The organism is Streptomyces guryensis (assembly GCF_021261325.1).
Classification (GTDB): Bacteria; Actinomycetota; Actinomycetes; order Streptomycetales; family Streptomycetaceae; genus Streptomyces; species Streptomyces guryensis.
Window position 1 is genome coordinate 57,672 of the sequence record NZ_JAJSBI010000015.1, and the last position, 56,937, is coordinate 114,608.

50 protein-coding genes, 2 pseudogenes and 1 riboswitch (2 of these 53 running past the window's edge) are annotated in these 56,937 nt (G+C 71.3%); of the genes and pseudogenes, 21 read left to right on the plus strand and 31 right to left on the minus strand.

Translation table 11 applies throughout. The features are described from left to right. From LJ657_RS27415 to LJ657_RS27455, 8 genes are all read right to left on the minus strand, one after another. Nucleotides 1-566 carry the 5' portion of a phosphotransferase family protein gene (locus LJ657_RS27415; RefSeq protein WP_232651429.1) on the minus strand. The gene continues 532 nt to the left of window position 1, outside the view, so the window shows 566 of its 1,098 coding nt (coding positions 1-566); the start codon lies at nt 564-566; the stop codon falls past the left edge of the window. A 12-nt stretch (nt 567-578) separates the two neighbouring features. Beyond that, entirely contained in the window at nt 579-1,679 is a 1,101-nt protein-coding gene (locus LJ657_RS27420; protein ID WP_232651430.1) for an Rv3169 family protein, read from the minus strand. Between the two features lie 349 nt (nt 1,680-2,028). Beyond that, nucleotides 2,029-3,201, minus strand: a complete 1,173-nt coding sequence (locus tag LJ657_RS27430; protein WP_232651431.1) for an acyl-CoA dehydrogenase family protein — start codon at nt 3,199-3,201, stop codon at nt 2,029-2,031. 447 nt (nt 3,202-3,648) lie between these two features. After that, nucleotides 3,649-4,308, minus strand: coding sequence for a TetR/AcrR family transcriptional regulator (locus LJ657_RS27435; protein ID WP_232651432.1), 660 nt, complete (start codon nt 4,306-4,308; stop codon nt 3,649-3,651). Between the two features lie 121 nt (nt 4,309-4,429). After that, nucleotides 4,430-4,570: an SCO1431 family membrane protein gene (locus LJ657_RS27440; protein ID WP_232651433.1), complete on the minus strand. Its 141-nt coding sequence runs from the start codon at nt 4,568-4,570 to the stop codon at nt 4,430-4,432. Between the two features lie 134 nt (nt 4,571-4,704). Beyond that, on the minus strand, nt 4,705-6,093 hold the full coding sequence (locus LJ657_RS27445; RefSeq protein WP_232651434.1) for a C39 family peptidase: 1,389 nt from the start codon (nt 6,091-6,093) through the stop codon (nt 4,705-4,707). A 200-nt stretch (nt 6,094-6,293) separates the two neighbouring features. Then, on the minus strand, nt 6,294-7,748 hold the full coding sequence (locus LJ657_RS27450) for an amino acid permease (RefSeq protein ID WP_232651618.1): 1,455 nt from the start codon (nt 7,746-7,748) through the stop codon (nt 6,294-6,296). Between the two features lie 69 nt (nt 7,749-7,817). Further along, entirely contained in the window at nt 7,818-8,768 is a 951-nt protein-coding gene (locus LJ657_RS27455; protein ID WP_232651435.1) for a hypothetical protein, read from the minus strand. 218 nt (nt 8,769-8,986) lie between these two features. Here LJ657_RS27455 and LJ657_RS27460 point away from each other — a divergent pair, with 218 nt between their 5' ends. Together LJ657_RS27460 and LJ657_RS27465 are read left to right on the plus strand one after the other, a co-directional pair. Beyond that, nucleotides 8,987-9,640, plus strand: a complete 654-nt coding sequence (locus LJ657_RS27460) for a uridine kinase family protein (protein WP_232651436.1) — start codon at nt 8,987-8,989, stop codon at nt 9,638-9,640. A gap of 427 nt (nt 9,641-10,067) precedes the next feature. Continuing rightward, complete coding sequence (locus tag LJ657_RS27465) at nt 10,068-11,933, plus strand: AAA family ATPase (protein ID WP_232651619.1); 1,866 nt, start codon at nt 10,068-10,070, stop codon at nt 11,931-11,933. Between the two features lie 131 nt (nt 11,934-12,064). Here LJ657_RS27465 and LJ657_RS27470 read toward each other — a convergent pair whose 3' ends face one another. The 9 genes from LJ657_RS27470 to LJ657_RS27510 form a co-directional block, all read right to left on the minus strand. Beyond that, nucleotides 12,065-13,150, minus strand: coding sequence for a hemolysin family protein (locus LJ657_RS27470; RefSeq protein WP_232651437.1), 1,086 nt, complete (start codon nt 13,148-13,150; stop codon nt 12,065-12,067). Further along, complete coding sequence (locus LJ657_RS27475; RefSeq protein WP_232651438.1) at nt 13,147-14,472, minus strand: hemolysin family protein; 1,326 nt, start codon at nt 14,470-14,472, stop codon at nt 13,147-13,149. Before LJ657_RS27475 ends, LJ657_RS27470 begins: the two co-directional genes overlap by 4 nt. Before the next feature lie 176 nt (nt 14,473-14,648). Next, nucleotides 14,649-15,092, minus strand: coding sequence for a PH domain-containing protein (locus LJ657_RS27480; protein WP_232651439.1), 444 nt, complete (start codon nt 15,090-15,092; stop codon nt 14,649-14,651). A 13-nt stretch (nt 15,093-15,105) separates the two neighbouring features. Then, entirely contained in the window at nt 15,106-15,954 is an 849-nt protein-coding gene (hisG, locus tag LJ657_RS27485) for an ATP phosphoribosyltransferase (protein ID WP_232651440.1), read from the minus strand. A 51-nt stretch (nt 15,955-16,005) separates the two neighbouring features. Next, complete coding sequence (locus LJ657_RS27490) at nt 16,006-16,278, minus strand: phosphoribosyl-ATP diphosphatase (RefSeq protein WP_030946750.1); 273 nt, start codon at nt 16,276-16,278, stop codon at nt 16,006-16,008. Between the two features lie 34 nt (nt 16,279-16,312). Continuing rightward, entirely contained in the window at nt 16,313-16,798 is a 486-nt protein-coding gene (gene ribH, locus LJ657_RS27495) for a 6,7-dimethyl-8-ribityllumazine synthase (protein WP_232651441.1), read from the minus strand. Between the two features lie 28 nt (nt 16,799-16,826). Then, a complete protein-coding gene (locus tag LJ657_RS27500) occupies nt 16,827-18,170 on the minus strand; it encodes a bifunctional 3,4-dihydroxy-2-butanone-4-phosphate synthase/GTP cyclohydrolase II (protein ID WP_232651442.1) in 1,344 nt (447 codons plus the stop codon). Then, nucleotides 18,167-18,808, minus strand: a complete 642-nt coding sequence (gene pnuC / locus LJ657_RS27505; protein WP_232651443.1) for a nicotinamide riboside transporter PnuC — start codon at nt 18,806-18,808, stop codon at nt 18,167-18,169. Before pnuC ends, LJ657_RS27500 begins: the two co-directional genes overlap by 4 nt. Continuing rightward, entirely contained in the window at nt 18,805-19,410 is a 606-nt protein-coding gene (locus LJ657_RS27510) for a riboflavin synthase (protein WP_099927413.1), read from the minus strand. Before LJ657_RS27510 ends, pnuC begins: the two co-directional genes overlap by 4 nt. 152 nt (nt 19,411-19,562) lie before the next feature. Then, nucleotides 19,563-19,693: riboswitch (FMN riboswitch) on the minus strand. 231 nt (nt 19,694-19,924) lie between these two features. Between LJ657_RS27510 and LJ657_RS27515 the strand changes: the two genes are divergently transcribed. Continuing rightward, a complete protein-coding gene (locus LJ657_RS27515; RefSeq protein ID WP_232651444.1) occupies nt 19,925-20,815 on the plus strand; it encodes an RNA polymerase sigma-70 factor in 891 nt (296 codons plus the stop codon). A 158-nt stretch (nt 20,816-20,973) separates the two neighbouring features. Continuing rightward, on the plus strand, nt 20,974-21,714 hold the full coding sequence (locus LJ657_RS27520; RefSeq protein WP_232651445.1) for an SDR family oxidoreductase: 741 nt from the start codon (nt 20,974-20,976) through the stop codon (nt 21,712-21,714). A gap of 439 nt (nt 21,715-22,153) precedes the next feature. Here the strand turns inward: LJ657_RS27520 and LJ657_RS27525 are convergent, their stop codons facing one another. Continuing rightward, on the minus strand, nt 22,154-23,803 hold the full coding sequence (locus LJ657_RS27525; protein ID WP_232651446.1) for an ROK family transcriptional regulator: 1,650 nt from the start codon (nt 23,801-23,803) through the stop codon (nt 22,154-22,156). A 142-nt stretch (nt 23,804-23,945) separates the two neighbouring features. On the opposite strand from LJ657_RS27525, the gene LJ657_RS27530 reads away from it, so the two are divergent. Beyond that, on the plus strand, nt 23,946-25,157 hold the full coding sequence (locus LJ657_RS27530; RefSeq protein ID WP_232651447.1) for an MFS transporter: 1,212 nt from the start codon (nt 23,946-23,948) through the stop codon (nt 25,155-25,157). Between the two features lie 147 nt (nt 25,158-25,304). Here the strand turns inward: LJ657_RS27530 and LJ657_RS27535 are convergent. Beyond that, nucleotides 25,305-25,685 (minus strand): annotated as a pseudogene (locus tag LJ657_RS27535) (alginate lyase family protein); the annotation flags it as partial. A gap of 5 nt (nt 25,686-25,690) precedes the next feature. Here LJ657_RS27535 and LJ657_RS27540 point away from each other — a divergent pair. After that, nucleotides 25,691-25,921 (plus strand): annotated as a pseudogene (locus LJ657_RS27540) (nitrate reductase); the annotation flags it as partial. On the opposite strand, the gene LJ657_RS27545 reads toward LJ657_RS27540, so the two are convergent. Further along, complete coding sequence (locus LJ657_RS27545; RefSeq protein ID WP_232651620.1) at nt 25,900-27,018, minus strand: glycoside hydrolase family 6 protein; 1,119 nt, start codon at nt 27,016-27,018, stop codon at nt 25,900-25,902. The pseudogene LJ657_RS27540 and the gene LJ657_RS27545 overlap by 22 nt on opposite strands. 162 nt (nt 27,019-27,180) lie before the next feature. Here LJ657_RS27545 and LJ657_RS27550 point away from each other — a divergent pair, with 162 nt between their 5' ends. Both LJ657_RS27550 and LJ657_RS27555 read left to right on the plus strand, forming a co-directional pair. Further along, nucleotides 27,181-27,867: a DUF5995 family protein gene (locus tag LJ657_RS27550; protein WP_232651448.1), complete on the plus strand. Its 687-nt coding sequence runs from the start codon at nt 27,181-27,183 to the stop codon at nt 27,865-27,867. Between the two features lie 34 nt (nt 27,868-27,901). Beyond that, on the plus strand, nt 27,902-28,831 hold the full coding sequence (locus LJ657_RS27555) for an LLM class F420-dependent oxidoreductase (protein WP_232651449.1): 930 nt from the start codon (nt 27,902-27,904) through the stop codon (nt 28,829-28,831). Here LJ657_RS27555 and LJ657_RS27560 read toward each other — a convergent pair. From LJ657_RS27560 to LJ657_RS27600, 8 genes are all read right to left on the minus strand, one after another. Next, nucleotides 28,828-30,528 (minus strand): flavin monoamine oxidase family protein, encoded by a 1,701-nt coding sequence (locus LJ657_RS27560; protein ID WP_232651450.1) that lies wholly within the window; start codon nt 30,526-30,528, stop codon nt 28,828-28,830. The two genes, LJ657_RS27555 and LJ657_RS27560, sit on opposite strands and share 4 nt — an antisense overlap. Before the next feature lie 47 nt (nt 30,529-30,575). Then, the gene (locus LJ657_RS27565) at nt 30,576-31,364 is read right to left on the minus strand and encodes a carbon-nitrogen hydrolase family protein (RefSeq protein ID WP_232651451.1); all 789 of its coding nucleotides are present in this window, start codon (nt 31,362-31,364) and stop codon (nt 30,576-30,578) included. Between the two features lie 266 nt (nt 31,365-31,630). Continuing rightward, nucleotides 31,631-32,008, minus strand: coding sequence for a DUF742 domain-containing protein (locus tag LJ657_RS27570; RefSeq protein ID WP_232651452.1), 378 nt, complete (start codon nt 32,006-32,008; stop codon nt 31,631-31,633). Further along, nucleotides 32,005-33,939 (minus strand): sensor histidine kinase, encoded by a 1,935-nt coding sequence (locus tag LJ657_RS27575; protein ID WP_232651453.1) that lies wholly within the window; start codon nt 33,937-33,939, stop codon nt 32,005-32,007. The genes LJ657_RS27570 and LJ657_RS27575 overlap by 4 nt, the downstream gene beginning before the upstream one ends. A 57-nt stretch (nt 33,940-33,996) precedes the next feature. Beyond that, the gene (locus tag LJ657_RS27580; RefSeq protein WP_232651454.1) at nt 33,997-35,205 is read right to left on the minus strand and encodes an MFS transporter; all 1,209 of its coding nucleotides are present in this window, start codon (nt 35,203-35,205) and stop codon (nt 33,997-33,999) included. 135 nt (nt 35,206-35,340) lie between these two features. Beyond that, the gene (locus tag LJ657_RS27585; protein ID WP_232651455.1) at nt 35,341-35,793 is read right to left on the minus strand and encodes an Lrp/AsnC family transcriptional regulator; all 453 of its coding nucleotides are present in this window, start codon (nt 35,791-35,793) and stop codon (nt 35,341-35,343) included. 10 nt (nt 35,794-35,803) lie between these two features. After that, complete coding sequence (locus LJ657_RS27590; RefSeq protein WP_232651456.1) at nt 35,804-37,306, minus strand: amino acid permease; 1,503 nt, start codon at nt 37,304-37,306, stop codon at nt 35,804-35,806. 544 nt (nt 37,307-37,850) lie between these two features. After that, nucleotides 37,851-39,317, minus strand: coding sequence for a GuaB1 family IMP dehydrogenase-related protein (locus LJ657_RS27600; protein ID WP_232651457.1), 1,467 nt, complete (start codon nt 39,315-39,317; stop codon nt 37,851-37,853). A gap of 368 nt (nt 39,318-39,685) precedes the next feature. Between LJ657_RS27600 and LJ657_RS27605 the strand changes: the two genes are divergently transcribed. The 11 genes from LJ657_RS27605 (at nt 39,686) to LJ657_RS27655 (ending at nt 51,378) form a co-directional block, all read left to right on the plus strand. After that, nucleotides 39,686-40,765 carry a 3-deoxy-7-phosphoheptulonate synthase gene (locus LJ657_RS27605; RefSeq protein WP_232651458.1) on the plus strand — a complete coding sequence of 360 codons (1,080 nt, stop codon included), beginning with the start codon at nt 39,686-39,688 and terminating at the stop codon, nt 40,763-40,765. Between the two features lie 67 nt (nt 40,766-40,832). Then, nucleotides 40,833-42,233, plus strand: coding sequence for an aldehyde dehydrogenase family protein (locus tag LJ657_RS27610; protein ID WP_232651459.1), 1,401 nt, complete (start codon nt 40,833-40,835; stop codon nt 42,231-42,233). Continuing rightward, nucleotides 42,230-43,555, plus strand: coding sequence for a phenylacetate--CoA ligase family protein (locus LJ657_RS27615; protein ID WP_232651460.1), 1,326 nt, complete (start codon nt 42,230-42,232; stop codon nt 43,553-43,555). The genes LJ657_RS27610 and LJ657_RS27615 overlap by 4 nt, the downstream gene beginning before the upstream one ends. After that, complete coding sequence (locus LJ657_RS27620; protein WP_232651461.1) at nt 43,552-45,282, plus strand: prenyltransferase/squalene oxidase repeat-containing protein; 1,731 nt, start codon at nt 43,552-43,554, stop codon at nt 45,280-45,282. Before LJ657_RS27615 ends, LJ657_RS27620 begins: the two co-directional genes overlap by 4 nt. Nucleotides 45,283-45,292: 10 nt before the next feature. Further along, nucleotides 45,293-45,739, plus strand: coding sequence for a hypothetical protein (locus LJ657_RS27625; RefSeq protein WP_232651462.1), 447 nt, complete (start codon nt 45,293-45,295; stop codon nt 45,737-45,739). Then, nucleotides 45,726-46,097 carry an acyl carrier protein gene (locus LJ657_RS27630; protein ID WP_232651463.1) on the plus strand — a complete coding sequence of 124 codons (372 nt, stop codon included), beginning with the start codon at nt 45,726-45,728 and terminating at the stop codon, nt 46,095-46,097. Before LJ657_RS27625 ends, LJ657_RS27630 begins: the two co-directional genes overlap by 14 nt. Beyond that, nucleotides 46,094-47,113, plus strand: a complete 1,020-nt coding sequence (locus LJ657_RS27635) for an acyl-CoA synthetase family protein (protein ID WP_232651464.1) — start codon at nt 46,094-46,096, stop codon at nt 47,111-47,113. The genes LJ657_RS27630 and LJ657_RS27635 overlap by 4 nt, the downstream gene beginning before the upstream one ends. 144 nt (nt 47,114-47,257) lie before the next feature. Further along, a complete protein-coding gene (locus tag LJ657_RS27640) occupies nt 47,258-47,998 on the plus strand; it encodes an SDR family NAD(P)-dependent oxidoreductase (protein WP_232651465.1) in 741 nt (246 codons plus the stop codon). Between the two features lie 79 nt (nt 47,999-48,077). Further along, nucleotides 48,078-49,130: an acyl-CoA synthetase family protein gene (locus LJ657_RS27645; protein WP_232651466.1), complete on the plus strand. Its 1,053-nt coding sequence runs from the start codon at nt 48,078-48,080 to the stop codon at nt 49,128-49,130. A gap of 35 nt (nt 49,131-49,165) precedes the next feature. After that, on the plus strand, nt 49,166-50,821 hold the full coding sequence (locus tag LJ657_RS27650) for an aromatic amino acid ammonia-lyase (RefSeq protein WP_232651467.1): 1,656 nt from the start codon (nt 49,166-49,168) through the stop codon (nt 50,819-50,821). A gap of 50 nt (nt 50,822-50,871) precedes the next feature. Further along, complete coding sequence (locus tag LJ657_RS27655) at nt 50,872-51,378, plus strand: allene oxide cyclase barrel-like domain-containing protein (RefSeq protein ID WP_232651468.1); 507 nt, start codon at nt 50,872-50,874, stop codon at nt 51,376-51,378. 26 nt (nt 51,379-51,404) lie between these two features. On the opposite strand, the gene LJ657_RS27660 is transcribed toward LJ657_RS27655, so the two are convergent. Further along, entirely contained in the window at nt 51,405-52,298 is an 894-nt protein-coding gene (locus LJ657_RS27660) for a helix-turn-helix transcriptional regulator (protein ID WP_232651469.1), read from the minus strand. A 245-nt stretch (nt 52,299-52,543) separates the two neighbouring features. Between LJ657_RS27660 and LJ657_RS27665 the strand changes: the two genes are divergently transcribed. Continuing rightward, nucleotides 52,544-53,944 carry an MFS transporter gene (locus LJ657_RS27665; protein WP_232651470.1) on the plus strand — a complete coding sequence of 467 codons (1,401 nt, stop codon included), beginning with the start codon at nt 52,544-52,546 and terminating at the stop codon, nt 53,942-53,944. Between the two features lie 467 nt (nt 53,945-54,411). Here the strand turns inward: LJ657_RS27665 and LJ657_RS48260 are convergent, their stop codons facing one another. Then, nucleotides 54,412-54,534, minus strand: a complete 123-nt coding sequence (locus LJ657_RS48260) for a hypothetical protein (protein ID WP_269787001.1) — start codon at nt 54,532-54,534, stop codon at nt 54,412-54,414. A 140-nt stretch (nt 54,535-54,674) separates the two neighbouring features. On the opposite strand from LJ657_RS48260, the gene LJ657_RS27670 reads away from it, so the two are divergent. Beyond that, nucleotides 54,675-56,273 (plus strand): FAD-dependent monooxygenase, encoded by a 1,599-nt coding sequence (locus LJ657_RS27670; protein WP_232651471.1) that lies wholly within the window; start codon nt 54,675-54,677, stop codon nt 56,271-56,273. 141 nt (nt 56,274-56,414) lie between these two features. Here the strand turns inward: LJ657_RS27670 and LJ657_RS27675 are convergent, their stop codons facing one another. Continuing rightward, nucleotides 56,415-56,937, minus strand: the 3' portion of a protein-coding gene (locus tag LJ657_RS27675) for a helix-turn-helix domain-containing protein (protein WP_232651472.1). The gene runs 512 nt beyond the window's last position; 523 of the gene's 1,035 nt are visible here — the last part of the coding sequence; its start codon lies beyond the right edge, outside the window — the gene reads right to left on this strand; its stop codon occupies nt 56,415-56,417.

Sequence of the window (56,937 nt, forward strand, 5' to 3'; positions counted from 1 at the left end):
TGGCGGCGCAAGGCGTCGCCCTCGCCCGGGAGGGCGAGGAACTCGGCCTTCGTGGGCGGCACTTGGTCGTGCAGTCGGGCCAGCAGCCCGATCGAGGCGGCCTCCAGATGCTCGCGCTCGGCGTCGCCGGCCGCGTGCAGCCAGTTGCCCGCGTACGTGTAGGGCATGACGTCGGGCGGCACGCGCCCCTCGACGCGCTCCATCACGAAGAACGGCGCCCCGAGCGGGCCGGGATCCTCCTCCAGCCACAGCACCCTCGGCACCGGCAGATCCGAGTGCTCCGCCACGACGCGCATCGTGCGGTACTGGCGTGGCATGTCGTACACCGGGAAGACGGTGTACGCCGCCGGGTCCGCCGCGAGCCTCAACACGCAGGCCCGCACCGGCGGTTGAGGGTGTTCGATGTCGAAGAGCAGGGTTTCGCTGGACATGCCGTTGGACTCGGGGACGGTGACGCCTACCGCCCTGGCGCCGGGCAGGCGGGTGGAGAGCCAGGCGGTGAGGCGGCGGGCCAGGTCCTCCGGGTCGCGGGTGCTGGTGCGGGGGCGGGGCGCAGTGGGTGCCATGTCACATACCACCTACGGTGCGACCGAGTTGAAGTCCGTGAACCCGCTCGGATCGTGCCGTCCGAACGATCCGTGCTCGAAGATGCCGTACCCGACCCGCCCGTCCAGCCGGAAGCGGGCGGCATGGTCGGTGACCCCGTAGGCGGCCTGGGCGTGCGGCTGCGTCAGGTCGTACGTACGGCGGTCGGTCCAGCCGCGGCCCCGCCAGGTGCCGTGCTGCCAGTCGTCGGCGGGCGGGTAACCGGCGCCGATGGCGAGCGGCGAGGAAGTGAGGATCTCGACCTCCAGTTCCTGCGGTTTACGCAGGTCGCCGAGGTGGATGAGGGCGCGGCCCGGGTGGCGGGTACCCGAGCGGTAGGTGATCTCGGTCTGGGGCCAGCCCAGTTGACGGTCTCGGTGGCCGAGCCGCACGAGAGTGGCGTCGTTCAGGGAGCGGTAGCCGTCGGCGTCCTCCTGGACGACGACCATGAGGAAGCGGTCCTCGAAGCGGACCGGGCACCACAGCCAGTGAAAGCCCTCGGTCGGGTGCTCCTCCGCCAGGCGACCGCCCTCCTCCCCCGGTACGGGCCGCACGCCCCAGCTGCGGTCGCGGGTGCCGGTCCACTCGTCGGCGGTGACCCGGAACTCCTCACCCGCGGCGCGGATCACGCCCTCCACCCCGCCCGCCTGGACGAAGCGGCGCCCTTCGAGGGTGAGCCGGTCGCCGCGGCGCTGGAGGTGGTGGGGTTCCCACAGGGCGGGGAAGTCGGCGGTCCAGGTGAGGTCGTACGACAGCAAGTCGTCGTCCGCCGTCAGCCGCAGTCGCCGCAGCGGCTCCTCGACCTCGATCCCGAGCGGACCGACGGCGAGCCGCATGCGGTCCTCGCCGAGGGCGTCCGAGGCGCGCACCGCGTGCAGGTCGTCCCCGGTCCGCAGGGTCGCGTACGCGTCGATCACACCGAGGTTGGGGTACACCCCGAGACCCGCGATGAGCAGCGCGCGCCCCTCGTGGTCGAGGACGTGGAAGATGCAGCGGTCGTAGGCGTTCCGGTCTCCGGTCGCCATGTGCTTCATGGACAGCGGGACCTGGTGCACGGGGTACTCGTCGAGTGGTACGGGGCGGTCGTCGGCCACGCCAAACCTCCCTGGAGACGGCTGAGCTGACGGTACGTCAGGCAGCTGGCCGAGACCAGAGAGGGAGCCGGACGTCCGGGAACTCACGCTCGATTCCGCGGATGGGTGACCTGTCCGCGTACCTCCGCGTTGCCCTGGTATGACCCCCACCTATTCCGTGATCGGGCGTCAGCGCCGCGTGTTCGTTCCGCCCCCGCAGGAACGGTTGTGCCGGTGCCGCCGCATCTGCAGGATCCGCCGATCTACCGCGACCTGATGCGGGCCTGGGCCGACCGGGGCCGCACCCTGCCGGGCCGCCACGACCCGGAGTGGATCAGGCTGGCGGCCCCGCAGGTCACCAGAGGCCAGTTCAGCGCGTTTCAGGACCCGCGAGGTGACGGGCGATGACCATACGCTGGATCTGGTTGGTGCCCTCGACGATCTGCAGCACCTTGGCCTCGCGCATGTAGCGCTCGACCGGGAAGTCCGCGGTGTAGCCGTACCCGCCGAGGACCTGCACGGCGTCGGTGGTGACCTTCATCGCGGTGTCCGTGCAGTGCAGCTTGGCCATGGCCGCCTGCTTGGCGAAGGGCCGCCCCGCGTCACGCAGTCGCGCCGCCGCCAGATACAGCGCCCGGCCCGCCTCGATCTGGGTCGCCATGTCGGCGAGCATGAAGCGCAGCCCCTGGAAGTCGGCGATGGGCCGCCCGAACTGCTGCCGCCCGGTGGCGTACGCGACCGCCTCGTCCAGCGCCCCCTGGGCGAGGCCGATCGCACAGGCCGCGATGCCGAGCCGGCCCGAGTCGAGCGCGGCCAGGGCGATCGCGAAGCCCTGGCCCTCCTCGCCGATGCGGCGCTCGTCCGCCACCCGCACGCCGTCGAAGTGGACCTGCGCGGTGGGCGAGCCCTTCATCCCCATCTTCTTCTCGGGCACGGCGCCGGTCAGACCCTCGGCATCACCCGGGACCAGGAAGGCGGTGATGCCACGCGGCCCCTCCTCGCCCGTCCGGGCCATCACCGTGTAGAAGTCGGCGATCCCGCCGTGCGTGATCCAGGCCTTGGTGCCGGTGATCACCCACTCGTCGCCTTCGCGCACCGCCTTCGTACGAAGCGAGGCGGCATCGGAGCCGGACGACGGCTCGGACAGGCAGTAGGCGCCCAGCAGGCCGCCGCCCAGCATCGCGGGCAGGTGCTCGACCTGCTGTTCCTTGGTGCCGTAGGCGGCGAGCGCGTAGGAGGCGAGCGTGTGCACGCTGACGCCGAGGCCGACGGTGAGGCGTGCCGCGGCGAGTTCTTCGAGGACCTGGAGATATACCTCGTAGGGCTGGTCGCCCCCGCCGTACTCGGAGTCGTACGGCAGCCCGAGCAGTCCCGACTCCGACAGCAGCGTGAAGACCTCACGAGGGAAGCGTCCGGAGTCCTCCTCCTCGGCCGCCTTCGGAGCGATCTCGCGCTGGGCGATGTCGCGGACGAGCGAGATCAGATCCCGGGCCTCGTCCGTGGGCAGTTGACGGTCCACCGGCTGCGGGGCGCGGTCGGGCATGGCGACGCTCTCCTCCCTGTTCGGGCACATCGGCCGACGTGCGCCCTGGGTGGGGGCGGCTCCGCCGGGTCTTTCCGGGCCGGCCGATGCTCGCTCTCCCGGGTCTCGGAAGCTGCTGACCAGCGGCTGTGCGCTGTGAGTATGCCCGATCGCAGGCACCCCGTCACCAGTTAACGACCGCTTACTTCAAGAATATCGCGGCCACCCACCGCATGCGATGTCCGACGGAAGGTGACACGAGGCGCCGCCGCCTCCGCCAGGCTGCCGCCATTCGGTCCACGGGTCCTCGAAGGCAGCCACGGGGACATGCGGGCAGGGCGCCCACGGCCACGGAAGGTGATCAAGACCAAGCGCCTGGCTACCGACTTGGTGGGCGGTGAGCCGACCAAGAAGATCAACTGGCCGCAGGAGTACGGCAGTCGGGGTGGGCGGAGGCGCCCCCCTCGCTCAGGCGTCGCGGCGGGCCGGGGCGGGAGTGGGGTAGGCCGGGTCCAGTTCCTCGATGGCGCGCAGGGCGCCGCCGAGCTGTTTCACAAGGATTTCGCGCATCTGTTCGCGGGACAGCTGGGGGCGGTCGATCCAGTCGAGGGTGGCACCCTCCACGCCGCACACCCAGGCGAACAGGCCCATGCGGGCGAGCGGGGCGATGTCCGTACGGCCGTACGCCCCTTCGGCGACGGTCGCCACTATCGCCTCGCGCACGCCGTCCCGGATCGCGTGCACTTCGGCGTCGAAGCCGACACCGCCGCTGACGACCGCGCGGAAGGCGGCCTGGTTGTGCTCGGCGTAGCGCAGATAGCCCTCCATGGTGCGGTGGACCCGGTCCAGCTGCTCCAGTTCCAGCTCGCTCGCCGCGAAGGTGACCAGGTCGGCGACCGAGTCGTTGATGATCGCCAGGTAGTAGCCGCGCTTGGACTGGAAGTAGTAGTAGATCAGCCCCTTGGCGACATGCGCCTGCCGCGCGATGTCGTCCATCGAGAGCGCGTCGTACGACGTGTCGGCGAACAACTTCCGCCCGATGGCGATGAGTTCGGCTCGACGCGCCAGCGAGCGTTCGGTGCCGCGCGCCCGGGGTCGGGTGGCGTCGCTGTGTTCGCTGATCTTCAATTTCGACCCTGGTCTCGGGCAGGTTGCGGGACATCCGCAGTATGTCAGAACAACAACGTCCACTCGTTCGAGTCGGATCGACGAGCGGCAGCAGGCGGGGCCGGGCCTTGCTTGCGTCAGATCACAGCAGGCCGAGCTGGGTGACGAGCATCGCGACGACCATGACGAGGGTCCAGCCCGAGACGTGCTCGAGGATCTTCGGGCCGTCGCCCTTGGGACCGCCGGTGCGGGTGCGGGCGGCGCGGGCCGAGTGTGCGGTCATGGCGTCTCGCTGAGGTCGGACGTGCGGTGGACTCCCCCGGGCTTCTGTCCACTTTGCCACCTGGAGCGGCATGTGCGGCGGAGACATCGGTCACACGGGAAAGGCCCCGGTTTCCCGGGGCCCTCGCCCATGGCTCAGCGCACGCCCACCGCTGCGAGCGCCCTGCGCCGGCGGGGTGTGAGCCGCGCCGGGAAGTACAGGTAGCAGACCCCTCCGGTGCCGGAGACGACCTTGCCGGAGGCGTTGTACCGCTTGGTCCTGAGCCAGATGTTCTCCCACTCGCGCCGCTTGTAGACACGGCGTACCGCGTCGTCGCTCGGCGAGAACGGGTCGTTCGCGATCACATCGCCGTCGGCGGTGAAGCCGATGACGGTCATCAGGTGCCCCGCCGTGCCGTAGCCCGCCCCCGTCAGCTCCCCCTTGAGGAACGACTGGGACGTTATGGCCGGGATGCCGGCCGCGATCAGCGTCTCCAGGTCGGTGAGCGAGCCGAGCCGGGTGACCACGCCCTGCAGGCCCTTGTACGTGGCCGCGTAGGCGGCGTTGAACGGCCAGTTGCCGCAGCCCTCGTACTGGTAGTCGTAGGTGAAGCGGGCCGCGTGGTCGACCTGGGGGCCGGCGTAGCTCGGGTCCACCCAGGCCAGTTGCTCCGGGGTGAGCCTGCCTCCCCAGTACTCGATGATCATCTGCGAGGAGGTGGGGCTGCACCAGGCCTCGCCGCCGTTGTCGTACTCGGGGTACTGGCCCTTGTGGATCTCCTGCGAGTAGCGCGGGACGATCAGTTCCCTGGCGAGGCCGGGCGTGGAGGCGGGCACGGTGAAGCGGTCGGGGATGTCCGAGCCCATCGCGCCGAGCCGCCACACGGTGGGCGTGAGCTTGCTGCGTGGCTTGCGGTACAGGGTGAGGCGTAGGCGGTACGAGACCAGGCGCAGCCCGGTCGTCGCGTCGTCGATGGCGAAGGTGTCCGTCCAGATGGCGCTCTTGCCGTCCTTCTGGTCGTCCACCGAGGTCCGCTTGATGTCCTGGTCGCCGGCCGCCCAGCGGCCCATCACGTACCAGGGGGTCTGCGTGCCGTCGGAGTAGGTGCCGTGCAGCTCGACCTGGAGCCAGGTGCCGGCCGGGGTGTGCGCGTTCCAGGAGGCGATCACCTCGGTGGCGGGCACGCGGAGCCTGTGGACGGGGGACGTCCAGACCGCGTACTCCCAGGCGGCGGTCGTGCCGGTGTGCGGGTCCGTGTAGTCGGTGGTGCCGGCGGGGGCGGCGATCACCACGCCGGGGCGGGCGCCCCCGACGGCGCGGGTGCCCTGCGCGGCGCCCGTCGACCAGTCCCCGTACGAGGTCCAGGCTCGGTAGTCGACCGCGGGGATCCCCCTGCTCGAACGAAGCCGGGAGTGGGGAAGGGACGGGGCCACGGCGGACTCCTCGGCGTCGGCCACGTCGGCGGTGACGGCGGGGCCCACCACCGCGGCGGCCAGCGTGGCAGCCAGGACGGTTCTGCGGGACGGCTGTTCGGCTCTGTTCATGGCGGAGCGACCCCCAGGTGTCCGAGTCGGGCAGGTCCGAATGCGCGGTAGCGCTGTGCTGTGGTGCGCCAACTATGGCCGCAGGGGAAACGTCCTGCCAGCACTTCGGCCCGTGCCACGCCCACCAATATTGGTCTCGACCACTGGCATGACCTGCAGGGCCGTCCGGCCCGGCGCACACGGGGCGCCGGGCCGCAGGCTCAGATCAGGTCCATCGCCGCGACCTCGTCGGGCCGCCCGTAGCTGACCGGCCCCTGGAAGCGACGGCGGGCGGTGGCGAACCACCAGACGGTGGCGACGACCAACACGACGGCTAGGGCGATCGGCGCGTAGTTGAAGGAGTCGACGGTGATCGGCGAGGCCTGCGGAAGCATGAACAGGACGCTGCTGAGCAGGATCCAGGCCACGGCGATCACGCCCACGGGCTTGCTCCAGCGGCCCAGGTGCCAGGGGCCCGCCTGGAACTCGTCGCCCAGGCTCAGCCGGAGCAGGATCGGCACGGCGTAGGCGAGGAAGAGCCCGACGACGTTGACGCTGACGATGGCGGTGAACGCCGTGTGCGACCACCAGCCGGGCAGCACGAGGGCCAGCGAGCAGGCCACCGCGAGCCAGACGGCCTTGACCGGGGTGCGGGTGCGCGGCGAGACCGAGTGCCACAGACGGGAACCGGGCATGGCGCCGTCGCGGGAGAAGGCGAAGATCTGCCGGGTGTTGCTGGTGAGATTGGCGAGACCGCAGAAGAGCATCGCGCCGATCACGATCAGCAGGAGCACCTTGGCGGTGGTCAGGCCGAGACCGTCGATGAGAATCTGGACGGGCGGAGCGGACGCGCTCGCCACATGGCCGTAGTCGTGAATGCTGTAGACCAGTGCGAGCATCAGGATCAGACCGGTGATCGCCGAGTAGCCGATCGCACGGGTGATCCCCTTCGGGGCGTTGACCGTGGCCCGCACCGTTTCCTCGGACATGTGGAAGCTGCCGTCGAAGCCGGTGAAGGTCCAGCTGGTGACCAGCAGACCGAGCATCCCGCCGTAAAGCCCGTTGGTGAAACCGGTGTTGTTCGCGAAATGCGTGACGAACGAGGCCGACCGGTGCTGGCCGGGTCCGACGATCAGGGCGCCGACGATCACCACGAGGCCGATCAGCAGCCACCACACGGAGATCCGGTTGAGGAGCGCGACCAGTTGGACGGTGTAGGTGTTGGCCAGTCCCTGCAGCACGATGAGCAGTGCCGTGATCAGCACCGTCTGGTGGGTGGTCGGCACGTAGGAGTGCCACTGCAGGGCGATGAAGGCCTGGATGAAGGTGGCGGCGGCGTAGCCGGTGGCGGCCGTGCCGCCGATCTGACCCACGAAGTTCAGCCAGCCCGTGTACCAGGACCAGGCGCCCTTGTGCCGTTTGGCGAGTTTCCCGGCGGAGAAATACAGCGCGCCGCTCGTCGGATAGGCGGAGGCGACTTCCGCCATGGCGAGCCCGACGAAGAGCACCATGACGGAGACGCCGATCCAGCCGAAGACGAGAATGCGGGGGCCGCCGGCGTTCAGCCCGAATCCGAAACCGGAGAAGATTCCCGAGAGGATGTTGATGATGGTGAATGAGATGGCGAAATTGTCGAACGCCTGAAATCGACGGGTGAGTTTCCTCGGGTAACCCATCTCATGAAGTACGGCGTCGTCGTCCGATATCCGTTCCGGCACAGGGCGGCCTTTCTCTCTGCGGGGGGTCTACGGGGGGACAGGGAGGCCGCAGGCGCGGCGGGCCCGGGACAGTTGGTCAACGGGGTCTCCGAAGGCGGACCAGGGCATACGGGAGGCATACGGCCCCATCGCCGCGAAGACCGCGCGCGCCTCGAACTCGCGCTTGCCCATGACCAGGGCGTGCGCGAGGTAGGCCAGGTCGAGCACCGGGGTGAAGCGGTAACCCGGCATCGTGGGCAGCCAGTTCTGGTAGATCGCGAGGGCGGTGGAGCGCCACTGCGGCTGCTCCCAGACCCGGCCGGCGAGCAACTGGGTCGGGTTGTAGCTCTCGACGAGGGCGACGAGGGGCAGCAGGCGCAGCGGGGAGTCGGCGGGTGCGCGCTGGCCGAGGAAGGCGGCGACGTCCCAGGCGGCGTTCACGGAGCCGCCGTGCCGGGTGAAGAAGCAGGCCAGGAAGCGGTGGTGGGCCTCGCGGTGCCATGGGTCGAGCGACAGGACGTGCGCGAACAGCCGCCAGGGGCCGGGCGGCGCGGTCAGCAACCCGCGCGGGGCCGGGTCGGTCAGCCGGTGCAGCCGAGCCATGGCCAGCCGGGCCGTCCAGGGCGTGGGATCGGCCGGGTGCGCCCCCGCCGCCCGGTCGCAGGCGGTCAGCGCGATCCGCTCCAGGGCCCCGGCCCGCTCGTCGTGCGCGTCGGCCGCGCGCAGCGCCCGCAGCACCGCCACCCGCGCCCACAGCAGCGCGGCCTCGGCGGTCGGCTCCTCGGCAAGCCAGCGCTCGGCGAGGTCGGAGTCGGCGGCCTCGGAGGCGAGGACCAGGGAGCGGTGGGCGCGCAGACCGAAGTCGCCGTGTGTCTCGGCGAGAGCTTCATGGGCGCTCCGGTATCGGCCGGCGCGTATGTCCACGCATACGCTCGCGAGCAAGCGGTCGTCGGCCGCCGGATGCCACACATACTGCCCTTCGAATAACCCAGCGACCATCTGCTCCTGTCTCCCCGTACGACGCCTCGCAGTTGTGCACCTCGCACCTTACTCAGCAATGGGTGCAACCGGAACGCGGTTTTCGAGAAGGCAAGCCGAGTTTCCGGTCGGGATTAACACTGGCTCGCGGCCAGCCAACAACTGGTTCAAAGCGGCACTATTTTCCGACCCGCCCATTCGCCCCGATTTCACCCACGACTAGAATGTTCCTGTCGAATATGCCCAACGCTCCAGCCAGCCAAGGAACGGCCATTCACGACCTCGCCTCCCGGCTCCACCGTCTGCCCCCGTCCTGCGGCCCGGTCCGCCTGATCGGCGTCGACGGACATGCCGGCTCCGGAAAGTCCACGTTCGCCGGGCGGTTGGCCCGGGCACTGGACGGGGCGCCCGTGCTGCGCCTCGACGACATCGCCAGCCACGACGAGCTGTTCGAGTGGACCGGGCGACTGCTGGCCCAGGTGATCGAACCGCTGAGCCGCGGCGAGAGCGCCCACTACTCCCCCTACGACTGGCACACCCGCTGCTTCGGACCACCGCGCACACTGCCGCCCGCCCCGGTGGTCCTCGTCGAGGGCGTCGGCGCGGGCCGTCGCGCCGTGCGCCCGTACCTCGCGGCACTGCTGTGGATGGAGTTGCCGCACGAGGAGTCCTGGACGCGTGGACGGCAGCGGGACAGGGAGGAACAGCGGGAGTTCTGGGCCGGATGGGTCAGGGCGGAGCGGCGGCACTTCGCCGACGACCCCTCGCGGCCGTTCGCCGACCTCCTGGTGCGGCAGTCGGAGAAGGGTTACGAGGTGCTCCCGGGACCCGTGAACACTGCTGGACCGGACCAGACACTCACGCACGGTGACGGACCAACGGCAGTGTGCTGAACTTGTGAAGACGCCCGCCGGAGAACTTGCCGGAGTGCCTCAACTCCGCTTGACCGGGCGGCCGTACAGGACTTACGTTCTCAATGTGCGGCCATTCGAAGCCGCCCACAGTCGCGAAGCCCCCGGTTGTTCCCCCGTGATCGGGGGCTTCGTTCTGCCCGCACCCTGTTTTCCGGACGCCCCGCGGCACATTTCGCTCACCCACCGTTACCGTCCGAAGCGCGCCCCGTCTGCTCCCACCTCGCCAAACGGCCCATGCGGCACCCTTCGGCGGGCGACACCCCCGCAGGTACGATGCCCTCGGTGCGACCTGATGGACGGCTGCGCGCACCGCAACTCCGGTCCGCGGTACGGCGGTTCGATCAAGGCGGCCGGCGGACAGCGGTCCGGCGGTCAACCGACGGGGGCACGGTTTGTGGGGGACGTGATGGATTTCGGCATGCAGGGCCCCGAGGCCCCGGCCGACCTCGCCTGGCTGCGGGGTGTGGACGCCTACACGATGGGCGCCTATCCGCAGGCGGAGGAGGAGTTCCGGGCCGCGGTCCGGATGGATCCCGGGATGGCCGACGGCTGGCTCGGACTGCACGCGCTGCGCGTCGACACGACGACCGCGCTGTTACGGATGTTCCGGCACCGGGACCGCTTCGGCGAACAGCGCGCCCGGCACCGCCGCTCCCTCAACTCCTGGTACTGGCTCGGCTGGTGGGTGCAACCCGTGCTGGAGAGCCCGCGCGATCTGCTGCTCGCACACGCCTCGCACTGGCTGGACGGCCGGCATGTCCCGGAGCTGGACCGGGCCCTCGCCGGTCTGCCGCCCGTGGACACCGACCCGCAGGTCCGCTTTCTGCACGCCTGCCGCGCCTACCTCGTCAAGGACTGGGACCAGCTCGTCCGCCACACCGACCCGCTGATCGACGACGCTCTGCTCGGTATCGAGGCAGGCCTGTTCGGCGGCATGGCGCGGGTCCGCCTGGAGATGTACGGGCAGGCCGAACCGCTCCTGTCGTCCGCCCTGATGCGCTGCCGCAGCGAACAGCCGCAGCGCAAGGAGCTGCGCTACTGGCTGGCGCGCGCCCACGAGGGCACGGGCCGCTCGGCCGCCGCCCTCCCCCTGTACCGGGCCGTGCACCGCGTCGACCCCGCCTTCATGGACACCTCGGCCCGGCTCGCGGCGATCGCCGAGGGCGACGGGTACGACGAGGTCACCGACCTCGCCGCGATCACGCTCTCCGGCGGCCAGGACGCCCTGGAGGGCCCCGACACCCTGGACCCGCTCTTCGGCGCCGAGGGCCGGGACCTGAGGCTCTCCGAGTCCGACCTCCCGCCGGTCGGCCCGCTGCCGTCGGCGATCGACCCGGCGGTGCGCGAGAAGACCGTCGGCTCACCGGGATCTCCGCTGCCGGCCGGCCCCACCGACCCCGTCCTGCTCGAGGAGGCGCTCGCCGAGCTGGAGCGCATGGTGGGCCTGGAACCGGTGAAGCGACAGGTCAATGCGCTGTCGGCCCAGTTGAACATGGCGCGGCTGCGCGCCGGCCAGGGTCTACCGGTGCAGCCGCCGAAACGGCACTTCGTCTTCTCGGGCCCCTCCGGCACCGGCAAGACAACGGTCGCCCGCATCCTCGGACGCGTCTTCTACGCCCTCGGGCTGCTCGGCGGCGACCACCTCGTGGAGGCGCAGCGGGCCGACCTGGTCGGTGAGTACCTGGGCCAGACGGCCGTGAAGGCCAACGAACTGATCGACTCCGCGATCGGCGGTGTGCTGTTCGTCGACGAGGCGTACTCGCTCTCCAACTCCGGCTACGGCAAGGGCGACGCGTACGGCGACGAGGCGTTGCAGGTACTGCTGAAGCGGGCCGAGGACAACCGTGACCACCTGGTGGTCATCCTGGCCGGCTACCCGGAGGGCATGGACCGCCTGCTGGCCGCCAACCCCGGCCTGTCGTCCCGTTTCACCAGCCGCGTCGACTTCCCCTCGTACCGGCCGCTCGAACTCACCTCGATCGGTGAGGTGCTGGCTGCCGAGAACGGCGACGTCTGGGACGAGGAGGCGTTGGACGAGCTGCGGTCGATCGCCGGACATGTGGTCGACCAGGGGTGGATCGACGAGCTCGGGAACGGGCGGTTTCTGCGGACGCTGTATGAGAAGAGCTGCGCGTATCGGGATCTGCGGTTGTCGACGTATCCCGGGGTTCTGTCGCGGGACGACTTGTCGACACTGCGGCTGCCCGATCTGATGCAGGCGTACGGAGAGGTGCTGTCGGGGCGGGGGCCCCAGGATCCGTCAGGAATGTGAGCTGCGCCCAAGAGCTCGGTGCCTGCGGTCTCTCGCGACTGCGGGTACGTCGTGGCTTGTCGCCGCCCACGCGGCGGAGCCGCAAATCAGACACAGCCCCGCGCCCTTCCGGGGCGCGGGGAAGCCCTGCGTCAGCCGGCCAGTGCCTGCTCCGGCTCCCCGCTCGCCCTTGGCTCCGTGACCTTCACCTCCGGGATGTCCCGGTGGGCCGGGTCCGTGACTTCACCGACCAGGAGTTCCAGTACGTCCTCCAGGGCCACCAGGCCCAGGACCTTTCCGGAGGCGTCGGCCACCTGGGCCAGGTGGGTGGCGGCGCGGCGCATCACCGTCAGGGCGTCGTCCAGGGGGAGTTCGGATCGCAGCGTCGTCATCGGGCGCCACAGCTGCTGCGGCACCGCACGCTCCGAGTCCTCCAGGTCCAGTACGTCCTTCACGTGCAGGTAGCCCATGAAGGCGCCGTTCTCCGCGGCTATCGGGAAGCGGGAGTATCCGGTGCGAGCGGTGAGCTCGACGATCCGGCCCGGGGTGACCGACGGAGGGACCGTCACCAGGGACTCGCGCCCCAGGAGCACGTCCGTCACCGGGCGGGAGCCCAGTTCCAGGGCGTCCTCCAGGCGTTCCTGCTCCTCGGGGTCGAGCAGACCCGCCTGGCCGGAGTCCTCCACCAGGCGGTTGAGCTGCTCACTGGTGAAGACGGCCTCGACCTCGTCCTTCGGCTCGACCCGGAAGAGCCGCAGGATCGCCTGCGCGACGGCGCCGAGGGCGACGGTGATCGGCTTGCAGACGCGGGCGAAGGCGACCAGGCCCGGGGCGAGCCACATGGCCGCCTTCTCCGGGGCGGCCATCGCCAGGTTCTTCGGGACCATCTCGCCGATGACGAGGTGGAAGAAGACGACGGCGGCGAGCGCGATGACGTAACCCAGCGGGTGAATCATCCCGTCCGGGAGGTGGACCCACTCGAAGACCGGTTCCAGCAGGTGCGCGACGGTCGGTTCGGCGACCGCGCCCAGGGTCAGCGAGCAGACGGTGATGCCGAACTGGGCCGCCGCCATCATCTGCGGCAGCCGCTCCAGGCCATAGAGGACCTGGCGGGCACGGGCCGTGCCGAGGGGTTCGATCTGGCTGCGGCGTACGGACACGAGCGCGAACTCGGCGCCGACGAAGAAGCCGTTGGCCAGTACGAGGAGTGCGGCGAACAGGAGTTGGAGCACGCTCATCGGGCGACCTCCACGACCAGGCCGGTCCGGACCAGCCGGACCCGCTCGGCGCGGTAGTGGCCGACGCGGCGCACGGTCAGCCGCCAGCCGGGCAGTTCGGCCTTGTCGCCGACGGCCGGGATACGGCCGAGCCGGTCGGCGACCAGTCCGGCGACGGTCTCGTACGGCCCCTCGGGCACGTCGAGTCCTATGCGCTGCAGGATGTCGACCCGGCAGCTGCCGTCGGCGTCCCAGGCGGGCCTGCCGTCCTCCGCCGGGGCGGCGGCGAGTTCGGGCACGTCCTGCCCGTCGTGCTCGTCACGGACCTCGCCGACGATCTCCTCGACGATGTCCTCCAGCGTCACGACGCCCGCCGTGCCGCCGTACTCGTCGACGACGACCGCGATGGGCTGCTCGCTGCGCAGCTGGGCCAGGAGCGGCTGCACGGGCAGGGTCTCGGGGACGAGCAGCGCCGGGCGGGCGATGCGGCCGACGGGGGTGCGCAGGCGCTCGTGCACCGGGACCGCCAGGGCGTCCTTGAGGTGGACCATGCCGACGATTTCGTCGATCCGCTCCTTGTAGACGGGGAAGCGGGACAGGCCGGTGGCGCGGGTCAGGTTGACCACGTCCTCGGCGGTCGCCGTCGACTGCAGGGCGCTGACCTTCACGCGCGGGGTCATGACGTGCTGCGCGGTCAGCTCGGCGAGCGAGAGCGTCCGTACGAACAGGTCGGCCGTGTCCTGTTCCAGGGCGCCGGCCTGCGCAGAATGTCGGGCCAGGGACACCAGTTCGCCGGGAGTGCGGGCGGAGGCCAGCCCCTCGGCGGGCTCGACGCCCAGGGCTCGGACCAGGCGGTTGGCGACCGCGTTCAACGCGGCGATGACCGGGCGGAACAGCCGGGCGAAGGCGTACTGCGGACCGGCGACGAAGCGCGCGACCTGCATCGGCTTGGACACCGCCCAGTTCTTGGGCACCAGCTCCCCGATCACCATCTGCACGGCGGAGGCCAGCAGCATGCCGACGACCACCGCGACGCCGGAGACGGCGCCCTCGGGGATGCCGATCGCGGTGAAGGGCCCGTGCAGCAGCTGTGCGAGCGCGGGCTCGGCGAGCATGCCGACGACGAGGGAGGTGATGGTGATGCCGAGCTGGGTGCCGGAGAGCTGGAAGGACAGCTCCCTGAGCGACTCGGCGACCCTTCGGGCCCGTTTGTCGCCTTCGGCGGCGGCCTTCTCGGCGTCCGTCGACTCGACCGTGACCAGGCCGAACTCGGCGGCCACGAAGAAGCCGTTGGCCAGGATCAGCAGGAGGGCCGCTCCGAGGAGCAGCAGGGGGGTGGTCATGATGCCGCCGCCTCGGTATGTCGTGAGGTGGCGGCGCAGGTACTACAGGACGATCCGTCCATCGCTGGAGGGAGTCACTCCTCGGGTAGCAGGGGTCTCTGAAGCCCGGCGGGAACTTCAGCGGCGGAGGCGCAGTGAGAACGCCTCCGCCAACAGATTAATCAAGACAGGGGCCGTTACGGCAGATCCCTGGTCGAGCGGGCCTCGGCGAGTGCCCGCAGGGTGCGCGCATCGGCGATGGCACGCTCCTTGGCGATGCCCGGCTGGATGCCCAGCACGGGCAGGCTGGTGCCGTCGCTGAGGTTGAGAAAGACCCAGGGGTCGCCGGGGCGCAGGTTCACATGGAGGATCTCGGCCCACTCCAGATGCCGCCTGCTGGCGATGTTGACCACCGTGACGCCTGTCTCGTCGGCGACGACCTTCACCCGGGCGAGCATCGCCAGCACACCGAAGAGAACCGCTCCGGTGAAGACGAAGCTGAGCTTCTCGCCGGGGTTGAGCTGCTCCAGGAGGAGCGCGACGGTCGTGATCACCACGAAGATCAGGCCACCGGAGGTGAGCAGGACGGCGCGGGTGCGGCCCGGCCGGAAAGTGACGGGCAGAGCGGGCAGATCGGACATCTCTCTGCGCCCCTCAGAGACGGCAGGCGTGGATGGCCGTGGTCAGGATGGCCCGGGCACCGATCGCGTACAGGTCGTCCATGATCCGCTGGGCGTCCTTGGCGGGCACCATGGCGCGAACGGCGACCCAGCCCTCGTTGTGCAGCGGCGAGACGGTCGGCCCCTCCAGACCGGGAGTGATGGCGACCGCCTCCTCCAGGTGCTCGGCTCGGCAGTCGTAGTCCATCATCACGTACGTCCGGGCCACCAGCACGCCCTGGAGGCGGCGCAGGAACTGCTGGACCTTGGGCTCCTCGCCGTTCTCGCCGGTGCGGCGGATGACGACGGCCTCGGACTTCATGATCGGCTCGCCGATGACCTCCAGGCCCGCGTTGCGCAGCGAGGTGCCGGTCTCGACGACGTCCGCGATGACCTCGGCGACGCCGAGCTCGATGGCGGTCTCGACGGCGCCGTCGAGGTGGACGACGGAGGCGTCCACGCCGTTGTCGGCGAGGTGCTTGGCGACGATGCCCTCGTAGGAGGTGGCGACCGTCATACCGTTCAGGTCCTCGACGCCGCCCGCCGTGCCCGGCTTGGTGGCGTAGCGGAAGGTGGAGCGGGCGAAGCCGAGCGGGAGGATCTCCTCGGCGCTGGCGCCGGAGTCGATCAGCAGGTCGCGGCCGGTGATGCCGATGTCGAGCTTGCCGGAGGAGACGTAGATCGCGATGTCGCGGGGGCGGAGGTAGAAGAACTCGACCTCGTTGCCCGGGTCGACGATCCGCAGTTCCTTGGACTCCCGGCGCTGCTGGTAGCCGGCCTCATGCAGCATCTCCGCCGCAGGGCCTGACAGGGAACCCTTGTTGGGGACGGCGATGCGCAGCATGAGGTCGGCTTCCTTTGTTCGTTTCGTACGGGAGTGTGTGCGGGGTGCGGCTCAGAGGTGGGCGTAGACGTCGTCCAGGGAGATGCCGCGGGCGACCATCATCACCTGGACGTGGTACAGCAGCTGCGAGATCTCCTCGGCGGCCGCTTCCTTGCCCTCGTACTCGGCGGCCATCCAGACCTCGGCGGCCTCTTCGACGACCTTCTTGCCGATGGCATGGACGCCCTTGCCGACCAGTTCCGCGGTGCGGGAGGTGGCGGGATCGCCGTGGGCTGCCTTGTGCTGGAGCTCGGTGAAGAGCTCCTCGAACGTCTTATTGGACATGGTGACGCTCAGCCTATGCCACACCCCGCATACGTCAGTGCCACGGTTCAGATACTGAGCGGAGGGTCGCCGCCGTCGCCACCGCAGCGGTCACCGCCTCGTGCCCCTTGTCCTCGCTGGAGCCCTCGATGCCGGCCCGGTCCAGGGCCTGCTCCTCGGTGTCGCAGGTCAGCACGCCGAAGCCGACGGGGACGCCGGTCTCGACGGAGACCTGGGTGAGGCCCTGGGACACGCCCTGGCACACGTACTCGAAGTGCGGGGTGCCGCCGCGGATGACGACACCCAGGGCGACGATCGCGTCGTAGCCGCGGCCCGCGAGGACCTTGGCGACCACCGGGAGCTCCCAGCTGCCGGGGACCCGGAGCAGGGTCGGCTCGTCGATCCCCAGGTCGTGCAGGGCGCGCAGGGCGCCGTCCACCAGGCCGTCCATCACCTTTTCGTGCCACTGCGCCGCGATGACGGCGACCCGCAGGTCTCCGACGCCTCGTACGGACAGTTCCGGTGCGCCCTTGCCGCTCACGTTCTCGTGTCTCCTCGGTGTGCTGGTCTTACTGGTTGCTGCAGGTGGACACGGGGGCCGTGTCCAGCCAGGGCAGGTCGTGTCCCATCCGGTCCCGCTTGGTGCGCAGGTAGCGGAGGTTGTGCTCGCCCGCCTGCACGGGCATCGGCTCGCGGCCGGCGACCTTGAGGCCGTGGCGGACGAGCGCGTCGGTCTTGTCGGGGTTGTTGGTCATCAGGCGCACGCTGCGGACGCCGAGGTCCTCAAGGATCTGCGCGCCCGCGCCGTAGTCCCGGGCGTCGGCGGGCAGGCCGAGCTCCAGGTTGGCGTCGAGGGTGTCGCGGCCGCGCTCCTGGAGTTCGTAGGCGCGCAGCTTGGACAGCAGGCCGATGCCGCGTCCCTCGTGGCCGCGCAGGTAGACCACCACTCCCCTGCCCTCTTCCTGGATGCGCTCCAGGGAGGCATCCAGCTGGGGGCCGCAGTCGCAGCGCAGAGAGGAGAAGATGTCGCCGGTCAGGCACTCGGAGTGGACACGGACCAGGACGTCCTCGCCGTCGCCGATCTCGCCGCGGACTAGGGCGACGTGCTCGACGCCGTCGACGGTGGACCGGTAGCCGTACGCGGTGAACTCGCCGTGTGCGGTGGGCAGTTGGGTCTCGGCCTCGCGGCGGACGGTGGGCTCGGCGGTCCGGCGGTAGTCGATCAGGTCCTCGATGGAGATGATCGTCAGGCCGTGCTTGCGGGCGAAGGGGATCAGCTCGGGCAGGCGCAGCATCCGCCCGTCCTCACCGGCGATCTCGACGATCGCGCCGGCCGGGCGCAGCCCCGCGAGACGGGCGAGGTCGACGGCGGCCTCGGTGTGGCCGTTGCGCACGAGCACACCGCCGGACCTGGCGCGCAGCGGGAAGATGTGACCGGGGCGGACGAAGTCGTCGGCCTGGGTCTCCCCGCTCGCCAGCAGCTGGAGGGTGGTGGCGCGGTCGGAGGCGGAGATGCCGGTGGTCACACCGTGCGCGGCGGAGGCGTCCACGGAGACCGTGAACGCGGTCTTCATCGACTCGGTGTTGTCGTCGACCATCTGCGGGAGCTTCAGCCGCTCCAGCTCGTCGGCCTCCATGGGCGCGCAGATCAGGCCGCGGCACTCGCTCATCATGAAGGCGACGATCTCGGGGGTGGCCTTCTCGGCGGCGATGACGAGGTCGCCCTCGTTCTCGCGGTCCTCGTCGTCGACGACCACGACCGGCCGGCCGGCCGCGATGTCGGCGATGGCCTGCTCGATGGGGTCGAGCGACCAGTCCTCGATGCCGTCGGTGCTGTACAGGATCGGCGGGACAGAAGGGGCGGCGCGAAGCGCCTCGTTCAGGGTGGTGGTGGGTGACGGGCGGGCGGTCATGCCGGCGCTCCTTCCAGGACGGGCTGCGACGCCTGACGGGAGCGCAGCCACCAGTCGCGCATGCCCCACAGGACGAGTGCGCCGTAGATGACGTAGACGAAGCCGGAGAAGGCGTAGCCGTTGGCGAAGTTGAGGGGGACGCCGACGACGTCGACGAGGAGCCAGGCGATCCAGAACTCGGTCATGCCGCGGGCCTGGGCGTACATGGCGACGACGGTGCCGACGAAGATGTAGGCGTCCGGCCAGGGGTCCCAGGACAGGGACGGGTAGGCCTTGAAGAGCAGGGCTACGGCGACCGTGCCGACCGCGGCGGCTGCGATCATCGCGCCGCGCTCGCGCCAGGTGGCGAAGCGCGGGGCTATGTGACCGTCCGCCGCCTGCCCCTTGTTGCGGTTCCACTGCCACCAGCCGTACAGCGCCACCACCATGACGACGACCTGCTTGCCGGCGCTGCCGGCGAGGTGGCCGTAGAAGGCGATGAACAGGACGAGGCCGGAGAGGAACTGGACCGGCCAGGTCAGCAGGGAACGGCGCCAGCCGAGGGCCAGGGTGATCAGGCCGAGTATGTTGCCGATCATGTCCGACCAGATGATGCGCTGGCCGAGCAGGGTGAATGCCTGCGAGTTCAGCCAGTTCACCGGTCCGCCCCCTGACCGGCCCCGAGCAGGCGCTCGACGTACTTGGCGACGACGTCGACCTCGAGGTTGACCGGGTCGCCGGGCTGCTTGATGCCGAGCGTGGTCAGGGCGAGGGTGGTGGGGATGAGGCTGACCGTGAAGTAGTCCGGGCCCGCGTCGACCACGGTGAGGCTGATGCCGTCGACCGTGATGGAGCCCTTCTCCACGACGTAGCGGGTCAGGTCCGCGGGGAGGGAGATCTTGATGATCTCCCAGTGGTCGGAGGGCTTGCGCTCCAGGACCGCGCCCGTGCCGTCGACATGGCCCTGGACGATGTGGCCGCCGAGGCGGGCGCCCACGGCCATGGGGCGTTCCAGGTTGACGCGGGAGCCGACGGCGAGGGCGCCGAGGCTGGAGCGGTCGAGGGTCTCCGCCATGACGTCCGCGGTGAACTCGTCGCCCTCGTGTTCGACGACGGTGAGACAGACCCCGTTCACGGCGATGGAGTCGCCGTGCTTCGCGCCGTCGGTGACGACGGGGCCGCGCAGCCGGAAGCGGGAGGCGTCGCCGAGGTTTTCGACGGCCGTGATCTCGCCCAGCTCTTCGACGATTCCGGTGAACACTTCCCGGGTCCTCCTGCCTCTTCGGGCACGGACTCCGGGGCCTGTCGATGACGACAGAATGAACGAGCGAGGACACCGGGGGCGACGCCGGACGGGACCCGCCCCGAGGACGAGCCCAGATACGGCGGCGCGCATACGTCGATGCCCGCCCGCCGCGCACTGCCTCCCATCCGGACTTTAACCGTCGGTCCAGGAATTTCACCTGGTCAACCGGCCGCTGGAAGCGGTCGGGTCGCGGACTGTAACCGCCGGTTCGGACTTTCACCGACCCCGGAGTGCGCTGCTTCTGGTACAGGGCCAGTGTGCCACGCCTGATCGAGCTCCATACGGGCGAACGGTGTGGGCTGACTCACAGGTGCCGTCGATGGACTTCTCAACCCGGCCCACCGGGTGGACCCTTTGGTCTAGTCCTTTTGGGATCTTCGCGGACCGGCCCGGCGGTGGTGACGACGGCCCTTGCCCACCGCCGGGCCTCACAACTCCCTTGTCCACGGGCTCTGGCAGGGTGGTGCACATGAGCAGCGCGATCGCCGACGAGTTCGAGACGCACCGCCCGCGGCTGTTCGGCCTCGCCTACCGCATGCTGGGCTCGGCCGACGAGGCGGAGGACGCCGTACAGGACGCCTATCTGCGTTTCAGCGGGGCGGACCGCACGGGCATCGAGTACCCGGCGGCCTGGCTGGCCAAGGTCGTGACCAACCTCTGCCTCACCCGTCTGACCTCGGCGCGGGCGCGGCGCGAACAGTACGTCGGCTGCTGGCTGCCGGAGCCCGTCGTGACCTCGGACGGCACGCTCGGCCCGCTGGAGTCGGCCGAGCAGCGCGACGCCGTGTCGATGGCGATGCTGATCCTGCTGGAGCGGCTCAGCCCGACCGAGCGGGCGGTGTACGTACTGCGGGAGGCGTTCGGATACGGCCACCGCGAGATCGCCGGCGTACTGGAGCTGAGCGAGGCCAACTGCCGTCAGCTGTACCGGCGGGCGGCGCTGCGGGTGGGCGAGGACCGGTCCCGTTTCGAGCCGGCGCCCGAGCGGCAGGAGGAGCTCGTCGCGTCGTTCCTCACGGCGGCCCGGGACGGTGATCTGGCCGGGCTGGAGAAACTGCTGACCGCGGACGTGGTCTGGTCGAGCGACGGCGGCGGCAAGGTCAGCGCGGCCCGGCGGCCGGTCGAGGGCCCGGACAAGGTGGCACGGCTCACGGTGGGCGGAGCCGAGCGGTTCGCGGCCGGCCTGCAGTTCACGGCGGCCGAGGTCAACGGCGAGACCGGACTGGCCGCGTGGGCGGGCGACGCGTTGGTCGGCATGGTCGCGTTCGAGGTGCGGGACGGACTGATCTCCCATGTGCGGGTGGTGGTGAACCCGGACAAGCTCGGGTTCGTGCGGCGGCAGCTCGCGCGGGCGTTGTAGTGGCGGTGCCACGCCACATTCCACGTCACGGTCGCGGTGGCATGTCACATTCCACGTCACGGTCGCGGTGGCATGTCACATTCCACCGGGCTGCTCGGTCTCAGCTGACGTAGGGCGCTCCACCAGGGAGCGCCCGGCGTCGGAAGGGGCTGAACAGCATGACCACGATCCTGGTGACCGGCGGCACCGGAACCCTCGGCCGGCTCGTCACCGAGCGGCTGCGCGCGGACGGGCACGAGGTGCGGGTGCTCAGCCGCCGCACCCGGCCGTACGCCGTCGACCTGCGCGAGGGCGGTGCCGGACTGGAGGCGGCGGTCACGGGCGTGGACACGGTCGTGCACTGCGCGACGACGCAGACCGGCGGTGACGAGAAGGCGGCTGGGAACCTGGTCGCGGCGGCGCGGCGGGCAGGGGTGCGCCATCTGGTCTACATCTCGATCGTCGGCGTCGACCGGGTGCCGTTTCCGTACTACCGGACCAAGTTCGCCGTCGAGAAGCTGATCGAGGAGTCGGGGCTGGGCTGGACCGTGCTGCGCACGACCCAGTTCCACGACCTGCTCGTGAGGATGCTCCGGGGGCTGGCCAAGCTGCCGGTCGTGCTGCTGCCGGCCGGTGTCCGGGATCAGCCGATCGAGGTGGCGGAGGCCGCGGCGCGGCTGGCCGAGCTGGCCGCCGGGGCGCCGGCGGGACGGGTGGAGGACATGGGCGGGCCCGAGATCCGGACGTCCGAGTCGCTGGCGCGCTCGTATCTGAAGGCGGCCGGGCGTCGGCGGGCGGTGGTGAACGTGCCGCTGTGGGGGAAGACGTACCGGGCGTTCCGTGACGGAGGGCACCTCGCGCCCGGACTCGCCGTCGGCAAGGGGACGTTCGAGCAGTACCTCGCCGGGCGTCGCGGATGAGCCGGCGCGACCGGCTCCGCAGGGGCCTCGGGCCGCTCGCCGGTGTACAGGCACTGCTCGGCCTCTGAGTCCTGCTGCTGCCGGACATCTTCTGGAAGCGGCGCCGGGTGTCGCTGCTCCCGCCGTACAACGAGCATCTGCTGCGGGACGTCGGCGGGGGCGGACCCGGCGCTCGCGGTGGTGCTGTGTGCGGCGGTCGTGGCGCTGGAGCGGCGGCTCGTCATCACCGCACTGGTGGCGTACCTGACCGCCTCTGTGCCTCATCCGGTGTTCCACGCCGGGCATTTTGGAGCCGTTGTCGGCCGGGAGCGGTGCGGGGTCGATGGCCTTGCTGGGGGCGGGGCCGGTGTGTCCGGCGGCGTTGCTGTGGCCGGCGGCGGACGGACGTCGCGGCCTTCGCCGTGCCGGAGCCGGGCGCGTACCGCTCGGGACGCGCGGACTACCGCCGCGGCGGCGCGAACAGCTCGTCCTGAGCGCGGGCCCGCGCGGTGAGAAGTGCTCCGCGGAGCACGGCACTGCCGCCGAGGGTGCCGGCCCGGACCTCGGTGGGCAGCGGGGACATACGGCGGACCCGTTCGGCCACGCGGGCGGCGAGTTCGTCCCCGCCGGCCTGCCCGACCTCGCCGCCGAGGACGAGGCAGCCGGGGTCGAGGACCGCCACCACGGAGGCGACACCGACGGCAAGCCGATCGGCCAGCGCGTCGAGGAAACGGGCGGCGGACGCGGCATCCGGGACGCGGACGCCCTCGCGCGCAGACGCCGCTCGCCCGGTGTCACCGGCCGCACCGCCGCCCTCGGCCCCTGCGTCCGAGGCGGGCCCGGCCACCCTTGCGTCGCCGCCACCTGCCATCGCAGCCCCGTCCGGCGCACCCGCCGGACCCTCACCGCCACGCTCAGCCCCTCCGACCGACGCCGACGCCGACGCCGACGCCGACGCCGACGGCCCAGCAACCCCTGCCTCCCCACCACGTCCCTTCACCGCCGCAGGCCCGTCCGACGCAGGCCAACCCACCCGGGCCCCGCCGCCCCGCACCTCCGTCCGCACCTGCCGGGCCACGGCCGACCCACCCCTCCCCGCTTCGACACCACGCACCCTCACGCTCGCACCCGCGCGCGATCGCGCGGGGAGCGCCGCCGCCGATCCATCACCCCCCGAAGCCGGCACCTCCGCCACCCCGCCACCCCCCGAAACCATGCCCACCGCCCCCCGCACCACCCCGGCGGCAACCGGCTCATGCGTCGCTCTCCCGGCTGTCAGGCCGTGCTCCGCCGCCAGTGCCGCGATCGCTGCCGAGCCTGCCAGTGAGTGGAATCCCCCCTCGCACTCCGTCGCCGAGGGCAGGGCGGCCGTTCCCGGTACGGGCAGGAAGCCGATCTCCCCGGTGCCGCCGGAGGCGCCGCGGCGCAGGGTGCCGTCGAGGACCACGGCCGCGCCGGTGCCGTGGCCGAGCCACAGCAGGACGAAAGTGTCGCGGTCCTGGGCGGCGCCGTCGCGCTGTTCGGCCAGTGCCGCGAGGTTGGTCTCGTTCTCGACGCTGACGCGCGCCTCGGGGAGGCGCTCCTGAAGCGCTGCGACCAGGCGGCGGTGCCACTCGGGCAGGCCCGAGGAGTCGCGGAGTTCGCCGGTGGACGGGTCGATCAGGCCGGGGGCGCCGATCCCGACGGTGTGGAGGCGGTCGGCCCCCGCCTCCTTCGCCACACGTTCGACCAGCGCGACCGCCTGCTCGACCGCGGGGCCCGTGCCCGTGTCGCCCCCGATCGGCAGGGATGCCTCGGCTAGCACCCGGCCGACCAGGTCGGAGACCACCACGGAGACGCCCTCGGTACGGACGTCCAGGGCAGCGAGATGCGCGCGGTCCGCGACAATCCCGTACAGCTTCGCGTTCGGTCCGCGCCGCTGCTCCCCGGCCTCCCCGACCACGGTGATCAGGCCGGACGCGGTGAGGCGCTCCACCAGGTCGGCGACCGACGGCCGGGACAGGCCGGTCAGCTGCTTCAACTGGCCTGCCGTCAACGGGCCCTCCTGCTGCAGCAGCCGCAGGGCGAGCCGGTCGTTGATGGCCCGGGCGGTGCTGGGGGATGCGGGCATGCCGGGATCCTTCCAGATCGACGGGACCGGGCCGGGTCGAGCCCTGCGCCCGGGCGGCCAGTAATCCCCTATCTATCAGGCAGGGTTCCTGATAGTTTACGCGACGCCGGTGGGGACGTATGGGAAACGGGAGGGGCCGAGAATGAGCGACGTGGTCTACGACCTGCGCGAGGTGAGGCGGTCCCGGTACGCCGTGGCCGCCGTGTTCGCCGTGCACGGCGCCGTCACCGGCTCGTTCGCGACCCGGGTCCCGTGGGTCCAGGACCATGCCTCGCTGAGTGCGGGAGAGCTGGGCTTCGCCCTCGCCTTCACGGCCTTCGGTGCGTCCTGCTCCATGCCGCTGGCCGGGAGGATCAGTCACCGTTTCGGCAGCCGTACGGCGTTGCGCGGCCTGATCGCGCTGTGGACGCTGTCCCTCGTCCTGCCGTCGCTGGCGCCGAACATGCTCACGCTGTGCCTGGCGATGTTCACGTACGGGGCGAGCGCGGGCATGGCCGACGTCGCGATGAACGCGCTCGGTGTCGAGGTGGAGCGGCTGCTCGGCAGGTCGATCATGTCGAGCCTGCACGGCATGTGGAGCGCGGGCGCACTGATCGGCTCGGCGGCCGGCACCCTCGCCGCGCACCTCGGTTCGGACGCGCGCCTGCACTTCGCGCTGGCGGCGGTCACCCTCACCCTGCTCGGTGTGGCGGCCTGCCGCTGGGTGCTCGACGTGCAGGCCACCGAGGACGAGGAGCCGCCGCCGAGGTTCGCGCTGCCGCCGAAGTCCGCGCTGCTGATCGGCACCGTCGGCTTCTGCGCGGTGTTCGCGGAGGGCGCGAGCCTCGACTGGTCGGCGGTCTACCTGCGGGTCCAGCTCGGCACCTCGGCGGGGCTGGCCGCCGCGTGCACGACCGGTTTCATGCTCACCATGGCGGTGGCCCGGCTCGTGGGCGACGTGGTGGTCAACCGCTTCGGCGCGGTCCGCACCGTACGGGCGAGCGGAGGACTGGCCGTCCTGGGCGGGCTGCTGATCGTCGTCGCGGGCCATCCGGCCGTGGCGATGGGCGGGTTCGCGCTGCTCGGCCTCGGCATCGCCGTCGTCGTACCGCTGTGCTTCGCGGCGGCCGGACGCAGCGGCCCGAACCCGAGCCAGGCCATCGCGGGCGTCGCGACCATCACGTACACCTCGGGTCTGATAGCGCCCAGCCTGATCGGCGGGGTGGCGCAGGCGACGAGCCTGGTGGTGTCGTTCGTGCTGGTGACGGTCCTGGCGTGCGGCCTCGCGGCCTTCGCGGGCGTGCTGCGCACCGGCGACCGCAGCCGCCCGGAGGCCGGCCGGCCGAGCGTGGCGGTTCCCGACCCGCGGCCCTGAACCGCTCGCTCCCCGACGCGGGACGCATCGTCTCGGCCCACGCACCTCACCATGGAAAATCCTGGGTGCCGGGAGGAAGGGTGGGGCCCTCCGCCCTGAACGGACACCCACAGGCCCCGGCCCGAAGGACTTGCGGAGGGAACCCGGTCAGCCCGCTACCGAGTCCAGTTGCTCGGCCGCCGGGCGCAGCTCCCAGAGGTCACCGCCGGGTGACGTCTCCAGCTTCGGGACGGCCTGCCGCGCCGCCTTGTCCCCCGCGTCCGCAGCCGCGCGCACGACGTCGCTCGCCGCGAACCGGTGGAACTCCAGCTCCGGACGCGGCCATGGGGAAGCCTCCGTCGCGGCGGGCAGCAGATAGTCCACGGCCTTGAACAGCCCCTGCCCGTCCGGCCCTTGACAAGCCCACAGGTTCACACCGACGTGCCGGCCGATCGCCGCGAGCCGGGTGTACGTGAGCAGGTCGAAGGTCGAGTAGTGCCGGCTCCGCGTCCTCGTGAGCTTCTGCGGCCGGCTGCCGTCGGCCGCGATTGCGTGATGGCCGCGACCCGCGTCTACTCGTGCCCCTCGCGGCGGGCATCATCATCGGCGTCGGCAACGTCTCGATGAAGTTCACCGACAACTTCTCCCTCAGTGGCATCGCGCTCGGCACCCTGGTCGTCATCACTGGCTACCAGACCCTGCGCGCCTTCGCGCCCGCGCATCTCAAGACCCAGCAGCCGCTCCTGGACGAGGGCACGTCCTCCTACGACGACGCCAAGTCATAGGCGTACGACGGGCTGAACGTGCCCGGCGTCCCCTTGCAGCCGTCCGACTCCCCCGGCAGCTTCACCCACAGATAGGCGTCGATGCGCGCCTCGCCGGTGCTGAGCGTGGGCGCCCGGCCGATCCTGCGTCCCGCCGGGTCGCACCACTCGCCGTCGGCCGGGGCGCCGTTGCCGTTGCGGCTGGTGTCGATGACGGCGCCCAGGCCGGCGGGGCCGCCGAGTGCGGCGAGGACCTGGCGGTCGTAGCCGATCTCGTCGGACGTCGTGTGGAAGTTGGAGACGTTGCTGAAGATCCCGTCGGAGGAGGCGGCCGTGCCGGCGCCCGCCTTCTTCAGCAGCGCCGCCTGCTGCGCGGCCGGGTTCCAGCCGGAGTGCCCGGCGTCGTAGTAGACCCGCGCCTCGGAGTCCGCGGCCTTGAGGACGCGGCCCGCTCGGGCCAGCGCGGCGAAGCGGTCGGCGCGGGCACGGTCGGAGAGGCAGTCGGACTGGGCTATGGAGTCGGGCTCCAGGACGACGACGACCTCGCCGGAGCCGAGCCCCGCCGCGAACCTGTCGATCCAGGCGTCGTACGCGGCGAGGTCGGGTGCCCCGCCTTGGGAGGCGCCCCCGCAGTCGCGGCCGGGGATCGCGTACGGCACGACGACGGGCACCCGGCCCTGTGCCGCGGCGTCCGACGTGACCGCGTGGACGCGGGAGGTGATGGTCACCGGTGTGTAGTCGGCGAACCACACGGCGGCCGGCTGGTCGGCGATACGGGACTCTATGACCGGCGTGCGCGGATCGCCCGGGTTGGCGCGGACCCAGTCGAGCACCTTCGAGTCGGAGTGCCGGTAGAGGAGAGCGGCGGACACCGCGGCGGGCTGCTGCTTCTGCTGCGTCCTGGCGGGCGACGCACTGGCCGGCCTGGATGAACTCGGCGTCGCGGAAGCGGACTTGGTGGCCCTGCCCGAAGCGGTGGGCAGCACCGGCAGCTGCCCGACCCGCGGCAAACCGGTCACCTCTGGCTTCGCCTGCTCGGAGCCACTTCCGGCGTCGAGCGCCGACATCATGCCGGTCGCGGTGCCGACGGCGACCACGACGGAGGCCGCCGCCACCATGGCGCCACGCCGGTTGGCCCGCCTGCGCTCGGCCCTGCGTGCGGCCAGGCGCTGCGCGCGTAAGCCTGACACAGTGCTGCTCCCCCCACTCCGTTCCCCCGTTCTGGGGAAGCGCCGGGCCCGCCGACACTCCCGTCAGCCTAGGACTGGGACCCTTCCCCCATGGCGCAATTGGAACAGTTCACCACTTCTGTAGACGCAGTCGTCTCCCGGATGCGCGCCCTCGACGCGGCCCTGCCCGAACGGGACGGTGTCGCGGTCTTCAACCGCGTCTACCTCACCGTCACCGAGGCCGTCGACCGGAGCATCGACGCCCATCGGTTCGCGGACGCGCGGGCGGCGGTGACGCTGGACGTACGGTTCGCGGAGCGCTACCTCGCCGCCGTCGACGCGGTCGCCGCCGAGCGGCGCCCGCCGGCCTGCTGGCGGCCCCTGTTCCAGCTCCGCCGCCATCCCGGAGTACGCCCCCTTCAGTTCGCGCTGGCGGGCATCAATGCGCACATCGGCCACGACCTGGCGCTCGCCGTCGTGGACAGTTGCCGTACGTTGGACTGCGAACCGGCCGAACTGGAGGACGAGTTCGATCGCGTCGGCGACCTCCTCGTCTCGCTGGAGGAGCACATCCGCGAAGACCTGATGCCCGGCCCCGACCTCCTCCAGATCGCCGACCCGCTCACCCATCTGCTCGGCGCGTGGAGTCTGGAGCGGGCCCGGGACGCCACCTGGACCGCGGCGCGGGCGCTGTGGGCCCTGCGCGGACTGCCCGAGGTCGCCGTTGAGTTCACCGAACGGCTGGATACGGCCGTGGGCTTCGCAGGCCGCATGTTGCTCACGCCGCTCTCAAGTTAGGTTGACTGTTGAACCGACGCAAAGGAGCGGACACATGGCCATCCGGCTGGGACTGAGCCTTCCCCAAGCGCGGCAGTACGACATCGGACGCGATGTGCCCGACGTGGCACGCACCGCCGAACAGATCGGCTACCAGAGCCTGTGGGTCTACGAGCGCGCGCTCTTCCCCGAACCCGCGACCCAGGGTCTGTACGGCGTCGAGGGCCTGCCATGGCCCGACGTGTACCGGGGCGTGCCGGACCCCCTGGTGACGCTGGCCCTGGCCACCGCGGCGACGGAGCGGGCCCGGCTCGGCACCAGCATCCTGGTGGCCCCGCTGCACAACCCCTTCCAGCTGGCCAAGTCGCTCGCCACGCTGGATGCGGCCGGCGGCGGCCGGGTGCTGGCGGGCCTCGGCACGGGCTGGTCGCTCGACGAGTACGCGGCCGCGGGCGTGGCACCGTTCGAGGAGCGGGGCCGGGTCCTGGACGAGATCATCGACGTCTGCCGGGCCGTGTGGGGCCCGGACCCGGTGACATGCGACGGCCGGATCACCAAGATCGCCTCTGCCGTGGTCGGACCCAAGCCCGCCCGCCCCATCCCTATCCTGCTGCCCACCAACAGCAGGAAGGCGATGACCCGGCTCGTCGACCGCGCCGACGGCTGGATGCCGATCGCCATGGGTGCCGAGCAACTGGCGGCGCAGTGGCGTCAGTTGCAGGACCTGGCGGCCGAGCGCGGCCGCACCGAGCCGATCGAGACGGTGGTGCGGGTGAACCCCCGGTACACGCCCAAGGCGTACGACGGGGCCGACCGCTCGCCGTTCCAGGGCAGCGTCGCCCAGATCGTCGAGGACCTCGCAGCACATGCCGGGAGCGGCCTCGACGAGTTCTTCTTCGAGTTCCAGGGCGGCGCGCGGGACGCCCAGGAGCTGAAGGACGTGGCCGCCGAGGTCTACGAGGCCGTGCGCGCCGCCGGGATCTAGTCCTCCGGCAGCTCGACCGGCGCGATCTCGTCGTACACGTCGCCCGGCCCCGGGTTGGTCGCGTCGGTCTCGCCGCCGAAGTGGTGCATGACGCCCCAGACCGCGTTGAGCGCGGTCTGGATCGCGCCCTCGGCCCAGCCCGCCGTCCAGGAGATGTCGTCGCCGGCGAGGAAGATGCCCCGCTTGTCCTCGGGCAGCCGGTCCTGCATGAAGTGCGTGAACAGACGCCGCTGGTAGCGGTAGTGGCCGGGCAGGTTGGCCTTGAACGCGCCCATGAAGTAGGGCTCGTTCTCCCAGGACACGGTCACCGGGCTGCCGATGACGTGCTTCCTGATGTCGACCTTCGGGTAGATCTCGCCGAGCGACTTCAGCATGACCTCCATCCGCTCGTTCGCGGACAGCGGCAGCCACTTCAGGCTGTCGTCGCACCAGGTGTAGGAGAGGCAGATGACAGCGGGCCGGTCCGGGCCGTCGTCGAGGAGGTAGGTTCCACGCGTCATCCGGTCGGTGAGCGTCATCGACATGACGTCCCGGCCCGTCTCCTCGTCCTTGTCGAGCCAGAACGGGCGGTCGACGGGAACGAAGAGCTTCGAGCTCTCCATGTAGTGGGTGCGCTCGATGGCGGTCCAGTGGTCGATCGGGAAGAGCGAGTCGTCGCAGGCGATCTTCGACAGCAGCATCCAGGACTGGGCGGTGAAGACCGCCGCCCGGTAGGTGCGGATGTCGCCGTTCGCGTCGGTCACGGTGATCCGGTTGCCCGCCGTGCGGTGCAGCCGGGTCACGGCCGGGCGGGGCTCGCCGTCCACGTGCAGGGACTTGAGGGACGTCCCGTACGGCCAGTGGACGATCTTCTCGGGCTCGCGCTCCCAGAGCCGCAGCGGCAGCTGCTGGCTGCCGCCGACGATGCCGCGGTGGTGGTCGTCGGCCTCGGTGTAGACGACCCGCAGGATCTCCAGGATGGAGTTGGGGAAGTCGGTGTCCCAGCCGCCCGTGCCGAAGCCGACCTGGCCGAAGATCTCGCGGTGGCGGAAGGACCTGAAGGCCTCGGAGTCGCAGAGGAAGCCGTAGAAGGTCTGGTTGTCGAGCTTCTCGACCAGCTTCGCCCAGATCTCGCGGATGCGCGGCACGTCACGCTCGCGCAGGGCACGGTTCATGTCGGAGAAGTCGGCGCCCTCTTCGAGGCACTTGTTCCACGCCTCGGCCACATCGCGGTAGACCTGCGGCAGGTCGTCGGCCGTCTCGGCGTAGTGCGACTCCCCCTTGAGGTCGACGACCGTCGAAGGGGTCGCCTCGGCAAGGGGGTTGGGGAACGGCCGGGTCTCGAGTCCCGCCAGGTCGATGTAGTGCTGGAGGGCGGTCGAGGACGGCGGAAAGCGCATCGCGCCCATCTCGGCGGTGAGGGACGGGTCGCAGCCCTCGAAGCCCACGGTCCTCAGACGCCCGCCGATCCGGTCGGCCTCGTACACGACCGGCTTGAGGCCCATCTTCATCAGCTCGTAGGCGGCCACGATGCCGGAGAGCCCGCCGCCGATGACGGCGACCTCGGCGCCGTGCTCGGTGGCCGGTATCTGGCCGAGTCCCGCCGGATGCGCGAGGAAGTCGTCGTACGCGTACGGGAAGTCCGGGCCGAACATGGTGATCGGCGGCAGCTGCTGCTCGTCTGCGTGCTCGACGGCGTTGGGCACGGTGGACGTCATGGGGTACGGACTCCTTGCACGGAAAGTACGAGTACGGGGTGAGGGGTTCAGACGAGGGCCCCGTAGAGGCCGGGGCGGCGGTCCTCCAGATACGGGTTCGCCTCGCGGGAGGCTGCGAGGAAGGCGGGGTCGGCGTCGGCGAAGACCAGCTCCTCGCCGCGTCCGGCGCGGGCGCGGGCGACCCCGTCGGGACCGGCCAGCGCGGAGAGGCCGACGAAGTCGAACTCCCCCTCCCGGCCGATCCGGTTGACGTACGCGACGTACATCTGGTTCTCGAAGGCGCGCACCGGGATCATGGACTCGGCGACGAACTGGAAGGGGTGCATCTGCGCCGTCGGCACGACGAGGAGGTCGGTGCCGGCCAGGGCGTGGGCGCGGACGTTCTCCGGGAACTCGACGTCGTAGCAGATCATGAGGCCGACGGTGAGCCCGCCGAGCTCGGCCTGGACGACCGGCTGCTCGCCCGGCGTGAAGTGGTCGCGCTCGAAGCAGCCGAAGAGGTGGGTCTTGCGGTAGTTCGCCAGGCGAATGCCCTCGGCGGAGATCATCTGCGCGGAGTTGAAGACGCTCTCGCCGTCCCGCTCCGGATACCCGTACGCGATCGCGAGCCCGTGCCGTCCGGCGATGTCGGCGATCGCGTCCGCACAGGCGCCGTCTGCGGTCTCGGCGAGGTGGCCGATGTCGTCGCCGATCGCGTACCCGGTCAGGAACATCTCCGGCGCGGCCAGCAGCAAGGCACCCGCGGCAGCGGCACGCCCGGCAGCCGCGTCGAGCACCTTGAGGTTCTCGGCAACGGACCCGGGACGACCGGAGCTCTGGAGCAGGGCGGTACGCATGCGTGTTCCTCAGCGGTACGGGGGGGTTCTGGGGGCCACTCCGACGGTACGGTCGCGGGGCCGGGCCCAGCAAGAAGAACCCGTTGCGCGCTGGTGAGCGGTTCGTTGCGTACTCCACCGGCTCGACGGCGATTCGTTGCGCCTCTTCAGCCGCCGGGTCCCGCAGCGCGCCTGTAGGAGCGCGGGGCTGTGGCGATATGCGGCTCCGCCGCGTGGGCGCGACCAGCCACGACGCACCGGCAGAGGACCGACGACCCCACGCAGCGCTAAATTTCCCGCAACCGCTCAATAATCTCCCGCAGCAATCCGGGATCGTCCGCGGGCCCGCCCGCCCCCACGCGCCGCGGCGCATCAACCCGCACCAGCCCGGCCTGGGCCAGATCCCCCAACAGCACCCGCAGCACCGTCAGCGGCAGATCCGCATCCGCGGCGAGCTCGACCACCGGCCGAGACCGATGCCGCACCAGCGCGAGCAGCGCGGCGCCGGCGTGGTCGACACCCGGCAGCGCCTCGCCGTACACAGCCGTGACCTGCGACATCAGGTCGATGTGATGCCGGCCGGAAGGCCGGGTCCGCCCGCGTGTGACGGTGTACGGCCGCACCATCGCCCCGGTCTCGTCCTCGTACCAGTGCTCGTCGCTCACGACAGGGATGCCGCCGACACTCCCTCCTCCGCCAGCACCCCCTCCGGCAGGGACACCACCGCCGTCGTCCCGCCGTACGGCGAAGGGTCGAACGTCACCTCGATACCGTGCCGGGCGGCGAGGCGGCCTACGACGTACAGCCCGAGCCTGTCGTGCCGGGTCGGGTCGAAGTCGCCCGGCTTCCTGAGCGTCCGTTCGGCCTCTTCCAGCTGCTCGGTATCGAAGCCGAGCCCCCGGTCGTCGATCCGGAGAAGGAAGCCGCCGTCGGCCCGTGCGGTGCGCATGGTCACGCGGGTGTCCGGCGGGGAGAAGACCGTGGCGTTCTCGACGAGCTCGGCGATCAGGTGGACGACGTCGGCGACGGCGTCCGCCGCGACGCCCACCCGGGGCATCGGAGGCACCTCGACCCGGGTGTACGCCTCGATCTCGCCGACCGCGGAGGAGACGACGTCGGCGACGGGCACCGGGCGCCGCCATCGGCGGCCGGGCGCCGACCCGGAGAGGACGATCAGGTTCTCGGCGTGGCGACGCATACGGGTGGTGAGATGGTCGATGCGGAAGAGCTGTTCCAGCACGTCCGGGTCGTCCGTGCGCCGCTCCAGCGTGTCGACGAGCTTCAGCTGCCGGTGCACGAGCGACTGGTTGCGGCGGGCGATGTTGAGCAGCACGGCGGAGAGCCCACGACGCAGACGGGCCTGCTGTACGGCTGCCTCGACGGCCGCGAGGCGCGCGGCATTGAAGGACCGCCCCACGTCGCCGATCTCGTCGGCACCCGCCTCCCCGTCGGCGAGCGGTGGCGCCTCGGTGACCGCGTCCACGTTCTGGCCCGCACTCAACCGCGCCATGACATCGGGCAGTTGGCGGGTGGCCAGCAGATCGGCGGCGTCCCGCAGCGTCTCCAGCCGCCGTGAGATACGACGGGCACCCCGCACCGCGAACCACAACGACAGTCCTACGGCAGCCAGTCCGACCACACCCACCGCCGCGGCCCTGGTCAGCTCCCGGTAGGCGAACTCCCGCCCGCGGCCGGCGGAGTTCATGGCGGACCTGGTGCACAGCCGCATGTACTGCTTGACCGCCCGGTCGGTGGTGGAGCGCCAGGAGTCGGCCGCGACGGCGTCCCCCGCGCCCGATGCTCCCGCCCGCAGCAGCGCGTCCTCGCTCCCCGCCAACGTGCGGTGCAGCTGCCCGCGTTGGAACCCCTCGAACAGGGTCCGCGAGTCGCCCGGCAGGTCGGGCACATATGTCCGCTCGAAGATCCGCCGGTCCTCGATCGCCGCCCGGAGCGTGTCATACTGCGGCTGGGTGAGCGTCCCGGCGGCCCGCGCTCCGGCGACGAGGGCGTCCTCCCGTGACACGAACTCCCGTACCCGGACCAGCTCGACGACCACCTGGGCCTCCCGTGCCAGCTGTCCGGCCTGCAGTGCGGTGAGCGTCGACTCGACACCGAAGCCGGGTTCCACCAGCGCGCTGTACTCACTCACCGCCCGGTCCCAGGAGATGTCCCGGGACAGCACCCGCTCCCGCAGCCCCTCCAGCCTGCCGACGGTGGTGACCATGGCGTCCAGTGCCTGCCGCTGCCGCCCGGAGAGCCGGCCGCGGTCCCCGGACCGGATCGCGTCGCGCATGGCGTCCACGGCCCGGTCCGTTCGGCGCTGCTGCTCCAACAGGTCGGCTGCGGGCGGCGTACGGCGGTCCGTGCCCAAGTAGGCGGCCGAGAGCCGCCGTTCGATCTGGATCTGCCCGATCGCCGTGTCGACGGGGGTGCCGAAGTCCTCGTAGACCCCCTGCACCCGGACGAGCGCGCGCAGCTCCCCGGTGACGGACACCATGGCGAAGCTCCACAGCGCCAGCAGGGCCAGCACGGGAGCGAGCGCGAGCGCGACGATCCGGGCGCGGACCGTGGTGGGACGGCCGATGAGCCGGCGCATACTCTCTCCCCCGGAGTTACTCGCCAGTGCTACCCGTCAGTAATGACGCCGCACAACCTACGGGACACTCCGCCGGGACCGCAATGGCCACTTGAGCGCCAGCAGCATCGCCGTCACCAGATACGGCACCGCGAACAGCGCGAACGCGGTGCTGTGCGCGGCTCTGGTCTCGATCGCCGCGTAGACGCCGCACGCCACGACCGTGGCGAGGTCGCTGCCCAGGCCCGCGACCGAGGTCAGGGTGGCCCTGCGCGTGTCGTCGATGCGCTGCTGGAGGCGGACGTCGGCCAGCACGGTCGCCAGCTGGAAGCCACCGAACGCGAGGGCCAGCAGCCCCAGGGCGGCGGGGGTCCGGGCCGCGGCACCCAGGGCCATGGCGAGGGCGGATGCGGCAAGAACCGCCGCCAGGCCTGCCGTACCCAGGCGCTCCCAAGGCCCGGCCAGCAGGCTCCCGGCGGTCGCTCCCGCCCAGATCAGCAGCAGCAGATACGGAACCGTCGCCTCCGCCACGCCGGTGTCCCGCACGAGCAGCGGCGTGTACTCGTCGAGCGCCTCCCACACGGCCCCGACCGCCGGGACGAGCAGAAGCGCTCCGCGCAGCGGCCGGTCGCGGCGGACCGCGGCGAGCCCCTCCCGCAGGGTCGTGGACCAGCCGTCGGCGTCGGTCTCCGGCACCACCCGGTCCTCCGGGAACCGGGTCGCCGTCGCGGCGCTCGCCAGGCAGGCCAGCACGCTCGCCGCCCCGACGGCGGGGTAGCCGCCCCAGGCGAACACGGGGCCGGCGAGCGCCATGGCCGCCATGATCGCGACATGCCCGGCGGCCCGTGCCCGGCCCATGATCCCGGCGTACCGCTCGGCCTCACCGAGCCGTTCCAGTTCGTCGTACACGAGCGCCTCCAGCGCACCGGAGCCGAGTGCTCCGCGCGCGCCCCACAGGACGAAGCCCAGGGCGAAGGCCCAGTACGACGGGGTGAGCACCCACAGGGTGAAGCCGACGGCGGTGAGCAGCGGGCCGAGCCAGAGCAGCAGCCGCCGGGAGACGGCGTCGGCCCAGGCGCCGGAGGGCAGCTCCAGCAGCACGCCGGTGAGGGACCAGAGGGCGAAGAGGGAGGAGATCTGCCAGACGGACAGACCGGTGTCGCTGAACAGCAGCGCGTACACCGGGTAGAGCAGGACGAAGTCGTCGAGGAACGCGTAGCCGTACAGCGTGGCCGTGAGCCGGCGGACGCCGGCGGTGACGGGCACGCGCGCAGGTGAGAGTGTCATGGGGCCTTCCCGCAGGGACGGTTCGGATGCCGGGGGTACGGCGTCCGAGGCGGCCCTCGGGAGGCACGGCTGGTGGATCAATGTCGCCAGGTCATGGCACCGATGGTAGGCGCGTGCGGCGATCCCGTCCGGTGATTATGCGGGTGATCCCGACGAGAAGCGGCGCAGCAGCGGAGACAGCACCAGCACGGACTTGGTGCGCTCGACGAAGGGCTCCCCCGCGATGCGCTCCAGGACCCGTTCGAAGTGCCGCATGTCGGAGGCGAAGACCTGCACGATCGCGTCCGCGTCGCCGGTGACCGTGGAGGCGGCCACGACCTCCTGGTAGCGCTCCAGGCCTCGCCGGATGACTTCGGGCGAGGTGTTGTGCCGGCAGTAGATCTCGACGAACCCCTCGGTCTCCCAGCCGAGGGCGCCCGGATCCACCCGTACGGTGAAGCCGGTGATGGCCCCGGTGGCGCGCAGCCGGTCCACGCGCCGCTTCACGGCGGGCGCGGACAGGCCGACGAGCTGCCCGATGTCCGCGTAGGAGCGGCGGGCGTCCTCGGCGAGGGCGTGCACGATGCGTTCGTCGAGATCGTTCAGCACTGCTGGCGGTTCACTTCTCTGGAGTTGCGAGTACTTCTGGAGTCGCGAGCTCTTCTCGCGTGGCAAGACGGGAGCGGCGGTGGCCGTACCCGAAGTAGAACACGAGCCCGACCGCCATCCAGACCCCGAAGACCACCCAGGTGACGGCGGACAGGCTGCCCATCATCCAGATGCAGAACGCGAAGCCCAGGGCGGGCAGCACCGGGGAGAGCGGCACGCGGAAGGTGCGGGGCATGGCCGGGCGGGTCCGGCGCAGCACGACCACTGCGACGTTGACCAGGGCGAAGGCGAAGAGGGTGCCGATGCTGGTGGCGTCCGCGAGCCGGCTGAGCGGGATGGCTGCGGCGAGGACCCCGCAGAACAGGGAGACGATGACCGTGTTGGCGCGGGGCGCGCCGGTCTTCGGGTGGACCTTGCCGAACACCTTGGGTACCAGCCCGTCCCGGGACATCGCGAAGAGGATGCGGGTCTGGCCGTAGAGCACGGTCAGCACGACGCTGGCGATGGCGATGACGGCGCAGGCGGCGAGCAGGGTGCCCCAGAAGGACTGACCGGTGACGTCGCGCATGATCTGGGCGAGCGCGGCCTCCGAGTCGTTGAACCGGCGCCAGGGCTTCGCGCCGACGGCGACGGCGGCGACGAGGACGTACAGCGCGGTGACGATGACGAGCGAGAGCATGATGGCCCGCGGCAGGTCCCGCTGGGCGTTCTTGGCCTCTTCACCCGCGGTGGAGGCGGCGTCGAAGCCGATGTAGGAGAAGAAGAGCGTGGCACCGGCCGCGCTCACGCCCGCCATGCCGAGCGGCATGAAGTGCGCGTAGTTCCCGGACTTGAAGCCCTGGATTCCGATGGCGCAGAACAGCACCAGCGCGGCGATCTTCACACAGACCATGACGGTGTTGGCACGCGCGGACTCGCGGGCACCGCCCAGCAGGAACGCCATGGCCAGCAGGACCACGATCAGCGCGGGCAGGTTGAAGACGCCGCCGTCGCCGGGCGGCGCGGAGAGGGCGTCCGGGATGGTGACGCCTATGGTCCCGTCGAGCAGTTCGTTGAGGTACTCGCCCCAGCCGACGGCCACGGCGGCGACCGAGACGCCGTACTCCAGGACCAGGCACCACCCGCAGATCCAGGCGATCAGTTCGCCCATGGTTGCGTATGCGTACGAGTACGAGGACCCGGCGACCGGGATGGTGCCCGCCAGCTCGGCATACGAGAGGGCCGACAAGAGCGCCGTCAGACCGGCGATCACGAAGGACAGGGTGACGGCGGGACCGGCCTTCGGCACGGCCTCTCCGAGGACCACGAAGATGCCGGTGCCGAGGGTGGCGCCGATGCTGATCATGGTCAGCTGCCACAGCCCGAGGGAGCGCCGCAGGACCCCTCCCTCACCCTGGCCGCCCTCCGCGACCAGGCGTTCCACCGGCTTGCGACGCATGAGGCGCGCGCCGAGGCCCGGAGGCGGCGGGGCGTTCGTGGTGCGGTCCTGCGGGGGTGCGCCTTGGTCGAGCACGCGCTGACTCCTTCGTCACTGCGGTCAGCGCGGCGGGGACCGGCGGCACCCCCGCGCGAGCAGGAACCCACCGAGCGGGGTCCCTGCCACGCCACGTACAGGGCATGACCCTACGGGCCGGGCCTTCGCAGGCGAAATGCAGCAACCTTGCGCATACGTGCAAGATCGTTGCGTGCATCGCATCCCGGCGGGCGTTCGTTGCACGGGGGCTGCCGGACGTTGCGTACGGCAGCTCCTTCACCAGGAAGGTGCGGGCGTCGACGCACTCGCGCCCGGCGCCGCCCGCGCCCGGATCAGCCGGGGGCCGATCCAGCGCATCGCCGTGTGCCCTACGGGCCGGCCGTCCAGCCGGGCGAGCGGAGACGTGCAGTCCCCCGCCTGCTGCCGGGCGAAGCGCCGGGCGTGGAACGAGGTGCCTCCGGGCGAGGGATGTACTGGTCGAGCAGCGCCACATCGGCGGCCCGTCAGACGGTGATCTCCGGACCCGCGAACGGCCCCCGAACATCCCGAGGGACCAACGGGGGCCGTACAGAGGGGAGTTGCCTCAGATCCAGCTGGCGTGCAGCGGCTGGCCCTCCGCGTAGCCGGCCGCGCTCTGGATGCCGACCACGGCCCTCTCGGCGAACTCCGCCAGGGAGTTCGCCCCGGCGTAGGTGCAGGAGGAGCGGACGCCCGCGATGATCGAGTCGATCAGATCCTCGACGCCGGGGCGGGCCGGGTCGAGGAACATGCGGGAGGTGGAGATGCCCTCCTCGAACAGGGCCTTGCGGGCGCGGTCGTACGCCGACTCGTCCGACGTGCGGTTGCGGACCGCACGCGCGGAGGCCATCCCGAACGACTCCTTGTAGAGGCGGCCGTTCGCGTCCTGCTGCAGGTCGCCCGGGGACTCGTAGGTGCCCGCGAACCACGACCCGACCATCACGTTCGACGCGCCGGCCGCCAGCGCCATGGCGACGTCGCGCGGGTGACGGACACCGCCGTCGGCCCACACGTGCTTGCCGTACTTCTTCGCCTCGGCCGCGCACTCCAGGACCGCGGAGAACTGGGGCCGGCCGACGCCGGTCATCATGCGGGTCGTGCACATGGCACCGGGACCGACTCCGACCTTGATGATGTCCGCGCCCGCCTCGATCAGGTCGCGCACGCCCTCGGCGGCGACGATGTTGCCGGCGACGATCGGGACCTGCGGGTCGAGGGCGCGCACCACCTTGATCGCGCTGATCATCGACTCCTGGTGGCCGTGCGCCGTGTCGATGACGAGCGTGTCCACGCCCGCGTCGAGCAGCTGCTTGGCCTTGCCCGCGACATCGCCGTTGATGCCGACGGCGGCGGCGATGCGCAGCTTGCCCTGCGCGTCCACGGCGGGCGTGTACAGCGTGGCGCGCAGGGCGCCCTTGCGGGTGAGGATGCCGGCGAGCTTGCCGTCCGTGTCGACGGCGGGCGCGTAGCGGCGGTTGGCGTGGTCGAGCCGGTTGAACGCCTCACGCGGGTCGATGTCGGCGTCCAGGAGCAGCAGATCCCGGGACATGACGACCTCGAGCTGCGTGAAGCGGTCCACGCCGGTCAGGTCCTGGTCGGTGACGACGCCGACCGGCCGGCCGTCCTCGTCGACGACCACGCCGGCGTTGTGTGCGCGCTTGGGCAGCAGGGCCAGTGCGTCGGCGACGGTCTGGTGCGGGGCCAGCACGATCGGGGTGTCCAGGACGTGATGGCGGCTCTTCACCCAGGAGACGACCTCGGTGACGACCTCGATCGGAATGTCCTGGGGGATGACGACGAGGCCACCGCGCCGGGCCATCGTCTCGGCCATGCGGCGGCCGGCGATGGCGGTCATGTTGGCGACGACCAGCGGGATCGTGGTGCCCGTACCGTCCGGGGAGCCGAGGTCCACACCCTGCCGCGAGCCGACCGCACTGCGGCTCGGGACCATGAAGACGTCGTCGTACGTCAGGTCGTAGGAAACCGGAGATGACTCTACGTGGCGACCGGTGCCGGCCTCGAGAAAACGCATGGACCCATTTTTTCACGCGACATGACGCAGGTCACTCCCACGAAGACACAACAAAACACCCCCGCGATCATGTATTCCTCCAAGGAGGTACGGGGGCTGCCGTGCCGGGCAGGAACCTGCCTTACGACAGAACATTACCCATGCAGCTACGTGCACAACAACTTGCTGCACGCGCGACGGCTGGCGGCCCGGCTCCGGGCTGCGGCACGGTAATTCATGTGGCCGCCGGACGGATATACCGCGGCGCGGCCGCAACATGCCATTCCCATCCGCCTTTTCGTTGCCGACGCACGGATTTCGCGCTGAGTAGAACGAATTGAGGAACGATGCAGAGTCTCCACATACCGACCGAAGCAGAAGCCGATTCCGTGGCCGAAGCCCTCTCGTCGGCGGACATCGGTGGGCAGTGCCGCACGCATTCGGCGAGCACCCCCGAGGAACTGCTGAGCGCTCTGCCGCTGACGGGGGACGCGGTCCGTTCGGTGAGCGCCGGTCGCCGCACGGCCCGCCGTGTGCTGAGCGGGGACGACGACCGTCTGCTCGCCGTGGTCGGACCGTGCTCGATCCACGACGTGAACGCCGGACTGGCGTATGCGAAGTCGCTGCGCGAACTGGCCGGCGAACTCGCCGAGGACCTGGCGGTGGTCATGCGGGTGTACGTCGAGAAGCCCCGCACGACGGTCGGCTGGACGGGACTGCTCGCCGACCCGGCGCTGGACGGCAGCCTGGATCTCGAACGAGGGCTTCGTACCGTCCGCACGCTCATGCTGGAGATCGCCGAGGTGGGCCTGCCCATCGCGACGGAGTGGCTGAGCCCGGCGGCTCCGGCCTACCTGGCCGACCTGATCTCCTGGGGGGCCATCGGCGCGCGGACCGTGGAGAGCCAGGTGCACCGGCAGCTGGCGTCCGGTCTTCCCATGCCGGTGGGCATGAAGAACGGCAGCACCGGCTCGGTGGGGGTCGCCGTCGACGCCATCCGGTCGGCGGCAGCCCCGCACGCCTATCTCGGCCACGACCGGGAGGGCGGCCCGGTGACCCTGCGCACGAGCGGAAACCCCGACTGCCACGTGGTGCTGCGAGGCGCGGCGGGCCGGCCCAACTACCGGGCTGCGGATGTCCGCGAGGCGGCCCGACTGCTGTCCGCGGCGGCGCTGCCGACCGGCCTGGTCATCGACGCGAGCCACGGCAACAGCGGCAAGGACCACGAACGACAGGCCCTGGTCGCCCGCGAGATCGGGGCTCAGGTCGCGAGCGGCGACACGGACATCCGCGGCGTCATGCTGGAGGGCTTCCTGATCCCCGGGCGCCAGGAACTCGGGCCCGGTGAGCCGGTGTTCGGCCAGAGCATCACCGACTCGTGCATGGGATGGGACACCACCGTCGAGGTGCTCCACGATCTCGCGGCCGCGGCCCGCAGGCGCCGCGCCGTGACGGCCGTCGCGCCCTGACGCGCCGTCTCCGCACGCCGCGCACCTCACCCGCACGCCCCTCGCCGCAAGGAACAGGAGAGCGAGCATGCTGGACATACCCGCGCTGGGTCCGGCCGGACCCTACCGGACGCGGAACCGCATCACCGTGCCCGGCGCTTCGGGCACCCCGGCACTCCAGCTGTCGGCCGTGCCGGGCCTGGCCGTCTCCCACTGGATCGACCAGCTGCGCGCCGCCGCGCCGCTGCCCGCCGTGGAGATGGCGGACATCCTCGGCAAGGCCGCCGACGTCTTCGAGAACCACGAGGTCCTGGGAGAGGGACTTCAGGCCCACGAGCGGCGGGTCTCGGAACTGACGGGCACACCCCTGCCCGTCGTACGCGAGTGCGACCGGCTCATCACGACGACCCTGCGCGATCCGGTACGGATGCCCAGCGCGGCCCGGCCCACGGGCTGCGCGCCCCTCGGCACCGCCGTGCCGGACGCGCCGTGGGCCGGCGCCGTGTGGCGCCGCGCCGGAGACGTCCTCGCCGTGCAGGCGGCCGGCAACAGCCCGGGAGTGCACGCCATGTGGCCGGAGGCGCTGGTCCTCGGCTACCGCGTCGTCGTCCGCCCCTCCAACCGCGACCCGCTGACCCCGCTGCGACTGGTCAGCGCCCTGCGGGAGGCCGGGGTCCCGGCGACCCAGCTGGTCATGGCGCCCTGCGACCACGCCACGGCCCACCTGATCGTCGAGCGCTCGGACCGCGCCGTGGTGTACGGCGGCCAGGACGTCGTCGACAGGTACCGCGACCGCGCGGACGTCCGGCTCCAGGGGCCGGGCCGCTCGAAACTGGTGGTGACCGCCGACGCGGACCGGCGCACCGGACTCGAACTCGCCCGCACGGGCGCGCTGTACCACGCGGGAACCGCGTGCACCGCGACCACGGGTGTGCTCGTCGAACACGATCCGGCGGGGTTCGCCGCCGCACTGGCCGCCGCGCTCGGCACCGTGGCGCCGGCCCCTCCGCCGGACGACCAGGCCCTCCTGCCGTGCATGCCCGAGGACACCGCCGCCCGGCTGGTGGCGGCGGTCCTGGACCGGGCGTCGGAGGCGACCGTGCATCTGGCGCCGCGTGTCGAACGACTCGACGGCGAGGGCTCACCGGTGGCGGTGACGCCCGCGGTGGTGGAGCTGGGCTCCGCGAGGGACCCGCTGCTGTCGCACGAGATGCCCTTCCCCTGCGTGTGGGTCGCGCCGTTCGAGCGCGCCGCCGTGGACGTGCTCGACGGCTCCCTGGTGCTGGCGCTGCACACCGAGGACCCAGGGCTGGTCGCCGAGGCCTCGGAGCTCGCCTCGGTCTCCAACATCCACCGGGGCAGGCCGACCTCGTGGACCCATCCGGACGTACCGCACGACGGGTTTCTCGGCGAGTTCCTGATGCGCGCCAGGGGACTGGCCCTGGACGGACGGACCGCCGCACCCCGGCAGAACAGGAGTGAAACATGAAGATCAATTCCCGTAGCGACCTCGACTTCATGGAGCGGATACAGCAGGAGGTGGCCGCTCACCGCCGGGCGTCCCCCTCGGACGACGCCTTCTACGCGTCGAAGCTGGCCGGTGTCTGGCACCGCGCGGAGCAGACGCCCGCCTACGCCTCGCTCGGCGCGTTCTCGATGCCGGCCTTCCTCGACCGGGGCGCGACCTCGAAGGACGACCTCAAGAGCCGGCCGCTCGACTATCTGCGGGTACCGGTCGACGAGGGGTTGAAGTACTACCAGACCACGGGGACGACGGGGGCTCCCACGCCCACGCCCCGCACGGCGCAGGACATGATCGCCAACACCGTGTCCGTCGCCGAGACCTGGCGCGCGCTGCTGGCGGACGGCGATCACCGCGCACTGATCCTGCTGCCCTCGGACATCGTGCCCGTGGCCGATCTGATGGTCGGCGTCTGCGAGTTCCTGGGGATTCCCCACGTCAAGGCGTATCCGTACACCACCGGCATCTCCGACTGGGACCGCATCCTCGGGCTGTGGGAGGTGTTCCGGCCGACCGTGCTGTTCGTGGCGCCCGGTGTGCTGCTGGAGTTCTCCCAGGTCGTCAAGCGGCGCGGCCTGCTGGACCGGTTGAGCGAGTCCGTCGAACTCCTCATGCTGCTCGGGGAGGTGAGCACTCCCGAGCTGCGCACCATGGCCGGACGCTGGTGGAACGCGCGGGCCTACGACGCCAGTTACGGCAGTACGGAGAGCGGCACACTGGCCGCGTGCTGTGCGCGGGACCGGCTGCATCTGCTGCGCGGGGCCAACTACTTCGAGATCGCGGACGAGGACGGCATCGCACCGGCCCAGGCCGGACGCGAGGGCCGGCTCGTCGTGACCCCCCTCAACAACGACGCCCGTCCCCTGATCCGCCTCGACATGGGCGACGAGGTCTCCCTGAGCGACGGCTGCCCCTGCGGTGAGGACACCCTCGTGGTGACGGTCCACGGACGGGGCGGCGACGGAACCGAGATCAAGGGCAGCCGGGTTCGCACCCGCGACCTCGAAGGCCTCGTCTACGCCGGCGGCGAGGTCATGGGCTACCTGATCGAGGTCGACGAGGGCGGCACCTGGGCCCGGCTGCTGCTGGAGCGCGACCCGGGCACGGACCGGGACGCCGAGGCCGCCAGGAACGACCTCATCCAGCGGCGCACGGACGAGCACCTCGGCTTCCGGTGGGACGAGGTCCGCTTCGTCAACCGGCTGCCGGTGACGACGAAGAGCGGCGGTTCCCAGAAGAGCTGGAAGCGCTCCAACTTCCGCGTGGTCGGCGAGGTGGTGCCGACATGACGTACGACGTGCTGCACGGCTCCTCCGGGGTCGTCTCCGGGGAGTCCGACCTGTGGTGCACCTACGCGGCCGTGCGGACCCTGCGCTGGCTCGACCGCGCCGGCGACCTGCCGGACCCACAGGCCGCCGCCGGTTTCCTCGCCTCGCGGCAGAACTCCGACGGCGGGTTCGCGTGGTCGCCCGGCATGAGCTCCGACGCCTGGGCCACCTACTACTGCACCCAGGCCATGGCGGATCTGCGCACCGGCGACCGGGCCGGGGCCGGCGCCAAGAGCTCCGCCTGGGTGTGGAGCGCCGCCCACCCGGACGGGGGGTTCGCGATGACCCCCGGTCAGGCATCGGACGTGTGGGCCACCTACTACGCCGTACGCACCCTCGTGGAGATCTACGGCGAGCAGCCGCCGAAGGCGCTGTTCGACTGGCTGGCGGCCCTGCAGGCCGAGGACGGCGGACTGGCCTGGAGCCCGGCCCATGCGAAGGACGGCGCCTGCGACGTGCGGGCCTGCTACTACGCGGTGACCGCCTGGCACACGGCCACCGGCGGCCGGGGCCCGCTGCCGTGGGACCGCGAGCGGCTGACGGGCTGGCTGAGGGACCGGCAGAGCACGGCGGGCGGGTTCACCTTCGGGGCGGGCGACGAGACGGACTGCCTGTGGGCCACGTTCCGGGCCAGCAGCGCCCTGAGCCGGCTCGACGAGACCCCGCGGGACCCGGCGGGCTGTGTGGCCTGGATCCTCGACCGGCTGGAGCCTGGCGGATCGTTCACCCGTTGGCCGGGCTACCCCGTGCCGGACGTGTGGGCCGCGTTCTGCGGGGTGGGAGCACTGCGCGAACTGGGGGCCCCGATCGACGGCGTCGCCGACGGTGTGGTCGAGACGGTGCTGTCCTTCCGCACGGAGCAGGGCGGCTTCACCTATCGCACTCCCGCGCTCGCCTCGGACGTGCTCACCACCTCCGCCCACCTGATGGCCCGCCGCTTCTCGGACACCGGCGAGCACGACGCCCTGCGGTGGACGGAGAGCTGCGTGCTGCCGAACGAGAACGGAATCATGTACATGCCCGGCCGGGGCAGTGAGGTGCGGTGCACCCTCTGGGCCCTGTCGGCGGGGGCGTTCGAGGACGACGCCCCGGCCCGCGACCGCATCGCGGACTGGCTCACCGGTGCCATCCAGAACCCCGACGGCGGATTCGGGTACTGGGAGGGCCGCGCGTCGGACATGGTGTCGACGTGCGCGGCCGCCGAGATCCTGCACCGGACGGGCGGGACCTCCGGCGCCGCCGGCCTGCGGGACGTGGCCGGGTTCGTGGGGGACTGTGCGACCGCACCCGGCGAGTACGCCAACGTGCCCGGCGGCCGGGCCGCGCTGCGCAGCACCCTGCAGGCGCTCAGGGCGCTGAACCGGGCGGCCGGGGCCGACAGCGCCCTCGTCGCCGAGGCGCTCGCCCGGCACCGGGTCCGCGGCGGCGGATTCGCGAACGAGGGCAACCGGGTCCCCGATCTGCTGAGCACCTACGAAGCAGTGCTGGCTGCGGACACGTTCGGCCTCCAGTGGGACGCGGGCCATCTGACGAAGTTCCTGGACAGCGTGCGCGCACCGGACGCCGGATTCGCCTGGACCCCGCTGATGGCGACGAGCGGCGGCCCGCTCGCGGACTGCCTGGGGCGGCGTCTGGAGCTGCGGCTGTCGCCCGAGCGGCAGGCACTGCCCCCGCTGACCCTCTCGTGAAAGGCGCATCGTGCCGACCGTCGAAGTGAACAGCACCCCGCTGACCCCCTCCGCCCGGCTGAAGGCCGCGCTGCGCCTCACCCGGTGGATGGCGGCACACGGTTCGAACGCCGCTCACGTCGTCGTCTCCTTCCGCACGGACGAGCCCATGACGTACTTCGCCGGCGGGATGCCACAGACGACCTACCAGGACGACGCGAGCCAGGGCAGGCACGCCCGTTGGGCGGCCGTCGTGTGCCACGTCCATCCCGACCGCGACCACGCGTACCGGGCCGAGCTGGCCGAGGAGATCCGGGAGGCGCTCGGTCTCGACGCCGACACCGCCCACCTGATGGTCCGGTTCGAACCCACCCGGCCCGACCGGGTCTTCCACCTGGACTCGGGGGCGATGACGAGCGGCGGCCGGCAAACGGCCGACCGCGGACAAGAGAAAGGTCTCCGACATGCACACCACTGACCAGACCACGGCACAGACCCCGGCACAGACCGCAGCACAGACCCCGGCGCAGACCACGGACCGGACCGCCGGCGGCACCCCCGAACTCGCCGCCGACCGCGCCGAGATCGGCGCGCGCGTCCGGGCGGTCCTCGACAGGCGCTTCGGCGATGCCGCCAAGTCACTGGCCACGGACGCGGACCTCACCGACGCGCTGCCGGGGTTCGACAGTCTCGCGGCCCTCGAGTACGTCAACGCCGTCGAGCACGAGTTCGGCATCGAGGTCGACTTCGTCGGCGACGACGTTCGCCACTGGTTCAGCACCCTGGGCCGGACCGTCGAGTACGTGCGCGAGAGCATCGAGGACCAGGCGGCATGACGGACGCGACGGCTCGTACGGCGGGCTCCCGCACCGGGGGCCACGGGGAGATCCACTTCGACACCTCCGGCAGTACCGGAGCGGCACAGCGCTGGTTCCGGCTTCCGCGCCAGATGGAGCGTGAGGTGGAACTGGTCGGCACCGGTCTCGTCGGCACGGTCGACCGCGTGGTCAACTACGCCCCGCCGCGGCACCTGTTCGGCGCCCTGTTCGGGCAGTGGCTGCCGCACATGGCGGAGGTCCCCGTCCACCAGGCGTGGACCGACCCGTTCGCGCCCCTGCCGGTCCGGCCCGGCGAGAGGGTCCTGGCCGTCTGCATCCCGATGGCCTGGGACCTGCTGCGCCGCGGCCTGCCGGTGCTGGAACGCGCGCGCTCGGTCGTCGCCCTGCACAGCTCGGCTGCCCCGCCACCCGCCGCCCGGGGGCTGGTCCGCCGAGCCGCCCCACTGCTGCGGGCGCACGAGATCCTGGGGTCGACCGAGACCGGGGGCGTCGCCCACCGGCCGATCCTCCCCGGGGCTGGCGACGCCGGCCAGTGGCAGGCCTTCAGCGACGTGTCCTTCGTCCGCGACACGGATCCGCCGCCCGCGGGGGCGGAGGAACTGGTGGTCCGCAGCCCACGCCTGGCCCGACCGGAGAGCGGAACACGGCCGCCCGACCGGTGGGCCACGGGCGACCTGGTGGAATTCACCGGCCCCAGTGCCTTCCGGCTCATCGGACGCAGCAGTTCCCTCATCAAGGTGAACGGGGTCAAGGTTCATCTCGCCGGGGTCGACGAGCGGCTGAGCGCCCTCCTGCCCAGGATGGAATGCGCCGCGCTGCCGCTGCCCGAGGACTCGATCGCCGGAGAGGGATACGTGGTCTTCTTCTCCCCTCGAAGCCACGCCGTGGACGTGGCGGACATCAGGGCGGCCCTCCGGGATTTCCCGGGGCCGTCCCGGATCGTGGAAGTGGCTGACATTCCACGGACGCCGACCGGAAAACCGGACCGTGATGCGCTGCTGGCGCATCTCTAGCCGTCCGCCGCATCTCCAGCCGTCCGCCGCATCCCGTTCCGGAAATCGGATCGGTCTGCCGGAGATCCGGCACCTCCCAAAAAACCCGCTCCCTTTCGACACGACGAATCATTGGAGGGTTCGACTCTGTCCAGGTTGATCGTGGTGACCGGCGCGAGCGCCGGCATCGGCAAGGCCACGGCGAAGCGGTTCGCCGAGAACGACGACAAGGTGATCCTGATCGCGCGTCAGGAGAAGCGGCTCGCACAGGCGGCGCGTGAGATCGAGTCGAGCGTGCCGGGAGCGGACGTGGAACCGCTCGTCCTCGACATGTCCGACGCGGAGTCGGCCGGGATCCTGCGCGACCGTGCCGGTGCGGCGGAACTGCCCCTCGGCGGACTGCTGTGCTGCGCGGGCGCGGTCCCGGCGCCCGGGGACAACGACGACGGCGATGTCGGGCCGGCCCTGACGGAATGGCAGGAGGCGTACCGGTCGAACGTCATGACCTCCGTCGTCGCCGTGGAGGGCCTGCTCCCCCTGATGACCGACGGCGGCAGCATCGTGCTGTACAGCTCGATCGCCGCCTACCGGGGATCCGGTGGGACGGGCGGGTACGGCGCCGCGAAGGCGGCCCTCCACAGTTACGTCCACACCCTCGCGACGCGCCTGGGGCCGCGCGGCATCAGCGCCAACGCGATCGCGCCCGGATACGTAGCCGACACCGACCTCTTCGGCGGCAGCCTCCCGGCCGCGCGGGAGACCATGCTCGTCCGGCAGACCGCGCTGGGACGCGCGGGAGCCCCGGCGGACGTGGCGGAACTCGGTTTCTACCTGTGCTCGAAGGCCGGTGGCTACCTCACCTCACAGATTCTCCAGCTCAACGGCGGCTCTTCGCACGGCGTTTGACGTGCCCGGCCGGCGTCCACGCCCCCTTCTTCGACCTTCCCCCCGTCGCCCCCGACCCGAGAAAGCACGGTGACCTGCCATGAACTCCCGCGAACAGGCCGACGCACACGTCCGCGCCATGATGCGCTGGCACTTCGACCCGGCCACGGGTTCCCGTTACTGGCTGGAGCGCCGCGACCGGCTGGGGTTCGACCCGGTCGAGGACGTGCGCTGCGTCGACGATCTGCTGAGGTTCCCCAACCTGGTGGACGAACTCCGGGACGTTCCGGTCGAGGACCTGATCCCCCGCGGCCTGGATCCGACGGAGGAGGTGACCGCCGTGTACGAGAGCGGTGGCACCACCGGTGCCCCCAAGCGCTTCGTCATGTTCGAGAGCTGGTTCGACCGGTACATGGCCTGGGAGGACTCCCACCACCCCGACGACGGCACGGGACACACGCTGGCCGTGGCGCCCAGCGGCCCCCACATGCTCGGCGAGTACTCCAGGAGGATCGCCCGGGCCAGGGGCGGGATCCGGTTCTCCATCGACCTGGATCCCCGCTGGGTGAAGCGTCTCATGGCCGCCGGGGACACCGCCGCCGCCGGCGCCTACGTCGACCACCTCGTCGACCAGGCCGAGCTGATCCTGCGCTCGCAGGACATCGCGTTCCTGATCACCACGCCACCGCTCCTGGCCCGCCTGGCCGAACGGGCCGAGGTCCGCGCGCTGATCCAGGAGAAGGTCCGCCTGGTGATCTGGACCGGAGCGCACATGGACGCCGACACCCTGGACTACCTGTCCACGGAGTTCTTCCCCAAGGCGCGCTTCAGGGGGTCGTACGGCAGCACCTCCGTCCTCAGCGGCACCGTGCAGCGCCCCGACCCGGAGGGCACCGGCGACGTGGTCTTCGACTCGTACGCCCCGTTCGTCCTGTACCGGGTTGTCGATCCCTCCTCGGGCCGGCCGGTCGAGTTCGGCTCGGAGGGGGCCGTGGTCATGAACCACCTGACCGAGTACGGCCTCGTGCCCAACAGCCTCGAACGCGACCTGGCCGTACGGGTCCCCAGCCCCACGGGAGTCGGGGACTCCCTGCGCAACGTCCGGCCGCTCGCCGAAGCGGACGGCCGCAAGCTCGTCGAGGGCGTCTACTAGGGACGCTCCGCTCGCAGGAGGGAGGAGCAGTAGTCATGCCTCACATGACCACCGTCCGGCACCTGGAACTCGACGGGACCGGCCTCTCGCCGTCGTCGGTCGGCGCGGCCGCCCGCCGTGACGACGGCGACACCCGGGTCACGCTCGCTGCCGCGGCCGTCGGGCCGATGGAGGCTTCCGTCAGGCTCAAAGACACGCTGCTGGACGGGGAGATCCCCGTCTACGGCGTGACCACGGGCTTCGGCGACAGCTGTGTCCGGCAGATCTCGCCGGACAAGGCGCACGAGCTCCAGCGCAATCTCGTGCTCTACCACCTCAACGGCACGGGACCGGCGGCCGTGCCGGAGGTCGCCCGGGCGACCATGATCATCAGGGCCAACGCGCTGGCCAAGGGCGTCTCGGCGATCCGGCCGCAGACGGTCGCGACACTCCTGGAGTGTCTGCGCCGCGACGTTCTGCCGCTGATTCCCGAACGCGGTTCGGTCGGCGCCAGCGGCGACCTGGTGCCGCTGTGCTACCTGGCCGCGGCCCTGATCGGCGAAGGGCGGGTCCTGCACCGCGGCACCGTGCGTCCGGCGCCCGACGCCCTGCGCGACGAGGGCATCGAGCCGCTGCGGCTCGCGCCCAAGGAGGGCATCGCCCTGATCAACGGCACCTCCTTCACCGCCGCGTACGCGGTCCTCGCCGCCGCGGAAGCCCGGGAGCTGACGTTCGTCGCCGAACTCGCGACCGCCATGGCCCTGGAGGCCCTGCACGGCAACGCGTCGGCGCTGCATCCTTTCGTCCACGCGGCCAAACCGCACGCCGGCCAAGTCGAGTCCGCCAGGGTCGTCCGTACCCTGCTGGCGGGGTCACGGCTCGCGACGTCCTTCGAGGACATCCTGGTGCGCCGCGAGCGGCTCGCCGGGCGCGGTTGCCTCCGGCTGAACGAGCGGATCCAGGACAAGTACTCGGTGCGCTGTGCACCGCAGATCATCGGCATCGTCCGGGACACGCTCGACTGGACGGAGAAGTGGCTCGGCACCGAGATCAACTCCGCCACCGACAATCCCCTGTTCGACGTCGAGGAATCCGGACTCCACCTCGGAGGGAACTTCTACGCGGGGCACGTCGGGCAGGCGATGGACAGTCTCAAGACGGCGGTGGCGGGGCTGGCCAATCTGCTCGACCGTCAGCTCGCGCTCGTCGTGGACGAGAAGTTCAACGAGGGGCTGCCGCCGAACCTGGTCCTCGCACGCCGCCCGGACGATCCTGAGGCGGGGCTGCACCACGGGTTCAAAGGGATGCAGATCGCGGCCTCGGCCGTCACCGCCGAGGCACTCGGACGGACAGGGCCGGCGTCGGTGTTCTCACGCTCAACGGAAGCGCACAACCAGGACATCGTCAGCATGGGCCCCATCGCCGCCCGTGACGCGCGCACCGTGGGCGGCCTGGTGCGCGAGGTGGCGGCCATCCATCTGCTCGCCCTCGCCCAGGCCATCGACCTGCGAGGAGTCGAACGGGCGGCCCCGGCCGTCCGTGCGGCGCACGAACTCATCAGGAGGCACAGCGCCTTCGTCAGCCGTGATCGCAGGCTGGACGAGGACATCGAGGCCGTGGCCGGCCTGATCGGGAGCGGTGCCCTGCGGCGCGCCGCCGGGTTCGGCGACGAGGTCCCCGCGGACCGAGCCCACCTCACCGAACCCGCCTGACGACATCGAAGCACCGCGTCGGCGCGGTGCCCGACCGAGGAGTGTCACACATGTCCGAGAAGCACCCCGAGAAGCACGCCACGAAGCACGCCACGAAGAAGCTCGCCCTGCTCGCGGCGGTCGGTGCCGGGGCACTGGCCCTGGGAACGTCCTCCGTGCTCGCCTCTCCCGCGCAGGCCTCGCCCGGGAAGGTCATCGACCTGGCCGTGCGGAACGACGGGGTCGTACACACCGATGTCGGTGACCGCGGGCTGAGCGTCGGGGACGAGTTCGTCTACGCCGACAAGCTGTTGCGGCACGGCCGGCAGATCGGTGAGGACGGCAGCTCCTGCCAGGTGACCCGGCTGCACGGCGAGAAGATCACCACCAACTGCGTCCTGTCGGTCCAGCTGCCGGACGGACAGATCACCGCGCAGTCGCTGTGGACCAAGGGCGCCGAGACCGTGCGGATGGCCGTCACCGGTGGCACCGGCGCCTACCGCGGCGCCACCGGCGAACTGACCTGCAACCGCATCCAGACCCCGCACGAGACCTACCGCATCGAGCTGGACCGTTGAGCGGACGGCGCCCGGGACCGATGCCGCTACCCGCCAGGACGCCACCTGCCGGTCTCCTCGGAGAACGAGGCCTGTTCGGGGCTGGGGCTCGCCATGTCCAGCAGCAGCATCGCGTCGTGATCGGGGGTGCCGGGCACCGCCTGGTAGGTGACGAGACGCTGACCGTCCGTGCGGAAGATCGACATCACCTCGAAGGCCAGTCGCATCGAGCCGACCTCGGGATGCTGGAAGTGCTTCTCGCCGCCACCCCGTGCCTGGACGTCGTACCGCTCCCACAGCCGCGCGAACTCCGGGCTCTTGACCACGAGTTCACCGACCAGCTCGGCAAGCTCCGGCATGTCGGGATCGGCACCCGCCATCGCCCTCAGGTGAGCGGCGCTGTGCGCCGCCATGTCCTCCCAGTCTCGGTAGAGCCTGCGGCCCATGGGGTGCAGGAACATGTAGCGCGTGAGGTTCCGGCGTTCCTTCGGCCAGTCCGTGAGACCGGGGAAGAGACGCAGCCCGGGCCGGTTGGCGGCCAGCAGGTCGTTGGCACGGCTGACGACGTACGCCGGTGAGGGACGCAGTGTCTCCAGCAGGGTACGGACCGACTCCCGCACGGCGCGCGCCGGGCCCGGAGAGGGCGCCGGTGCCCGGCCCGCGGCGAGCGCCACCAGTTCGTGCAGCCGGTTCAGCGCCTCGGGCGAGAGCCGCAGTGCCTCGCCGAGCGCGGAGACGACCGCGGGCGAGGGGTGGGTCTCGCGGCCGCGCTCCAGTCTCGTGTAGTAGTCGAAGCTGACCCCGGCCAGCGTCGCGAGCTCCTCGCGGCGCAGCCCCGGAGTCCGCCGGCTGCCGGTGCCGCCGGGCAGGCCCACGTCCTGAGGGCGGATCCGCTCGCGGCGGGCACGGAGGAAACGGCCGAGTTCCGTACCTTCACTCATCCCTCCAGTGTCGCAAGAGACCGCGCGAACAGGCTGGCCGTGTCAGGGCCAGGAACAGCGCTCCCCCGTACAGGCCGGTCTGCCTGGGATCGCCGAAACCGAGCACGCTGATGTCGATGCCTGCCTTCCTGGGCCGTTGTCCGTTTCGCACCCGTACCCGATACGCCCCCCTTACCCGATACGGCTCCCTGTTCGGTTTCCATGCCGCGGCGGAGACGACACAGCACAGTGAGGAGCAGTGACCGATGCGCGTGACGCAATCCGCAACAACCACCAATGACAAGGGAGATGCGGGTGCCCGCGGTGAGCCGGAGCCGGCGGGCTCGCCCACCGCGGCTCTGGTCGCGGCCGTCCTCGGCTTCTTCGTGATCACGCTCGACGTCTCCGGCGTCAATGTCGCGTTGCCCGCCGTGGGGAAGGACCTGGGCGGCTCGCTGTCCGGGCTCCAGTGGGTCGCCGACAGCTACACCCTGATGTTCGCCGCCCTGATGCTCTCCGCCGGCGCGCTCTCCGACTCGGTCGGCGCCCGGCGCGCGTACGGCTGGGGGCTCGCGGTCTTCACCCTCGCCTCGCTGGCCTGCGGGCTGGCGCCGGCGCTCGGGGCGCTCACGGCGGCACGCGTGGTGCAGGGAGCCGCGGCGGCGGTGATGGTGCCCTGCTCGCTCGCGCTGATCCGGCAGGCGTTCCCCGACCCGGACGCGCGGGCCCGTGGCATCGCCCTGTGGACGGTCGGCGGCGCGGTGGCCATCGCCGCGGGCCCCGTCCTGGGCGGACTGCTCACCACGGAGTGGAGCTGGCGTGCCGTGTTCTGGCTCAACGTGCCCGCCGGGCTCGCCGGTTTCCTGACGCTGCTGCGCGCGGCACCCTCCACCCGGCGTCCCGCCGACTTCGACCTGCCCGGGCAGCTGACGGCGGTCGCGACACTGGCCGCGCTGACCTTCGCCGTGATCGAGGGCGGCCACCACGGGTTCACCGGTACGGTGCTGACCGCGGCCGGGATCGCGGTGCTTGCCGGGGCCGTCTTCGTGACCGTGGAGGCGCGGCGGAGCGCGCCGATGCTGCCGCTGGAACTGTTCCGGCAACGCGGGGTCAGCGTTCCGGTCGTCGCCGGCTTCGCCTGCAACGCGGCCTTCTACGGCGGGGTGTTCGTGCTGAGCCTCTTCTTCCAGGAGCAGCGGGGCCAGTCGGCCTTCTCCGCCGGGCTGATGTTCGTGCCGATGGCGGTGGTCACCGCGCACTTCAACTACTTCTCGCCGCGCGCGGTTTCCCGCTACGGCCCGCGGAAGGTGATCGTCGCCGGGCTGCTGCTGACCGGTGTGCCGGGCTGCGGCGGACTGGCCGCCGTCGACACCGGTACGCCCCCGTGGGTGATCGCCGCCCTGATGATCCCGCTGGGCATCGGTGGGGCCCTCGCCATGCCTGCGCTGACCACGCTGATGCTCGACAGTGTCGCCGCCGAGCGGGCCGGCACCGCGGCGGCGCTGCTCAACACCAGCCGCCAGACGGGCGGAGCGCTCAGCATCGCTGTCTTCGGCGCGCTCCTCGCCGGGGACTTCGGGCCGGGGATGCGGGAAAGCCTGCTGCTGGCGGCCTGTCTGCTCCTGGCCAACGCGCTGGGGGTGGCGGCACTGCTGCCGCGCCGCTGAGAGCGAGCGCAGGCAGAGCGCGACACGCACCCCGCGGGGTGCCGGGCACCGGCCCGGCACCCCCGGTCGACGCGTAGGGCTGGGCCGAGTCTGCACCGGCCTCAGGTGCTTCGCCATCTCCCGGGACCGCCTTCGCCATGGTCCCGGCGGCAGACACACGTGACCGATACCGCGGACGGCGATGAGGGCGTCCGCCGACGGCGATGAGGGCGTCCGCCGACGGCGATGAGGGGCGTCCGCCGACGGCGCGATCGCGGCGGGCGTCACGAACGTGTCCGAGATCTCGCCCATGCCGACGGTGAATCCACCATGGAACGCGCCGGTTCCGGTCACGGGAAGTCATCGCGACGCAGCGCGGCGATATTGACGTCCACCGCCTCGGCATTCGGATGCGCAACAACCTGCACCACAACTTGCTGCATTCGACGGTGATGGCGAACCGCTCTCTCACAACGGCAGTGTGGTTTCTACGGAGTCGGTGCAGCCGCGCCCAGGTTGGCGTCGGGGACCACGCGGGCCTGGGGCAGGACGACGCGCTGCCGGTACATCGAAGGATCCTCCACGGGCGGAATGCCCTGGACCCGGGACATGCTCGATTTCCGCGCCCGGCACGGCATCGGCGCTAAATCGAGAAGCCACTCCCGGCGCTTCCTGAATTCCACCGGTCAACGCGCGGAAATACCCCGTACGGCAACACACCCCAACACAGCGACAACGGAGGCAGAATTCCATGTCAGTCCAGCGCGTTCCCGTGCTCGTCGTCGGCGGCGCCTACACCGGGCTCACCACCGCTCTGAGCCTTGCCGCACGCGGTGTGCGCCCGCTTCTGGTGGAGCGCCGGCCCCAGGCCTCCACCCTGCCGAAGGCCTGGGGCCTGAACACCCGCTCCCAGGAACTCCTCAACACGCTGCCCGGAGTGGCCCCGCGCATCCGCGCCGCCCTGGGCCAGACGCAGTGGCCGCGGATGAGCCACGGCACGTCGCTGGCCGACCCCGATCGACGATTCCTCGACCCCGAGGAAGGGCAGCCGGACCCGCAGGAGCTCTCCGCGGTACCACCGCTGGCCTGGATATCGCAGGCCCAGGTGGAGGAGATCCTCCGGGTCAGCGCCGAGGAAGCCGGCGCGGAGCTGCGCCCCGGCACCGAGCTGATCTCGCTCTCCCAGGACGACGAGAAGGTCACCGCGACGCTGCGTGAGGTGTCCACCGGCCACGAGTACGCGGTCGAGGCGGACTACCTGGTGGCGGCCGACGGGAACGCGAGCCGGGTCCGGGACATGGTCGGCATCGACATCGAAGGCGGCGGCAACATCGGCCACATGTACGTCATCACCTTCGAGGCGGATCTGACCCGGTACGTCGAGAAGGGGGCCGTAGAGGTCATCGGCATGCCCGGCAGCGGATCGAGCTTCATCCTGGACGGCTCCGACCGGCACACCCTGTGGGTCGACTACTTCCCCGACCGGGGTGAGACACCGGAGGACTTCACCGAGGCGCGCTGCCTGGAGCGGGTCCGCCGCGCGATCGGTGACCCCGAGATCGACGTCAGGTTCGTCAACGCACGTTTCTTCCCCATCAACCACAAACTGGCCGAGCGGTTCCGCGAGGGCCGCGTCTTCCTGGCCGGAGACTCCGCGCACGCCTGCCCGCCGAACGGCGGACAGGGCGGCAACCTCGCCATCCAGGACGCCTACGACCTGTCCTGGCGGCTCTCCCTCGTCCTCACCGGACAGGCCGGGCCGGATCTGCTGGGTACGTACGAGACCGAGCGCCGGCCCCTGGTCGGCATCACCGTCGAGCGCGAGGTCGAACTGGCGAAGATCTCCGAAGGCCGGGTCCCGGCGAGTTACAACCCGGCCGATCCGAACGCCCCCATTCCCATGCCCAGGGAGTTCCTGGGCTTCCGGTGCCACTCCCCCGCGATCCGCACCGAGGCCGACGACGACGGCAGCCTCCAGGAGGACCCCTGGGCCGCCACGGGCCGCCCGGGCGGACGCGCCCCGCACGTCGTACTCACCGACGGCCCGCGGGAGTTGTCCACCCACGACCTGTTCGGCCGCGGTTTCGTGGTGCTGGCGGGGCATGACGCTCCCGAATGGGTGACCGCCGCCGAGACGGTCGGCCGCGAGCTCGGGGTCACCCTGGCCGCGCACCGGATCGGCGACCGCTTCGTCGACTGCGGCAACGACTGGTGCGAGCGCTACGGCGTCGAGCCCACCGGCGCGGCCCTGATCCGCCCCGACGCCGTCGTCGCCTGGCGCGACAGGAGGGCGGCCGGCGATCCGGAGGGCCGGCTCACGGAAGCCCTCACCGCGATACTCGCCCGCTGAGCCGGGAGGAACGGCACGGGGACCAGGGCCGGCAGACCTGGGGCGCCTGCCCCCGAGGGCGCCAGCTTCGCCCTTCCGGCCGATTCCCACCCCTCGGGTCGGCCCCCTCGGGCCTTGTCCCTCACGCCTCCTCACGCCTTCTCAGGCCACGTCATGCTCCGGCACGGCCTTGTCGGAGCCGGACGCGAGCATGTGCTCACGCATCATCCAGCCGGCCTGGAACCGGCTCTGCGCCCCCAGGTCACCGAACACCTCGGCGATGTACTTCCGGCAGGTCCGCACACCGATACCCAGACGCCTGGCCACCACCTCGTCCTTGTAGCCGGCCGCGAGCAGCCTGACGATCGCGGTCTTCGTCTCCTGGGTCAGGGACTCCGGGATCCGGTTGCCACCCCCCGTCCGCCGGAAGGCCGCGCTGGTCCCCCAGGCACTCACCGTCATGTGGACGATGAACTGCACCAGGGCCCGATGCCTCACCATGTGCGCCCTGTCGGTGTCCTCGCCGTCCAGCAGGAAGGCCGCGGAGCGGTCGAAGACGATCAGCGGCGGCAAGGACGCGGCCGTGGTCCGGACCTCTCCCCCGGACGCGGTGATCTGTTCGACGCAGTCCCGTACCTCCGCGTCGTACCGGGACAGATGCGGGAGCAGCACCCGCACACCCACC

Bases quoted from the DNA above. Each gene is read 5' to 3' on its own strand.
- LJ657_RS27470 (WP_232651437.1), bottom strand. From the start codon at position 13,150: ATGAGCGTGCTCCAACTCCTGTTCGCCGCACTCCTCGTACTGGCCAAC.
- LJ657_RS27530 (WP_232651447.1), top strand. From the start codon at position 23,946: ATGAGCGACGTGGTCTACGACCTGCGCGAGGTGAGGCGGTCCCGGTAC.
- LJ657_RS27490 (WP_030946750.1), bottom strand. From the start codon at position 16,278: ATGTCCAATAAGACGTTCGAGGAGCTCTTCACCGAGCTCCAGCACAAG.
- LJ657_RS27655 (WP_232651468.1), top strand. From the start codon at position 50,872: ATGTCCGAGAAGCACCCCGAGAAGCACGCCACGAAGCACGCCACGAAG.
- LJ657_RS27600 (WP_232651457.1), bottom strand. From the start codon at position 39,317: ATGCGTTTTCTCGAGGCCGGCACCGGTCGCCACGTAGAGTCATCTCCG.
- hisG (WP_232651440.1), bottom strand. From the start codon at position 15,954: ATGCTGCGCATCGCCGTCCCCAACAAGGGTTCCCTGTCAGGCCCTGCG.
- LJ657_RS27480 (WP_232651439.1), bottom strand. From the start codon at position 15,092: ATGTCCGATCTGCCCGCTCTGCCCGTCACTTTCCGGCCGGGCCGCACC.
- LJ657_RS27515 (WP_232651444.1), top strand. From the start codon at position 19,925: ATGAGCAGCGCGATCGCCGACGAGTTCGAGACGCACCGCCCGCGGCTG.
- LJ657_RS27450 (WP_232651618.1), bottom strand. From the start codon at position 7,748: ATGGGTTACCCGAGGAAACTCACCCGTCGATTTCAGGCGTTCGACAAT.
- LJ657_RS27620 (WP_232651461.1), top strand. From the start codon at position 43,552: ATGACGTACGACGTGCTGCACGGCTCCTCCGGGGTCGTCTCCGGGGAG.
- LJ657_RS27555 (WP_232651449.1), top strand. From the start codon at position 27,902: ATGGCCATCCGGCTGGGACTGAGCCTTCCCCAAGCGCGGCAGTACGAC.
- LJ657_RS27650 (WP_232651467.1), top strand. From the start codon at position 49,166: ATGCCTCACATGACCACCGTCCGGCACCTGGAACTCGACGGGACCGGC.
- LJ657_RS27430 (WP_232651431.1), bottom strand. From the start codon at position 3,201: ATGCCCGACCGCGCCCCGCAGCCGGTGGACCGTCAACTGCCCACGGAC.
- LJ657_RS27560 (WP_232651450.1), bottom strand. From the start codon at position 30,528: ATGACGTCCACCGTGCCCAACGCCGTCGAGCACGCAGACGAGCAGCAG.
- LJ657_RS48260 (WP_269787001.1), bottom strand. From the start codon at position 54,534: ATGTCCCGGGTCCAGGGCATTCCGCCCGTGGAGGATCCTTCGATGTAC.
- LJ657_RS27445 (WP_232651434.1), bottom strand. From the start codon at position 6,093: ATGAACAGAGCCGAACAGCCGTCCCGCAGAACCGTCCTGGCTGCCACG.
- LJ657_RS27635 (WP_232651464.1), top strand. From the start codon at position 46,094: ATGACGGACGCGACGGCTCGTACGGCGGGCTCCCGCACCGGGGGCCAC.
- LJ657_RS27465 (WP_232651619.1), top strand. From the start codon at position 10,068: ATGGATTTCGGCATGCAGGGCCCCGAGGCCCCGGCCGACCTCGCCTGG.
- LJ657_RS27545 (WP_232651620.1), bottom strand. From the start codon at position 27,018: ATGGTGGCGGCGGCCTCCGTCGTGGTCGCCGTCGGCACCGCGACCGGC.
- LJ657_RS27550 (WP_232651448.1), top strand. From the start codon at position 27,181: ATGGCGCAATTGGAACAGTTCACCACTTCTGTAGACGCAGTCGTCTCC.
- LJ657_RS27565 (WP_232651451.1), bottom strand. From the start codon at position 31,364: ATGCGTACCGCCCTGCTCCAGAGCTCCGGTCGTCCCGGGTCCGTTGCC.
- LJ657_RS27665 (WP_232651470.1), top strand. From the start codon at position 52,544: ATGCGCGTGACGCAATCCGCAACAACCACCAATGACAAGGGAGATGCG.
- LJ657_RS27440 (WP_232651433.1), bottom strand. From the start codon at position 4,570: ATGACCGCACACTCGGCCCGCGCCGCCCGCACCCGCACCGGCGGTCCC.
- LJ657_RS27575 (WP_232651453.1), bottom strand. From the start codon at position 33,939: ATGCGCCGGCTCATCGGCCGTCCCACCACGGTCCGCGCCCGGATCGTC.
- LJ657_RS27670 (WP_232651471.1), top strand. From the start codon at position 54,675: ATGTCAGTCCAGCGCGTTCCCGTGCTCGTCGTCGGCGGCGCCTACACC.
- LJ657_RS27580 (WP_232651454.1), bottom strand. From the start codon at position 35,205: ATGACACTCTCACCTGCGCGCGTGCCCGTCACCGCCGGCGTCCGCCGG.
- LJ657_RS27460 (WP_232651436.1), top strand. From the start codon at position 8,987: ATGCCCAACGCTCCAGCCAGCCAAGGAACGGCCATTCACGACCTCGCC.
- LJ657_RS27660 (WP_232651469.1), bottom strand. From the start codon at position 52,298: ATGAGTGAAGGTACGGAACTCGGCCGTTTCCTCCGTGCCCGCCGCGAG.
- LJ657_RS27525 (WP_232651446.1), bottom strand. From the start codon at position 23,803: ATGCCCGCATCCCCCAGCACCGCCCGGGCCATCAACGACCGGCTCGCC.
- LJ657_RS27455 (WP_232651435.1), bottom strand. From the start codon at position 8,768: ATGGTCGCTGGGTTATTCGAAGGGCAGTATGTGTGGCATCCGGCGGCC.
- LJ657_RS27500 (WP_232651442.1), bottom strand. From the start codon at position 18,170: ATGACCGCCCGCCCGTCACCCACCACCACCCTGAACGAGGCGCTTCGC.
- LJ657_RS27475 (WP_232651438.1), bottom strand. From the start codon at position 14,472: ATGACCACCCCCCTGCTGCTCCTCGGAGCGGCCCTCCTGCTGATCCTG.
- LJ657_RS27630 (WP_232651463.1), top strand. From the start codon at position 45,726: ATGCACACCACTGACCAGACCACGGCACAGACCCCGGCACAGACCGCA.
- LJ657_RS27610 (WP_232651459.1), top strand. From the start codon at position 40,833: ATGCTGGACATACCCGCGCTGGGTCCGGCCGGACCCTACCGGACGCGG.
- LJ657_RS27520 (WP_232651445.1), top strand. From the start codon at position 20,974: ATGACCACGATCCTGGTGACCGGCGGCACCGGAACCCTCGGCCGGCTC.
- LJ657_RS27645 (WP_232651466.1), top strand. From the start codon at position 48,078: ATGAACTCCCGCGAACAGGCCGACGCACACGTCCGCGCCATGATGCGC.
- LJ657_RS27615 (WP_232651460.1), top strand. From the start codon at position 42,230: ATGAAGATCAATTCCCGTAGCGACCTCGACTTCATGGAGCGGATACAG.